Genomic DNA, 57,671 nt, shown 5'->3' with positions numbered 1-57,671 from the left:
GGGGATGTGCCCCGCGGGGAAGTCGAAACACACGGGGTAAGCGTAATCGCTCACCACATCCATCACCATTTCCGGCAGGGTTTGTCCGAACGGGATCTCGTTATCTTTCAGATCCGTAAAGCCTCCCATGATGAGCCCCGCCAGATTCTTAAGTTTATCAGCCCTTTTTAAGCTGCGCAACATGCGATCAATAGCGTACATATATTCGCCTACGTCTTCCAGAAAAAGAACCTTGCCGGCGTAATTCATATCTGATACAGACCCTGCCATCGCGACGAGTAAAGAGAGGTTACCGCCAATTAAAATGCCGTTGGCTTCGCCTATACGGTTAAGAGCGTTCGGCTTTAGCTGGTAGTGTAGCTCTTCGCCAAATAAAGCCTTCCGCAAAGTTTCTATAGAATAGGCTGATGCATCCGGGATATTCAATGGCATTTGTCCGTGTATGCAAGGATGGCCGTAGTTGTTAATAATATGGCCGTGGAACAGGGTGATATCGCTAAAGCCAACTATCCATTTGGGGTTAGTTTCCAGGTTCGCAAAATCGACCCGGTCAATCATCCTTATGGTGCCGTAACCGCCACGTGCGGCGAAGATGGCCTTAATGTTGTTGTCATCAATAAAACGCTGCATATCCCGCGCCCGCGTTTCGTCATCACCTGCAAACTGATGGTATGATGCCGTAACGGTTTCGCCCAATACCACTTCAAGCCCCCAGCCGGTTAGCAGGTTCACCGCATCCGTCATCGGGATGGGTAACTTTTTGGCCGGGCAGGTAATGGCTACCTTGTCGCCTTTTTTAAGGTAGGGTATTAATGAGTCCGAAAGTCCATTAGTCGGCATAGCTCCGAAGGTTTTATGTTTGTTACAGGATAGCGGCAAAGTAATTCGTCTTCCTGACTTTCCATCTAACCGACTTCCCGTCTTTTCGGACTAAAAACTTATCTTTGCAAATTAATAAACATCCCTGTTTAATGTCGCAACTAAATAAATATAAAAGATACACCATTACATCGGCATTGCCTTACGCCAACGGCCCGCTGCACATTGGCCATTTAGCCGGTGCTTACCTGCCTGCAGACATATTTGTACGCTATCTGCGGCTGATGAAAAAGGATGTAGTTTACATTTGCGGCTCGGACGAGCATGGCGCTGCTATTACCATTAAGGCCAAAAAGGAAGGCACCACACCGCAGGCCATTATCGATAAATACCACAACCAAATCAAAGATAGTTTTGAGGAATTCGGGATAGCTTTTGATATTTATCACCGCACCTCATCGGCCATACATCATGATCTATCGCAGGAGTTTTTTCTTAATCTTTATGAAAAGGGCGAGTTTATAGAAAAGTATTCGGAGCAGTATTATGACGAAGATTTTGACCAGTTTTTGGCCGACAGATACATTACCGGTACCTGCCCGGTTTGCAGCTACGATAAAGCCTATGGCGATCAGTGCGAAAACTGCGGTACATCCTTGAATCCTACAGATCTGATCGACCCGATATCTACCCTGAGCAATAAAAAACCTATCCTGAAACCAACCAAGCATTGGTATTTGCCGTTGGATAAGTATCAGCCCTGGTTAGAGCAATGGATTGACGAGAAGGAAGGCGAGTGGAAAGTGAATGTGTTTGGCCAATGCCGCTCGTGGTTAAAATCGGGCTTGCAGCCCCGCTCCATGACCCGCGACCTGGATTGGGGGATAGACGTACCCTTAGCCGAAGCTAAAGGCAAAAAGCTTTACGTTTGGATGGACGCACCGATAGGCTATATATCGGCCACCAAACAGTGGGCGACAGATAAGGGCAAGGATTGGCAGCAATACTGGAAAAAACAAGCCAATACAGAAGATGACGCCTGCCTGCTGCACTTTATAGGTAAGGATAATATTGTTTTCCACTGCATTATTTTCCCTGCAATATTGAAAGCGCACGGCGACTACATATTGCCACAGAACGTACCGGCAAACGAGTTTTTAAACCTGGAAGGCGATAAGCTTTCCACGTCACGCAACCATGCCGTTTGGCTGCACGAATATCTGGAAGAATTTCCCGGTAAGCAGGATGAATTGCGTTATGTGCTGACATCGATACTGCCTGAAACCAGCGACAGCGAATTTACCTGGAAGGATTACCAGGCCCGCGTAAATAACGAATTGGTGGCCATTTTAGGCAACTACGTCAACCGCGTAATGATACTGATGCACAAGTATTACGACGGGAAGGTAGAAAGCACTGAAGCTACCATCAGATTAACCGAGGCTAAAGTAAACACCGAGTTGGGCAATCATTACGACGAGTTGGGTAAAAACCTGGAGAGTTACCGTTTCCGCGCAGCATTACAAAACGTGATGGATATAGCCCGTTTAGGCAACAGGTACCTAACCGAGCAGGAGCCATGGAAAACTATTAAAAGCAACCCTGAGGCTGCAAAAACAGCCCTGCACGATAACCTGGTGCTGATAGGTCATTTAGCTACCTGCCTGCAACCTTTCCTGCCGGCCACGGCCGCTAAGATATTCGGTATGTTGAATAAGGATGCTGTTACCTTTGACCAGGAACTGGAATTTGCCAATGGCCATCAATTGAACCCCGCCGCTCTATTGTTTGAAAAGGTAGAGGACGAAGCCATAGAAGCCCAGATCCAGAAACTGGCCGATAAAAAGAAAGCATCTGCAGTTGTAATTGCACCTGTGGTAGCGCCAGCAAAAACCAATATCACATTTGATGATTTTGTAGGTATGGATATCCGTACCGGCACTATCCTGACTGCCGAGAAGGTGGCTAAAACTAAGAAACTGTTAAAGCTCACTATCGATACCGGCATAGACCAGCGCACGGTAGTATCGGGCATTGCAGAGCATTACGAACCGGAGTTTATTATTGGCAAACAAGTGAGCATCCTGGTAAACCTGGAGCCGCGCGAGATAAAAGGCATCATGAGCCAGGGAATGATCCTGATGGCGGAGAACGCCGAGGGTAAACTTAGTTTTGTAGCCCCCGCAGATGAAATGCCTAATGGCAGTGTGATACGATAATTCAGATGTGCAAATTACAAATATGCAGATGTGCAGATGACGCACAAATGGTTTTGACAAATGAGGTATAATTTGCACCTTTGCAGCCGTACAATTTGCATATCTGCTCATCCGCGTATCTGCACATTTGTAACCGGTCCTGTAGTTCAACGGATAGAATAGAAGTTTCCTAAACTTTAGATATGAGTTCGATTCTCGTCAGGACCACTTGAAAATTAAAAGCCTTTAGATGAAAATCTGAAGGCTTTTTGCTTAAATATCGAGTGAGTGATTCTATTGCCTGATAATAGCTTTTCACGTCGTAATTATTCATAAATTGGCTTGAAAAATATTTAATAATTTGAAAAAGTCGCTATTAATATTGGTTGCTTTGTTTGCCCTGTTAACCAAAAGTTTTGCACAGCAGCCAAACCAGTATGTTAAGATCGAAACACCGCAGGGTTGGTGTATTGTCAAACTTTACAACGAAACGCCCCTGCACCGCGATAACTTTATCAAGTTGGTTAAGGCCCGTTATTTTGATGCCACCACCTTTAACCGCATCTTAAAAGGCTTCGTTATACAAGGCGGCGACCCTGATTCTTTGTACGAAAAAGGCCGTAAGCTGAAGCCGGAACAGCATTGGATAGCCCCCGAATTTGTACCTGGCTTGTATCATCGCCGGGGCGTAATCGCGATGGGGCGGGATGATAACCCCGAAGAATCGTCGTTCACAACGCAGTTTTATATTGTCGACGGTAAGCCCCAAACAAAAGAGCAACTTGATGCTATCGAACAAAAGTCAAAAATCCGTTTTACCCAAGCACAGCGAGAACTTTACCGTACTATAGGCGGCACGCCATCGCTTGATAATCATTATACTGTGTTTGGCGAGATAATAAAGGGCATCGATCTGATAGACAAAATAACGACTGTCAAAGTTGATAAGGCAGGCAACCCCGATACACCCGTTTGGATGAAAGTTACTTTATTGACTCCGAAGCGGGCTGCTCAAGCGTTAAAGTAGGCAGGTAAAGCTATGCGTTATTTCTGTTTTATCCTGATCAGCGCGAAAGGAAAGGTGTAATTAAATTCCTTAACTGCGATTTCTTCGAACTGAATATCAAAAGTGTCTTGATCAAAAATATGCAGGTGTACCGGGTTGTTATAAAATATAACAGGGTTTAAGTGTTTGAGGGCTAAAATACGTTTGGTAAATTCTTTAACCATTTCTTCTTTAAATGGGTTGTATAGGTAAAAAACGTTTCCGGTGGTAGGGAAGTCGTCAAAAATGTTATCCAGCCTTATCTCGACATTTTTGTACTTGGCCAACCGTTTTTTGGTTTCCTTGCCAACCACCGGGTTTATCTCGTACCCAATCATTTTGTTTTTTACGCCCTTATATAACAAATAGCTAAACACCCTTGCCTTTCCGCAGCCCACATCGTAAATAACATCATCGGGCTTTATCTGGTAGCGTTCAAAGAAAACGATCTGTAACTCTTCATAGTTGGAGCTCACCGTTTTTATCAAGTTATCACTATCGATGGATGGAATCTGCCCCGCTAAAAACTTGCCTTGCGTGGTCAGGTCTATTTTTAAGCGGCGCAACTGGCGCTTTAAATACTTGTAAATATTCATAATTCGGAGTGCGCTAATTGGTTAACCCTCTGCTTGGAAGTTATGAATATAGAAAGGAATGTTAAAAAATCAAATTGAATACTGTTTATATAGCGTTATCACTTAAAAATAGATGTGCCGAAACAGCAATTATAAAGTGCGTAACCTTTTTGATTAGCTTTGCAACGCTATGGCCGATAAACCCGAACAACCCGCCGACGAGAAATTAACGCTGCACCCGCGTAACCCGCATCGCAGCAGGTACAATTTTCCTAAACTGATAAAGGCGCTGCCCGCCCTGCGCGATTTTGTTTTTGATAACCAATACAACGACCTGTCGATTGATTTTACCGACCCCGAAGCGGTGAAAACGTTGAACAAAGCCTTGCTAAAAAAGCATTACGGCGTGGCTCATTGGGACATCCCCGAAGGGTTTTTATGTCCGCCGATACCCGGCAGGGCCGATTACATCCACTATATGGCCGATGTACTGGCCGAAGCTAATGGCGCTAAAGTGCCCGAAGGCAGCGCGGTTAAAGTATTGGATGTAGGAGTGGGCGCCAATTGTATCTATCCGCTGGTAGGTAACAAAACCTATGGTTGGAGCTTTAGGGGGACGGACGTAAATGATACCGCGGTATCATCTGCAAAAAAAATTGTGGCTGATAATGAATTGGCTGAAGTCATCAATGTATGGAAACAGGGTATCCCCGATGCGATATTTAAAGGGGTTATCAATGAGGGCGACCAGTTCGATTTCACCATGTGCAACCCCCCGTTTCACGCCTCATGGAAAGAAGCAGCCGCGGGTAGCCGTCGTAAATGGAACAACCTGGATACGAAAGAGAAAAGCGAACTGAACTTTGGCGGCCGTAATAACGAATTATGGTGCGAGGGTGGCGAAGCACGTTTTTTAAATAAAATGATAGCCGAAAGCGTGGAGTATGATTCGCAGGTTTGCTGGTTCTCCTCATTAATCTCTAAAAAGGAAACCTTGCCTGGTTGCTATAAATCGTTAGATTATTTTAAGGCGGTCGATGTTAAAACGATCACGATGTCGCAAGGCCAAAAAACAAGCCGCATTTTGGCCTGGACCTTTTTAGATAAAACGCAGCGCGAACAGTGGTTTGCAAATAAACCTAAATAGTTTGTCAAAAACAGCGTTATTGCGAGGTACGAAGCAAACTCCGGATAAGTATATCCAATATGCAAAGTTTAGAGTTTGCTTCGTACCTCGCCATGACGCGCAGCTTAATTATTAATACCTGTCCCAAAACGCAGGGGGTTCAATGCCTAACGCCCGCAAGTAAACAAAGCCCTGGGCACGGTGATGGGTATCATTATCTGTTAAGTATAGCAGCATATCCCGAACGGTACTTTCGTACTGCCCGAACGCCATTATTTTATCGTCAAAAGTTTCAGGAGATATTTGGGGCATCAGGGTGTTTATCTGTTCTGTAACCTCATCCCATGCTTCCAATATTTGCTGCTTAGTGGTCATTTTAACGTCTGAATTAAAATGATCAAGCATCGGCGTAGTTTCCCAGTTGCCGGTAGCTAGTCCTTTTACACCGCCGCTTGCCAAACCAATCATTTCGCCGGCCAGTTCACTGTAGGGGCGCATCCCGCCGACAGAAAATGCAAATAATTCTTTTTCAGGAAATGCGGCTAAAACTTTTCGGCCTAACTTACGGTGGCCCTGCCAGTAGCTTAAAAAAAACGCGGGGGTAACTAACTCGGTTTGCTTTGGTGCTGATGTGGTGGTTGTCATGATATGTTTTGTTTGTGATTGTTACGCAAAGAAACCACCGGGTAATGACAGCAGTATGTCAGCAGGATTTTTTAAATAAAAAGAATTGTTTACGTTTATTTACCAATCCGGATATCCAAAACGAGTTTCAGAAGTTGGGTTTACCGCGCAGGAGGGTAATACTAAAACGTAGTCACCAACGCAGCACACATTATACCAAATCTTTCAGGAATTTTCACTCAATTAGACACCGTTTCCCCGAAAAGGGGCGATCTGCATTATCCCTACCACTACAGTCGCGATCAACCCCTTACATTGTCGTTATTGCACCCGCCTTTATACTTAAAAGTACAGCACCTTTGTATGGTGCGCCATTCAGTAAAATGAATTAAAAAATGATAGAGGTTTTTAAAACAGATGTTAAAGGCATACGGCAAGCAAAAAAGCTTGTCGCTTTATTGCTTGCCAACTGGCCCGTTTGCCGGGTAAACTTCGATCTGGACGATTGCGATAAAGTTTTGCGTGTAGAGGGGGCGGAATTCTGCACCAATCGTATTGTCGAATTACTTAAATTGAACGGGCACAACTGTGAAGTATTAAATTAGTGGATTTATACTTATAACCTATTACATAGAACGTACAACTTAAAAAAAAGCACCATGTCAAAAATTAGCGCTTACATCAACTTTAACAACAACAACTGCCGCGAGGCCATGACCTTTTATAAAGATTGCCTGGGTGGCGAATTGACCTTAACAGTAGTAAAAGATTCGCCGATGGCAGCTATGTTTCCTGCAGAGGTACAGGACACCATTTTACACGCCGACCTTACCGCCGCCGATTTTAACTTGTTGGGTTCTGATATGCAAGACCCATCTGTTAAAGAGAAAACCGGCGGGCAGGTTTCATTAACCCTAACCTGCGCAAACAAAGCCGAAATGCAAAGTATTTTTAACAAACTTGCCATGGGCGGCACCATCACGCATGCGCCCGAAACCTTTTTTGCAGGCACAATGGGTAACCTATTAGATAAATTTGGCATCCGCTGGGGGGTATTTACCGACGAGAAATAGTAACATTTAACAAGCTATAAACCAACCTTATCATGAGTGCAAAAACAATTAAGATCATCTATTGGGTACTAACCGTCATCTTTGGTATATTTATGCTGATGGACGGCGGTGCCGGGGTAGCCAAAGAAAAAACAGGTCAGGAAGTAATGAACCACCTGGGTTATCCTGTTTATTTGATGGGAATAACCGGGGTATTTAAAATAGCTGGTGCTATTGCCATCCTGCAGAACATTTTTAAAACGATTAAGGAGTGGGCCTTCGCGGGTTTCTTTATTAGTTTCATTGGCGCGGCTGCCTCAAGGGCCTTTGTTGGCGATGGTGCCGGACTGATATTTTTGCCATTAATTATGCTGGCTGTAATGTTTGTAGTATATTACTTCTGGAAAAGATACGAAACCATTAAATAATCAAATCATGAACATTCTGACCACTGTTTTAGAAGTAATTGCCACCATAGTTGTACTGGTGCTTGTAATTGCCTTGTTTGTGCCAAAAGCCTACAATGTGCAGCGCAATATTATTATTAATAAAGCCAGTCAGCAGGTTTTTGATTACGTTAAATTTCTGCGCAACCAGGATCATTATAGCAAATGGGTAATGATGGACCCTAACAAACGTATGAGCTACAAAGGTACCGACGGTACAGTTGGCTACACTGCCGAGTGGGACAGTGATATGAAACAGGCAGGTAAAGGCGAGCAAACGATCACAAGAATTGTAGAAGGCGAACGGGTGGATATCCGCGTGGTATTTATCAAACCCTTTGCCGGTATTGCAGAGACTTACATCTCTACCGAACCGGCTGCTGACGCCAGCACCACTATGGTAGTTTGGAACTTCGATAGTAAAATGGCGTACCCTATGAACTTTATGCTGCTGTTCATGAGTATGGAAAAAATGTTGGGCAAGGATATGGAAGAAAGCCTTGCCAATTTAAAACGCAATTTAGAAGCATAGCCGACACTCAAATTAAACACCTAAACCTTAATAATCATGAAAATTGCAATGATCATTGTACGTACCCTGATGGGGTTGTTCCTATTGTTTGCTTCGGTAAGCTACTTTTTTGAGTTGGTTAAACCCACTACACCGCCACCGCCGGCTGCAGTAACTTATACAACCGGCCTGGCCGTAGCACACCTGATGCCCATTGTAAAAGGCATCGAGCTCATCTGCGGTTTGTTGTTGCTAATTGGCCGGTTTGCTACTTTAGCTACTATAGTGATATTCCCTATTACAGTAAACATCCTGTTATTCCATGGCTTTGCCGATCCTGCAAACATCGGCGGCGGGGTGTTATTATTGGTGCTGAATTTATTTATGGCATACTATTATCGCAAAAATTACGCATCGTTATTTGCGGTTAAATAGAGATTAATAAAAATATTTAAAGGCCGCAGGGAGCAATCTTTGTGGCCTTTGTGTTTTAATCTTTATGTATGCTGTGGTTAAATTCGTCTATATTAGGCCATGCAAAAATTGATTTTCCTGTTATTGCTTATCCCGGTAATGGCGATAAATAAACCCAAATCTGCCGAAACTATTCCGGCTGCTTTAAAAGGGAACTTTACCGACGACTATGGCATTAAGTACACGATTAACGATACCCTTTGGGTGCAGCACCCGCGCAGTCGTTTCCATATCATCAAGTGGAACGTGAAAGACCAGTACCTGATAGCCAAAAATGACGACGGTAACCCAGGCGAAGGCGGCCAGTACACGCGGATAGATTTTATGCAGTTTAGCGGAATGGAGCCTTGGCGCTGGGGTTTTTGCCTTACCGCTTACAACGCCAAAACAGATGCCATTGCCGAAGCTACCGCCAATGCCGACAGGCAGCACCCCAAAACAGGCTGTAACGGGTTCCCTTTTTCCAGGATGAAAAGGACCGATCAATAGCTACAACTTAAGCATAAGTAAAAATGCGATTCGGATAACGTTGATAATGAGGTGTTCACAAATGTTCACGGTGTTCATGGCGTTCACGTGAACACGATTATAAAAAAAAGCCGCGCCAACCGGCGCGGCTTTTCTATGCAAACCGGGAATTTAATTTCCGGCTCTTTTATTCAATTCATCAACCGGCATAGTTACCATGCGGCCAATTGGTTTACCGTTTCTGTAGGTAATCACCCGGAACTGTGTTGCGTCAACCGGCACAGTTAAGATGCCTGTATACTTTGGATAGAACTTATCAGGGTACGAGTTATCAAAGCTGTAGTAAATGTCCAGACCCGGTATCTCGGTACTCAACTCTACATTAAGACGCTTATTAGCGGCGCGGCTGGCCTTAAATATAGGGTCGTATACGCTGGGTGCATATTTGATCTCGGCCTCATTAAACCGCTCAAAATGCTTCTCTACCTTTGTAAAGAAAGTGTTGAAATTCTTTTTTTCTTTTGGCGACCATACCGTTTCGGCAATAGCGAAACCACGCGGCCAGGTCATATACTCTGCCTGGCGGATGTTGTAAACCTGTTCGGTCCAAAGGTTAGCTTGCCCGCCTTTAATATATTTAGCATCCGCACCTTCGGGTACAGGCTCAAATTCATAAGTTTTGGTTAAACGTAAAGTGGCGTATACCACCGGCTCCATTATCTTGTCGGCTTGCATATAATCCAGGTAAGCAAAAGTGGTTGGGCTCATCACCACGTCATGGCCTGCCTTACTGGCATCTATGCCATATCGAATGCCTCTCCAACTCATCAAAGCCGCGTTAGGCCCAATACCGCCTTCCAGGATCTCGTCCCAGCCCATGAACTTTTTACCTTTAGATTCTACTATTTTTTCTACTCTTTTCTCAAAATAGCTTTGCACCTCTTCCATATTTTTAAGGTTTTCTTTAGCCATCAGCGCTTTCACTTCGGGGCTTAGTTCCCAAAAATTTTTGGCGCACTCATCGCCACCCATATGAATGTATTGGAACGGAAATAACTGCGCTACTTCACCAATTACCTTATCTAAAAACTCATAGGTATATTCGCCGGCAGGGTTCATCGTGTTATCCACTAATGCGGGGTGGCCGGGTTTAGACCAGTCCATGATCTTCTCGCCAGATCGTACCACATATTTATCTGCACCCGGTGTAGCGGATAGTTGCGGGTATGATGCAACTGCGGCAAGGCTATGGCCGGGCACGTCAATTTCAGGCATAATGTTAACATATCTTTCCTGGGCGTATTTCACCAGCTCACGGATATCATCTTGGGTAAAGAAACCACCATAGTTACGCGGCTCATCTGCAGTTGGTGTGGTAAACGACCCGAAAGAACCTTCGCGCTTTACATTAAAGGCGCCTACTGTAGTCAGCTTAGGCAGGCTTTTTATTTCTATTCTCCAACCCTCATCATCAACCAGGTGCAAGTGCAGCAAGTTGAATTTGTACATAGCCATATGATCTATGTAGCTCATTACCTCTTTTTTGGTAAAAAAGTGGCGGGCCACATCAAACATCAATCCTCTCCACTCAAAGCGGGGGTAGTCGGTAATGTCAACCACGGGTACTGCCCAACTTACATTCTTAGCGATCACTTTTCCTTCAATTTCTTTTGGCAGTAATTGTAGCAGCGTTTGTACGCCGTAATATAAACCGGCTGTTTCATTAGCGGTTATGGTGATTCCCTTGGGCTTTACGGTCAGGTAATAGCCTTCTTTCCCTAAAATGGCATCGTTCTTTTTGTTCAGAACTAATTTAATAGCGGCTGCAGGTGCTACTTTACTGATATTTACCATTTTACCGGTAGCAGAAGAGAATTTTTCTTTAAGCAGATCGGTCACATTGATCATTTCGGGTAAGCTGGCTGCCTGTACGGTAATAACCTTGGGCAGCACATACTGGCCGGTGTGAGGGGTGATTTTTACCGGCTCGGGGATAATGGCGATACCGCTTTGCTGGCTAAAAGCGACCGCCGATAAAAGACAGTTGCATACCAGTAGAGAAATTTTTTTCATAGAAACTATTTGGTGGTTTATAATGTGGCTTACAGCTTGCAATTTATAACTTTTTAAATAATATTAAAAAGCTTTTTATTTTACAAAATTGCGTTTGTAATTACTTGATTATTATAATGGTAAGAAAAATATTTTGGTTATAGTTTTTTTATTAAATTGCCTACTTAAACCCATAATTGCGCCTGCAATTCATTACCAATTATTAAAGCTTAATTAATTAAATTATGTCCACAGATCGTAGGAAATTTTTAAAACACCTGGGTACTTCCGTACTGCTCACCTCAGCCTCACTTACCAGTTTAGCAGCGCAGGAAGAGCACGAGATCCGCACGCTGCGCGCCGAAAAGCGGGCAGGGCCTAATGATAAGATCCGCATCGCGACTATTGGGATGGGCATCATGGGCTTTAATGATACCCGCGCCGCCTTAAGTGTGCCGGGTGTTGAGCTGGTGGCTGTTTGCGATCTGTATAAAGGCCGGCTGGCAAGGGCTAAAGAAGTTTACGGCGCCAACCTTTTTACCACAATGGATTATCGTGATATATTAGATCGGAAGGATGTTGATGCGGTGATCATCGCTACCAGCGATAACTGGCATAGCCAGATCTCTATCGATGCGATGCGTAAGGGCAAAGCGGTATACAGTGAAAAGCCGATGGTACATCAGATAAGCCAGGGGCTGGCCGAGATCCAGGTGCAAAAGGATACTAAAATGGTTTTCCAGGTGGGCAGCCAGCGCATCAGCAGCATCGCCTATAAAAAAGCGAAGGAGATGTATGATGCCGGTGCCATTGGTAAGATCAATTCTATAGAGGCATCATTTAATCGCCAGGACGCTTTAGGTGCATGGCAATATACTATCCCAACCGATGGGAATATCCAGAATGTGGATTGGTCGCGGTTCCAGGCGAACGCTAAAGTGAGATACGATTATGATCAAAACCGGTTCTTCAGATGGCGGAATTACCGTGAATATGGGACAGGTGTTGCAGGTGATCTGTTTGTTCACTTATTAACCGGCATCCATTATATAACCGGTTCAAAAGGACCCGAAAGAATTTATGCTATCGGCGACCTGGCCTACTGGAAAGATGGCCGCAATGTGCCTGATGTAATGAGTGCAGTAGTACATTACGGAGAAACCAAAGAGCACCCGGCGTTCCAGGTCACGTTGCGGGTAAACTTCATTAGCGGTGAGGGCGACAAAACGGTTACCAAGATCGTAGGATCTGAAGGGGTGATGGATTTGGGCGGCGAGGGCGACAGCTTCAGCATCCGTAACAGTAAAATGGCCGAAGCACCAGGCATTGGCGGTTGGGACTCATTATTTACTTACACCGAGGCCGAGCAGAAAAAGCTGATGGACGATTACAACAAACGTTACAACGAATCGCAAAGGATGCGGCCTAAATTTGAGCCGATAACTTACCGTGCACCACAAGGGTACAATGCATCGAACGAGCATTTTGCCAACTTTATGGATGCTATCCGTAACGGCACCCCGGTGGTCGAAGATGCCGTATTTGGTTTCCGCGCCGCTGCACCTGCATTGCTTTGTAATGATAGCTATTTTAGCAACAAAGTAATCAACTGGGATCCGGTTAATATGAAGATAATTTAACCTTTACTATTGATTTAATTTTTGATCCTCGTGAGCAGATGTTTACGGGGATTTTTTTTGAATAGAAATATTGTGTTAATTCGCGTGAATTCAATATGAGTTGGTGATGGGAAAAACGCTGAAAGACTTAACAAAGGAAGAAATAGGAAGGCTTTTCCCAATCGAAATAAGCCCTTACAGCAACAACTGGCCTGTTTTGTTCGAAAAAGAAAAGAGCTTAATTATAGAAACTATTGATCCGGATTTGTTCTCTCGCATTGAACATTTCGGGAGTACGTCTGTACCGGGGTTATCGGCTAAAAACACAATTGATATTTTAATGGAGTTGGAATTCGACGAGGAAAAAAACCAACGTTTAATCCAACAACTGGCAACTTTAGGATATGAATTTAACTGGCAAAATGAAGGCGGCAATACTCATATGGTTTTTGTAAAGGGCTATAACGTTTTAAACCCTAAGACCCAAACTTACCATATCCACGCCGGCCCCAAAACCCATCCCGTATGGGACAGGCTACTTTTTAAAGATTATCTCATAAAACACCCGGAAACTGCAGTCGCATACGAAAAATTAAAACTAAAGCTATCTGCAGAATTTAAGTCTGAAAGGGTCGCATATCGTATCGCAAAAACAGAATTTGTAAACGATATTACGGGCAAAGCTAAACTTGTGTTATAATTAAATTTAAGTTCGGCGCAATCGAATCTTCCAGTTTAAAATAACAGAAAAGTTTATCTCAAAATAGTAACCGAACCCGATAAAGCCGGGATGCCTGTTTTGGTATCTATGATGTAGTAATACGTGCCTGATGGTAAAGGCTTGCCGTTATAATTCGCGTCCCACGGTTTGCTGTAGCCGATAGATTGAAACACCTGTTTGCCATAGCGGTTAAAAACAATTACGCTGCAGCCCGGGTAACCTTGCAGCACCGGCAGGTTCCAGAAATCGTTTACACCATCACCGTTAGGGGTAAAGGTATTATTGATCACGATAGAGCACTCAGCTATTGTTTTAACCATTGCAATAGATCTATTTGATTGCACCAGGGGGTTAACTAAACAAAGCCCCCCGCTGGCAAGGGTACACGTAACTACATCACCGTTAACAAGTGCAGTTGTTGTGAATAGGTGGCTATTAGTGCCTGCAATAATGTTGTTTACCCGCCACTCGTAAGCGGGGTTATCATTCACGCCAACTCCTGTTATGGTTGCGGTAAATGTGATTTCGGTGCTGGGGCAAACCGCATCAGTAACCGATGGCACTATACTGATGGTAGCACTAGTACTTGGAATCAGGTCTATACTCACAAAGGCAGATGTTACCGAAACCGGCGCACAGCCATCATTATTGGTAATGATACAGGTTACCTTATCTCCATTAACAAAAGACGAGCTGGTAAAGGTGGCGGTAGTTGCTGCTACGTTTACGCCATTAACCTGCCATTGTAAAGCAGGCGCTACCCCGCCATTGGTAAAGGTCGCTGTAAATGTAACTTCCTTTCCTTCACATGTACCAACGCCGCCTTCAGGGCTTATTTTAATAGTGGGTAGCGCGGCTGATGCTGCCGTTGCCTTAAAGGTGGCGGTAGCTCTGTCATTACTACTCAGGTCGTCATCGGCGGTTAAGGTAATGGAAACCGGCATGCCGATAACCATGGGTGTGCCTGCTGCCGGGGACTGTTTGATAATAACGTTGCTGCTGCAATAGCTTATAGCCTTTGCATCCTTGGTAAAATCGGGCACAAGGGCCTGGCAGTTGGTTACGGGAACGGTTACATCGGCAAAAGTTGTGGTAAACAGTACAGGGCTGGTAATGTTAACCGCTACGTTAATCGTTTTTGCATTACTTACATTGGTATTATCCACATGCCCGGGGTGCCCGTTCCCGGCAATGGTGGTGGTTATACCGCCGGGCGTTATTTTTTTAATTTTATGATTGTCAGAGTCGGCAATGTACAGGTTATCTGCCGCGTCGATCGCTATGCCCTGGGGGTTGCTAAATAAGGCTTCGTTAGTTGCACCTTCGGCATCGCCGGCAACACTACCGGTGTAGACGGTTAACTGGCCGTTGATAACTTGATAGATCTTATTATCGGCCGAGGCGACAAAAACGGTGCCCTTACTATCAACCACTAATTGTTTAAAATGAACCGATGACGCCGTTGTTGTATTAAGCGTTGTTACTACAGCGGCGGGCGTTATTTTTCTGACTGTGTTTACATAATTATTATCACTTGTAGAGGCGTACATCGTGCCGCTTTGGTCAAAGGTTAAGCCTACAATGCCGCTAAATCCAGCCGCTACCCCGGTACCGCTTACGTTAGCCTGTAATGTATTTCCCGCAAAAACAGTCGCGTTATTACCATCGTTACTTACTTGGTAAATACGGGATTGATCGGCAATAAATATACCGCCGGCAGGGCTTATGGCGATTGCCCTGACATCGACCTGCACACCACCGTTGGCCGCCTTTAACGCCGCGGTAGCAAAAGAGGTTACATCGCCCTTGGGTGAAATTTTACGCACCAGCTTATTTAAAACATCGCATACATAAACGTTGCCGTTAATGTCGCTTGCCATAGATTGCAGCCCGCGGCTAAACTGAGCAACGGTATTTTTACCATCTAAGCTACCTACCTGGCCGCTGCCTGCAAAGGTGGTTACCCTGTTAGCGGCGCTTAATTCACGTATCATGTAATTACCGGGGTCGGCAATAAAAATATCACCGTTCGCATCAATGGTTAAATTTGATGGCGCATTAAATTCGGCATTTATAGGGTTGGCAGGGTCGGGGCCGTAACCGGCAGTTATGCTCACTACCTGCGGCCCTACACTGCTGCAATTAAAACTTCCGTTACCTAAAATTATAACGGGCGGCTGCTCGGCCGGGTCGGCGGTAATAGTTGCCACATCAGCAAACTTGGCTTTATACGTACCGCCTGAGGGCAAAGGCAATAAAATGGGCGGCCCTTTGGGCGTTACCGTAGGGTATTTGATTGGGAGCGGATCAGCTGCAACGACCAGGTCCTGAGATACGGGCACCGCTTCTTCATAATCGGTACTGCCGGGTTGAAAAACAGTGATGGTAGTGGTGCCCGGTCCCACAATATGGATCTTGCCATCGCTTATGGTGGCAACCTGGGTATCGCTGCTGGTGTAAATTAAAGGGATAGACGGGTTGCTTGACGATGCATTGGTGTTAAAGTCAAGGTCGCGTTCTTTTTTAGCAGGCAGCGGCGGCAGTGTGAGCGTTTGTTTGATAAGGCCCGGCAACCGCACTTCGATAGTTATGGTAATTGCATTTTTGCCGGTTGTGTTGTAGGCGAAAACTGAAAATGGACTGGCTTGTAATTTTTCGGTTGGGGTGCCGCTTATTGTTCCGGTTTTAGGGTCGAAACTAAGGCCGGGCGGTAGGTTTGGGGCAATATAGTATCCGGTAGTGATTACCTTTCTGATGGTATTATTGCCGGGGTCGGCTACATAAAGATCCCCGTTAGGACTAATGGCTACACCTGCAGCGCCGTTAAAGCGGGCTGCCGCCCCAATGCCATCAGCGTAACCGGGCGTAAAGCCGGCGAGTGTAGTTACCTGCCCCTGCGCATCAAAACGACGGATCAGGTTATTACCTGCATCGCCAATAAATATGGTGTTTGCAGCGTCAATAGTTAATCCAATTGGCTGGTTTACCCTTGCCCCCCGGTAAGTGCCGTCATAATTGCCCGCAAAAAAGCTACCTACAACGCTAACCACGTTTCCGTCAACATCTATTGTACGGATGTATGATGATTCACCCACGTAGATCTTTTTGCCATCGGGCGTAACCGCTATAGCGCTCGGCACCCTGAACGTTGCTGCTGTACCTTGTTTATCGGCATCAGAAACAACGCCATTGCCTGCATTTGTACTACCTGCAATTGTTCGTACGGTGCCATCCGGGGCAATGCCGCGTATCATATTGTTGGCATAATCAGCTACATACAAAAAGCCGGCATCATCTACAGCAATAGCCAATGGGTTATTGAACCTTGCCGCTTCGCCCTGGGCATTAGTTTGGCCGGTTACACCAGCTTTACCGGCAATTGTTGTAACAAAACCTGCGGGGGTTATTTTGCGGATGATGTGACTGTTTTTATCGGTAACATAGAGGTTGCCCTGTTTATCTATACACAGACCAGTAGGTTCAGAGAAGCTTGCCAGTATTCCCAACCCATCTGCCGATCCAACGGCACCGCTGCCGGCAAACGTGGTAACCAAACCGCCGGGTGTTATCTTCCTGATCTGATTATTGCCCGCATCTGCCACATACAGGTTACCGGCAGCATCACGTGCCAGGCCGGTGGGGCGGTTAAAACCGGCGGCTGCGCCGATACCATTTGCGGGCCCGGCGGTAGTGCTGCCTGCAAAAGTGGTTACCTGTGAAAATACCGTAGCCGGCACTGGTCCCCCCGCGTTTGTTGGCGATACCGGGGTTATTGGTACGCCTACGGTAAACGAAAACGGTGTTTGATAGCTAATATCCGGTGCCTGCGCATAGCTATCGCGGGTTGCCATAAAGGCAAGCAAACAAAACATAATGCGCAGCATCTTTTTCACAGACAGTATCGGGGCAAAAAAACATTAGTCCGGCTGGTAAACGGACTGGTTTATAATCGGTGTATCAGCGCAAAATAGTAACAGAACCGGATACTAACTTCGAGCTGGTTTTAGTGTCAACAATATAGTAATAAGTTCCGGCAGGTAATGCAAGGCCATTATAATTTCCGTCCCATGGTTTACTATACCCAACCGACTGGAATACAAGCTTGCCGTAACGATTATATATCGATACCAGGCAGTCGGGATAGTTCACCAAGACCGGCAGGTTCCAAAAGTCATTAACACCATCGCCGTTAGGTGTAAAGGTGTTAGGCAGAATAATCCTGCAATCGGATTCGCTACGTATAACAGCAATGTAAGCCGCCGTTTCAATTGCGGGACTAACCGCGCATTTTGCGGTTATGGTTATAACGCAAATTACCTTATCGCCATTAATTAAAGTGGTACTGCTAAACTCGGGGCTGTTGCTGCCTGCTTTGTTGCCGTTAACCTGCCATTGATAGCTCAGCTGGGTACTGTTAACATTTGAACCCGACGATACAGCTAAAAAGCTGATTTTACTACCCGGGCAAATTGGCCCTGCTACTGATGGTACAATGCTAAACGCTACGTTTATCGCAGGGTCGGCATTTACAATTGCCGGGCTGGAAGGTGCCGAATTGGTAGGGGCACAACCATCGTTATTGGTAACTACACAAGTTACGTTATCACCTGTTTTCAAAACAGACGATGTAAATAAGGCATCACCTGTAAAGGCATTTAAACCGTTTACCATCCATTGGTAAGTAGGGTTATTGCCGCCGTTTGTAGCTTGGGCTGTAAATGTTATCGCCTCACCATCACAGATTTGTGGCGTCAAAGGGCTTATTGTAACAATAGGTGTCGGTAGTTTATTGGCGGTAATTTTAAAGGTAACTGTAGCTTTATCGTAAGGGCTAAGGTCGTCATTAACGGTAAGCATCAGATCAATAGTTTGGCCGTTGGTTAATACCGTTCCCGCGGCCGGGGTTTGGGTAAAATGAAATGTGTTGGTACAACTGCTTTTTGCAGTTGCGGTAGCGGTATAGTCGGGCACTACGGCAGGGCAAGCGTCAAGGTAGGGAATGGTAAGCGCCTGGTAGGTTGATGTAATGGTTATAGCGCTGATGACGATAAAAGGTATGTCGGTCGTTTTTTTATTAGATGTTTTGGTATTATCTAAAAAGCCTGCTTCGCCGCTGCCGGCAATAGTAGTTATAACGCCTGCAGGGGTTATTTTACGGATGAGGTGATTATCGGTATCGGCTATATAAAGATTATCAGATGGATCGATAGCTATCCCCTGCGGATCATAAAATTTAGCGGTCTGCCCTGTGCCATCTGCCGAGCCAATGTCTCCAACAACAGTGCTGCCTGCAAAGATGGTTAACACGCCTGCAGCTGTTATCTTATAGATCTTAGGCTCGGACGAGGCCACGAATATATTTCCCTGGCTATCTACCACCAGGCGTGTGAAACGCAGTAATGGGTCTGTTTTGGCATAAACGGTGGTCACTACGCCGGCGGGTGTAACTTTACGGATCCGGTTCTGATCATTTAAAGCCGAGGAGCTTACATAAAGATCTCCATTTTGGGCAAAGAACAACCCGGTTATGGTATTGAATGCAGCTGTTGCGCCAACTCCATCGATGTTATTATCCAGATTGATGCCGGTATACTTTAACCCGCTGCCCGCAAATACCGTGGCGGTGCTGCCGTCGTGCGTTATTTTGTAGATGCGGTACCCGTCTGTCACGTAAACGAAGCCCAGCTTATCTACCGCTATGGCCACTACGGTCATTGGGTCGAGGTCATTAAAAGGCCTTAGCGCATCGTCGGCAAAAGTGCTCACAACACCCGCGGGCGTTATTTTCCGAATAAGCGAATTTTCGACATCGCAAACGTACGTGTTGCCCTCTGCATCTGTGGTTATGGTGAGCAGGTTACGGCTAAAGGTGGATACTTTGGGTTGCCCGTCGTCCCGGCCCGGCGAGCCGCTGCCTGCCAGTGTAGTAACCCGGGTATCTGTCCCTATCTTACGGATCTTATAGTTGCCGCGGTCGGCTATATATAAATTGCCCGATGATACATCGTAAACAATATTGGTAGGGTGGTCAAACTTAGCACTTAGCGGGTCTGCCGGGTCTGGGCCGTAACCTGCAGTGATGCTTGCAGTTTGCGGCCCTACTTGAGCACAATTATAAAGGGTCTCCTTTAATTTAACGGAAGGTTCTGGCTGGGCCGGGTCTGTAGTAACTGTAGCAACAGCAGATGGCATTAAGGTGAGGCTGCCCGTATTATCCAGCGGTATAAGTATCGGGCTTGCTTTGGGTGTAACTGTGGGGTATTGATATACAATGGCTACCTCAGCAATAACCAGTTGGCGCGATACCGGCGTAGCGTCGTTATAATAAGGGTTGCCCTTTTGATAAGCAGTAATGGTTACCGTCCCTGGCCCAACAATGTGGATCTTTCCATCGGATATGGAGGCAATGCTGATGTCGCTACTTTCAAGGGTGATGGGTAAGCCAGGATTTGTACTGCCTACTACGTACGGGAAATCAAGGTCGGTTTCTTTTTTGGCTGGCAGCGGATCAAAAGTGATGGTTTGATTTTGTTTGCTCAATTCATTCACCTGGATGTTTACAATGTAAACGCCCTTGCCCTCCGTATTGTAGCCAATAATAGTATAATCAGTTGCAGGCGAGGCTACGGTGGGGGTACCGCTGATAATGCCCGTACGCGCATCAAATACCAAACCCGCAGGCAGTGCCGGAAAGATCTGGTAACCGGTAGTAGATATCTTGCGGATGGCATTATTACCTGCATCGGCCAGGTAGAGGAAGCCGTTATTATCTTCACATAAACCAGAAGGACGGTTAAGTTGGGCATTGCCGCCAGTACCGTCAGCAAAGCCGGGGGCATCGGCGGTTCCGGCCAGTTTGCTGATGAAATCCTCCTGCCTGCCGAACCGGCGGATAAGGTGGTTACCCGGGTCGGCAACGTAAATGGTGTTGGCTATATTGATGGTAATTCCAAACAGATTTTGAAAGAGCGCTGTTCTGGAGTCACCGTCAAACGCACCTTTTGTCATATATACCCCCGCCACAGTACTCACATTGGCTGATGGCGTTATTCGCCTTATTAATTCGCCGTTAGTGACATAAAAACTTCCTTCAGGGCCAATGGTTAAATGGCTGCCACCGCCAACGTTTGCCGTGACACCGGGCCCATTAATTGCCGCTGCGCCCCGGCCTGTGCCGCCACCTGCAAATGGTACGATATACCCACCCGGGGTTGGCACCTGCCTTATCCTGCCGTTGCCGGTATCGCTAATATATAAATTACCGGCAGCATCTATCGTAATACCGGTAGGGTTATTAAAGGTGTTATTAGTTATGCCAACCACTCCCGGCACACCGGCATAAACGGAAACATCGCCGGTTGGTGTAATTCTACGAATGAGTTGGTTGCCCTGGTCCACCACAAACATAATACCCGCGGGATCAAAAACCAAAGCGGTTGGGTGATTTAACCTGGCTGCCGTACCGTTTCCATCGCGATAACCTGCGGTACCATCACCGGCAAAGGTGGAAACTAAACCAGCGGGGGTGATTTTCCGGATCAGATTGTTACCGGCATCGGCCACAAATAAATTACCTGCCGCGTCAAACTTTACATCAAGCGGGTTATTGAAACTTGCCGCGCGGGACAGCGCGTCAACAGAACCTGCCGCTCCGCTGCCTGCAAAGGTGGTAACCTCACCATAAATGTTTGGAGGGACCGTGCCGGCTCCGGTACGCGGGTTAGGCACTAAGGGTGCAATAGGCGTGCCGACGGTATAGTTTTGAGGTGGCAGGTCGCGGAATTTTGGCGATTGGGCATAACTATTGTTTACCGCCAAAATGGCGATCAGGCAATAAACAATAGCATGAACCCTTCTCACAAATTCATTGTAACTATTTAAGCTTTACAGCGGTAACCCCTTCGTTCGTAATGTGTACAGGCTTTATCAACCCATCGGCGTCAAACACCATTTTATCAATACAGGTTACGCGATGGTTGCCGTCGGTTTCTGTTAAGGGGCGGCGGTGGTAAACAATATAATACTCATCCCTGCCTGGCACTTTAATTACAGAATGGTGGCCTGCGCCGGTAGCTACTGCGGCATCTTGTTGTAGTACCGTACCTATTCTTTTGAACGGGCCGTTAATGCTGTTGCCTATGGCATAAGCAACCTTGTAGTCGGGGCCTGTCCAACCACCTTCGCTCCACATAAAATAGTATTTGCCCTTACGGATAAACATCACAGGCCCTTCCACATAGCCCTCGGGCGTTATGGAACGGAAAGTTGTGCCATCGCTAAAAGGTGCCAAGCCGGTAAAATCATTTTTTAGCTTCGCGATGTTGCAATGTCCCCATCCGCCATAAATAATATAATACTGGCCATCTTTATCCTTAAATACAAACTGATCTATCGGTTGCGCGCCATTAACTATCTTATCGATCAGCGGCTTGCCCAAATAATCTTTAAAAGGGCCCTCTGGTTTATCAGCAACCGCAACGCCTATACCGCCTACGGTCTGGTCGTTTTGAATGTCGTTCGCGCCGAAAAAGAAGTAATATTTATTATCTTTTTTAACTAAAGCGGGTGCCCACATGGCGCGTTTAGCCCATTTTACGTTCGACGAATCGAGCACGTTGGAGTGTTTAGTCCAGTTTACCAGATCGTGCGAGGAGAAAGCGTCGAAATGTACCTGCTTATTGTACTTGTCAGAAAAGGTTGGGTAAACCCAGTATTCTTTACCGAAGATGGTGGCCTCCGGGTCGGCATACCAGCCTTCAAAAATAGGGTTGCCCGACGTTGCCTTTTTTGATTGCGCATGCGCTATTTGTAAACAAGTGGCACTGAATAGTATAATGATGATATATTTTTTCATGGTTTATTCTAAATTTTTTTAAAGTAGGCTGCCGTGTAACCTACCATCTCTTTAATATAACGGCTCCATAAACCAAAAGCACCTGCATTAGGTAAAAGATCCGCAAATTCCAAAGGGCCTTTAATCAAAAAATCTGATGGGTATGGCGCCACTTTTAGCCCGGCCTTTTCAAATATTAACAACGACCGCCGCATGTGAAACGCCGAAGTAACTAAGAGGTATGGCGGTTTAAGCTTCGCCTGCGTTAAAAGCTTCCGGGCATTTAGTGCATTCTCGATGGTATTACGGGCCTGGTTATCAATTAGTATCGCGGTATCGGTAAAGTGCATTTTCAGCAGATCGGCCTTTACAAAGTCCCCTTCTCTGAATTTAGAGGGAGTGATATCTCCATTACCCCCAGTAAACAATAAATGAGATGTATTATGACCCGCTAACAATTTTGTGGCCTGGATATACCTGTCGGCACTTTGGTTAAATATGCCCTTTCCATCATCGCCTTCAGAAACAAAGCCCCCTAATAGTATCACACTGCTATATTTTTTGCCGGCCGGCGGATAGCTGCCAATATCCCACGTCCGGGCAAACAATTTAATGGGTACGGTATTGCCAAAAAAATAGAGCAACGCAATGCCGGTAATCAGCAGCCTTTGTTTTTTGCGTTGGTTTTTACAAAAAACCGCAACCAAAAGCAAAGCCAATACCCATGTAAACGGGTAAATGAAAATTACAAGAATCTTGGATACAATAAAATACATGGTTTATACAAAGGCGGTACAATTTAACTTATTTTTTTTAGTTCGCTATGTACACCAACTATTATTGTTACCAAATGTGATAATAATAGTGCGGCCCCCGGATTGTGTACGCAGTCCACGTATTAATAACAAAAGCTGCCTTTTATAAAAGGCAGCTTTTGTTATATAGGGTGTCATTTCAATTTAGATCTTCACGTTCTCCATGCCGTACTGTTTCAATACATCTATGGGTACTCCTGTCCATTTGTTGGGAGCGTTACCCGCATAACCGATATCTTTTGTGCCCATTTCGCTGCTCCAAAACCCCGAGGCTGTTAAATCGCGCATACGGTTAAAGAAGGCTACGCCCTGGGCCATTTCTGCCTTGGCCTTGGCCGGATAAGCGATCTGGTCTAACAGCTCTATCTGCTGCGCCTTGGTGCAGCCTACAAACGTTTTGCCATAGTGCTTAAGGCAATACAGGTCCATCCATTTTAAGCCGCCGCGCATAGGTAATTTATGGCTGGGGATATCTTTTACTATAAATTCAATAAACTCCGGCACTTTGGCATCGCTGGCGCTGCCCGATTTGTCATCCTTAGGGATAATGATATCAGCCAGTAAGGTGATCGTTGCCATTTCATGGTCGTCGAAGTAATTTTTCTCTTCTTTAAGTTTCTTGTCCCGTGCAATCTCATCAGGTGTGCGGCCGGCTACGGCTGCATCCTTACCGGTAGTTGTTTCTGTGGCAGGTTTTTCGCCGGGTTTGCAGCCGCCAAGCAGCAAACCTGTTGATACGGTACCTAAACCTATTGCTTTGAGTGTGTCGCGTCTGTTCATGATGCGTTATACATTAAGTTTTTTACGTTGTGATAAAATGTACTCTGCAGTACGCATGGATAAGGCCAGAATGGTCCAGGTAGCGTTTTTGTCGCCCTGTTGTACAAAAGGTGCGGCATCAACTACAAAAAGGTTATTACAATCGTGCGCCTGGCACCATTTGTTCAATGCCGATTTTTTAGGATCGTCGCCCATGCGCACAGTACCTACCTCATGGATGATCTTGCCGGGTGCTTCTAAACCATAGTTGGTTTCGGGGCCCTGTTTGGTGCCATAAATGGCGCCCATATTATGCAAAACTTCTTCAAAGGTATCCTGCATGTGTTTGGCCTGGTTGATTTCGTCATTGGTCCACTTGTAATGGAAACGCAACACCGGGATGCCGTATTTATCAACCACACTTGGGTCTATCTCGCAATAGTTATCGGCACGGGCAATGGCAGTACCACGGCCGGCCATGCCTACCTGTGTGCCAAAGAAACGGCGGTAGTCATCCTTTAATCCAACACCATAACCTCCTCCATCTTTCTTTTTCCCATCGCGGCCCGGTACGGCACCGTTCATATCCTGTATGCCGCTGCCAAAGCCGTAGCTTGGCATGTGCATACCGCCGCCATACTCAATGTGGTAACCGCGCGGGAAATTTAGTTTTTTATTATCAAGCCACCAGGGCGAGTAGATGTGTACGCTACCAACACCATCTTCGTTATAACGCTTACGGTCCATCAGTTGGGGCAGGAAACCACCCGCGCCTGATCCGGTAGAATCATGCAGGTATTTACCTACAACGCCGCTGCTGTTAGCCAGCCCGCCCGGGTGTGCCGATGATTTGGAGTTAAGCAGCAAACGGGCAGATTCGCCTGCACTGGCACCTAAAATTACTGTTTTGGCATTTACCTGGTACTCCTGCATATCATCCTTATTCACGTAGGATACGCCCGTTGCCAATCCGTTTTTATCGGTTAATACCTCGCGCACCATGGCGTTGGTAATTACCTTTAAGTTGCCGGTTTTCATGGCCGGGATGACCAGGCATGACGAAGCCGAGAAATCGCCGTAAACCTTACAGCTGCGGCCGCATTGCCCACAAAAGAAACAGGCACCGCGGTCTTTATTATTCGGTAAGGCCTCGGTTAATACCGAACCACGCCCGGTAATTACCTTTACACCTGCTTTTGTTGCACCCTGTTTAATGAACAGTTCATTTAAACGTGGGGCAGGCGGCGGCAGGAAAATGCCATCAGGTTCGCTTTCGATATTTTCTTTTGTACCATAAATACCTATCATACGGTCAACCTTATCGTAATAAGGTTTCAGCTCGTCGTAAGTTATCGGCCATGGGTCAGTTAAGCCATCTTTGGGTTTAAAATCATCCGGGCCCATCCTTAACGAGATACGGCCCCAGTGATTGGTACGCCCGCCCAGCATCCGCGCGCGGAACCAGGCAAACTCTGTCTTATCTTTAGTGGTGTAAGGTTCGCCTTCCAATTCCCAGCCGCCATAGGCCGCATCAAAGTCACCAAAAGGGCGAGTTGTGCCGGCACCGCGACGGGCAGACTCCCAAGCCCATTTTAATTGGTGCGAATCAACCTTGGGGTCAAAAAAAGCCCCTGCCTCCAGCATTAAAACCTTTACACCGGCATTAGCCAATACATAGCCGGCCATACCACCACCCGCGCCCGAGCCTACTACAACTACATCGTAAGTGGTGGTTGATTTTTTGATCTGTAAATCTTCCATTTAATAAATTATATGTCGAACTATAAATTTTGAATAAGGTAAGCTTACAGTTGTTTCAGCTTGATGTTTTTGTAGGCAACTACTGCACCATGCTCCTGTAAAGCGATATGGCCTTTTGGATATTTGGCGAAATCTTTCCAGGTTTTGAATTTACTGTTATTGATCATCTCTTGCCACTCCGGGCTGCCCATTTGCACATTAACGGTTTCTTTGCCGTTAAGCCAAAAGGTAAGGTGCCCATTATCTTTACGCAGTTTTACGGAGTTCCACTGGCCTGCAGGTTTTGCTGCATCGGCCGGGGCCGCCTTCATATCGTATAGTGAGCCTGCTAAGTGGTTAGCCTTTTTATTATCAGATGCCTTTACGTTATCTAAAACCTGCATCTCTATACCTGTTTGATAAGTAGCATGAAAAGTAGTGTCTTCATGCACACCAAAAATCACCCCGCTGTTACCGCCTTCGGCAATTTTCCAGTCGAGGGTTAGTTCGTAATTTTCATATTCGCCATCTGTGATCAGGTCGGCCTGGTTAGGGGCTTTGGGGTCTAATTGTAAAGCGCCGTCAACAACTGTCCATGGGCCCGCATCGGTGTGCAGATAGCTGTGCCATCCTTTGGTGGTTTTGCCATCAAATAACGATACTGTTTTACCTTTTTGCGCCGAAGCCGAATAGCTGAATGCAGCAAGTGCCAATGCGCCTAACAATAATTTTTTCATAGTATGTAGATTTTCGCGGCGTTGGGCGCCGCATGTTTAAAATTAGAACAGCTAAATGTAGTATTTATTTTGAATGATGCCGTAAACAGGGCATTATCAATCGAAAATATTACGGTTGAGGGCAGTTTGATGAGAGATGAATGACAGGCAAAAACTATAAAAAACTTTATTCGTCACAAATATGGGCACCTTTAGCACATTTGTTTTTTAGGTAAGAGGTGTTGCCGTAAGCTTGTATCATCAATCGATCAATATGAAATACAGTAAAAAAGAATTTTGGGCGGCCAATGCACTATTTAGCCTTTTATTATTGGTATATACATACAGCGGCTTATCAGAATATGGTTACACGGTAAGTAGGGAGCATGCCGTGCCTAACTACATATTCAACTCATTGCTGCCGCGCCTGGGGATTATCATTACTACATACGGTGCCTTTATGGCAATTAACTTTTACGCTATACCCAGATATTGGTTAACTGGTAAAAGGCTGCAGTTTGCGTTGGCCATCATAGCTGCGCTAATTATTACCGGGTTGCTTTTTACAATAGCGCAAAGTTATATAAGTAACTGGATTTATAGTCAATACAGCCCGTTTGCTGCACGGGTTACTTTGTTGAGCCGGGGTTTTAGTATGGCTACCGCTTTGTTACTACTCTATGGCTTATACATCCTCATCCGCGAGGTATTGTTACATCTTTACAAGTTACAGCAAGTTAAACATACGCTCGGCGCACAGATCATTCGCGAGGTTATCATCACGCTAACTATTTGGCTTCTGATACTGCTTCCTTTTTGGGTGCTTCGCTTTACAGCATTTTTTCAAATTTTTGGCCCTATTTACCTGTTTGTACTTCCATTTTGCTTTTGCGTTTATTTTTTAAACATCTATTGGCTCGTTCCGCGGTACAAACTAAGCGTGAATCCAAATCTTGCTAAATACATTTTAAGCCTGTTGATCACAGGTTTATTCCTGGGCGTGATAGAGCTCTCATTTCTACTGCAATCCGCACGTCAATGGTCGTTATTAGCTTATATTATATTTGCCTGGTTCCCCCCGTTCATTATAAGTTCGATTATTTCCTGGTGGGTATACTTCGCAAACGAAGAAAAGTACAAACAGCTTAAAACACTAAAAACCGCGCTGGGTGCATCAGATGCCAACCTGCAGTTCCTGCGATCGCAGATCAACCCGCACTTTTTGTTCAATGTGCTGAACACGCTTTATGGTACTGCTTTATCTGAAAAGGCCGAAAAAACAGCAGAGGGCATACAGAAATTGGGCGATATGATGCGCTTTATGCTCCACGAGAACACGCAGGACAAGATCCCGCTAAACCGCGAGATGGAATATCTGCATAACTACATAGACCTGCAAAACCTGCGGATCGCCTTATCGGAAAATATCGAAATCAATGCAAATATTACCGATCAATATAGCGGGCTAAATATAGCACCCATGCTGCTGATCCCCTTTATTGAAAATGCCTACAAACATGGCATCAGCTTTCAGCACAAATCGTGGATCAACATCGGCATGCAATTAACCGGCAACACGCTGCAGCTCGACGTTTACAACAGCCTGCACGCCGACAAGGATAACGACCCGGAGCGGGAAAGATCGGGCATTGGGCTGGAGAATGTTAAACAGCGATTGCAACTACTTTATCCCGGTAAACATGAACTGGTGATTCGCCAAAACGCCACTGAATTTTTTATCCACCTCACCCTGCAACTATCATGAAAAAACTATTCCTTTTACTGCTTATCATCAATACATTCATCAATGCTTCCGCCCAGTTTAAATTTAGCGGGCATTTAACCGGCACTACCAAAGCAGATACGCTTTACATTAACATCCCTTATATCTATGGGTTTTACCACGATAATGATGTAGCTATACCGGTTGATGCAAAAGGGAATTTCAACACTACACTAAATCTGTCGCAGCAAAAGTTTGGCAATATCAGGTTTGAAAGCAAAGCTGTTTATTTGTTGCTTACACCCGGTAAATCGCTGGTGATGAATTACAATCCTGCCGATAGCAGCGCCACCTTCAATGGTTCTGCCGCTATTGACAACCGGTTGTTAGACCAATTGGATTTGAATGGCATCCCATTTTTTGCGAAGGATTACAAAAATAACGCCTACGCCAAATTAGGCCCGGCCGAGTTGCAGGAAAGGGTGGTAAAACCCTGGGCGGCAATACGCGACAAAAATACAGCCTTAGTGCAGTCGTCGGCTTTGCCGACAGCTATCAAAGCCATCATTATTCAAGAGATAAAGGCTAATTACATATCACAGCTTAATTACTTTGCGCGGGGCGTTATGACAACCGACCATGCACAGATCTTTAGCTTTATAGAAACTTTTTATAAAGATGTTACCCTGTCCCCCAAGACATTCCCCGCCGGGCCAATGTATTATCAATTTGCTGATAGTTACATAGGTTATTATGAGATCTTGGCATTTAAAGGGTTGACCCCGGCGCAACAGAAAGATCCCGGTACTTTTTTAAAATACTACAATATCACCCTGGATAGCGGCAACACGGTGTCTAAACTTAAAGGGAAATCGTTTGTGAACTGGATCCTGGTACGCAACACTTACCCAAAGAATATTGCCGAAGCATGGCTGGCGCAAAACATTTTTACTAAGTGCAGTACAAAAGATCTGGCTTATGCCAAACCGCTGATGGAGGAGATGCGGGCGATCTATCCGCAAAGCAAATATATCCCCTACCTGCAAAATAAAATCAATATGTTACAAGTGTTGCTGGCCAAAAACCTGGCCAATAAGGATATCATTATTGCCGATAGGTACGATAAAATGACCTCGATATACCAGACTATCAGTAAGCTTAAAGGCAAAGTGGTTTACCTGGATATTTGGGGTACGTGGTGCGGGCCTTGTAAAGAGGAATTGCGCTACAACCCGCAATTAAAACAACAATTTACTGGTAAAGATGTGGCCTTTGTTTATTTGGATATGGATGAAGATATTAAAGATGCGCAGTGGAAAGAATTTATTAAGGTAAATGGGATGACTGGCTTACATCTGCGCAAAAGCAGTAAAGATATTCAGCAATTTTGGGCGGAGTTATTACCTAAAGATAAACCTGATCAATATTACCCAATGTATTTTATATTTGACAAGAATGGCAAACTGGTGCAACAACAAGCCAAACGCCCAAGTGACAAGGCCGATCTTTACAAACAGATACAGCGATACCTATAAATGATAAGAGCAATAGCTATTGACGACGAACCCCTGGCGTTAGAGGTGATCCGCTCACATACGGGCAAGGTGCCTTTTCTGGAACTTACCGCATGTTTTACAGACGCCTTTAAAGCGATAGATCATTTGGTTAAAGAACCGGTAGACCTGCTGTTCCTGGATATTAAGATGCCCGATATCTCGGGATTGGAACTGATGGATAGCCTGCAGCAAAAACCAATGGTGATCTTTACCACGGCCTACTCAGAACATGCCGTGCAAAGTTATGAGCTGAACGCCGTAGATTATCTGCTGAAACCATTTGCCTTTACCCGTTTCCTGAAGGCCTGCCATAAGGCAAACGAACTGTTGCAGGTCAAACATAGCAGTAAACCGGTAACGGCAGATAGTATCTTCATCAAATCGGGTTACGAGCAAATAAAGATTAATTACAGTGAGATCCTATTCCTTGAAAGTGGCGGCAACTATATGAGCTTTATTCTGGCAGATGGGCGGACCATATTATCACGGCTAACCATGACAGATACCCTGGCGTTGTTACCCGCTACACAATTTGTGCGTGTGCACCGGTCATACATTGTAAACAAACTCAAAATTGACCGCGCCGAGCGGCACCAGTTGCATATAGGGCAGCAAAAAGTTCCTGTTGGCGCGGCGTATAACACATCAATATTAAAGTAGAAAACAAAAAAACGCCCTGCAAAACAGAGCGTTTTTTTATTTAAAATAGGCTGTTAACTATTGAAAACTTAAAAGGTCAATAGTAAATATCAATACGGAGTTGGCGGGTATGGCGGCGGCGGGCGAGTTGTTACCGTAACCATAAGCTGATGGTATAATTAACAAAATACGCCCGCCCGCTTTAACTTTGGGGATACCTATTTGCCAGCCGGCTATTAAACCCGTTAGGGGACTATTGGCGAGGTTTAGCGCGGTTGCAAATTGGCCGCCGTTAAGTACCGAACCTGTATAATTGACTGTTACAGCCGAACTGGCAGTTGGATTAGCACCGGTACCCGGGGTAACTACCTGATAGTAAACACCGCTGGGGTCTTTTGTAGCTGTAATGTTTGGATTAGCTTTTAAGTAGGTTTGGATAGCTGCGTCATCTTTTGTTGCCTGTGCAGCAGCGTCGAAAGAATCTCCTTTTTTGCATGATGCAAAGGCTATTACAAGGAAGCTAAGCGTAAGTATGTATTTTTTCATGATAGTATTAACGGTAAAAATTAAGCTGGTGATACAGTGGTCTTGATTTTTAATTCATTTAGCTGCGCATCGGCAATGGTTGATGGCGAATCGATCATTACATCACGGCCTGAATTGTTCTTAGGAAAGGCAATCACATCACGGATAGAATCCAACCCTGCGAAGATAGAGGTTAACCTATCAAAACCGAAGGCGATACCACCATGCGGCGGCGCACCAAATTCAAAGGCATCCATTAAAAAGCCGAACTGTTTCTGCGCCTCTTCCGGCGAAAAGCCCAGGTGCTTAAACATTAGCGATTGTAAGGCGCGGTCATGAATCCGGATAGAGCCACCGCCAATCTCTGTACCGTTGATCACCAAATCGTACGCATTGGCGCGCACGTTTTTAGGGTCGGTATCCAGCAATGCGATATCCTCCGGTTTTGGCGACGTGAAAGGGTGGTGCATAGCGTGGTAACGCTCTGTTTCTTCGTCCCACTCCAACAGCGGGAAATCAAGCACCCAAAGCGGCGCAAACTTATTCTTGTCGCGTGAGCCTAAACGGCTTCCAATCTCTAAACGCAGTTCGTTCAGTTGCTTGCGTACCTTATCAGTTTGGCCGGCCAGTATCAAAATTAAATCGCCGGGTTCTGTTTCAAAAGCGGCGCTCCATTTGGCCAGTTCTTCTTCATTGTAAAATTTATCTACGGATGATTTGATGGAGCCATCTTCATTGTGGCGGGCGTAGATCAGCCCTGTGGCGCCAATTTGCGGGCGTTTCATCCATTCGGTTAATTCATCAATTTGCTTGCGGGTATAGTTTGCGCAGCCTTTGGCATTAATACCTACAACCAGTTCGGCGTTATCAAAAATGCTGAAGTTTTTGCCTTTAACCACATCGTTCAATTCAACAAACTGCATCCCGAAACGGGTGTCGGGCTTGTCAGACCCATATAAACGCATGGCATCGGCATACTGCATCCTCGGGAAATTGCCCAGTTCTAAACCCTTTACGGTGCTGAACAGGTGGCGGGTTAAACCCTCAAATATATTCAGGATATCCTCTTGCGTAATGAACGACATTTCACAGTCTATCTGGGTAAACTCTGGCTGGCGGTCGGCACGCAAATCCTCATCCCTAAAACATTTCACAATCTGGAAATAGCGGTCAAAGCCACTCACCATCAATAGTTGTTTAAATGTTTGTGGCGATTGCGGCAGGGCGTAAAACTCGCCCGGGTTCATGCGGCTGGGTACCACAAAATCGCGCGCACCTTCAGGCGTCGATTTGATCAGCACCGGTGTCTCCACCTCAATAAAGTCAAGTCCATCTAAATATTTGCGGATCTCCTGTGCCATTTTATGGCGTAATACCAAATTGTTGCGGATAGGGTTACGGCGCAGGTCCAGATAGCGGTATTTGGCGCGCAGCTCTTCACCGCCATCGGTTTCATCCTCTATTAAAAAGGGAGGGATCTTACTGGAGTTTAAAATTTCCAGTTCGGTAATAGTAATTTCTATTTCGCCGGTAGGGATCTTGGTGTTTTTGTTAGAACGCTCAACCACAGTTCCGGTAACCTTTATAACAAACTCGCGGCCCAGCTGGCGGCCGGCTTCGCGGAGGCTGGCATCCGTATCTGTATTCAAAACTAACTGGGTTAAACCGTATCTGTCGCGTACATCAATAAAGGTAGTACCGCCCAAATCACGTGATTTTTGTACCCAGCCGCAAAGCGTTACTGTTTCACCTAAATTGCTGATATTTAATTGCCCGCAGGTGTAAGTTCTAAGCATAAGTCCTATTTGTAAAAGTTTGCAAAAGTAGGTTTTTTGATTTCGAATTTCGAATTTTTGATTTCGAAATTAAAAACAGATAAGGTCATTACCTGTAAATCCGAAATTGAACATCCGAAATCCGAAATCATTTCTATCTTTGCCACATAATTCTCAAGGGGTGCCTTGCTTTGGTCAACAAAATAATCTGCAGGTTATTTTACCAAACTGAAAGACAGGCTGAGATCAAACCCATTGTGTTTAGTTACGAGTATTGTGTTTTGAGTAATGAGTTTTAAAACTCACAACTGATCACTTACCACTTATAACTCAACTCATGCACCTGATCCGGGTAATGCCGGCGTAGGGAGAGGTAACAAGTTAAGTGTACTGCCGTTTTATCCCGGCGAGCAGATGGTTTAACTATTTTATTGTTTAACACATTTTGAAAAATTTACTTTCGGCGCTATTCGCCCTGCTGCTGCCTGTCCTGGCCTCGGCCCAATTCACTATTAGTGGTAAAGTCACTAATCAATCCGGCGAAGCTTTGGCCGGCGCAACGGTAACGCTCGTTAACCCATTGGTTAACACTCAAACAGATGTAAACGGCAATTACCAGCTAACCAACTTGCCGGCTGCAACCTACATTATTAAGGCAAGTTACATTGGTTACCAGGTAACAAGCACATCCATCAGGCTTGCTGGCAACCAGGTCGTTAACGTATCGCTCACCAACGCCATGTTCAGTGCTGAAGAAGTTACCGTCACAGCCACCCGTGCCGGTAAAAATTCGCCTACAGCGTTTGCCAACCTGAATAAAAAGGATCTGGAAAAGAATAACTTCGGGCAGGACCTGCCCTTCCTGCTTACCCAAACCCCATCGGTAGTGGTTACTTCTGATGCAGGCGCGGGCGTAGGCTACACCGGTATCCGTATCCGCGGCAGCGACGCTACAAGGGTAAACGTAACCATTAACGGCATCCCGTACAATGATTCGGAAAGCCAGGGATCGTACTTTGTCGATCTGCCGGATATTGCCTCGTCTATCAACAACATCCAGATTCAGCGCGGCGTGGGTACATCAACCAATGGCGCAGGCGCGTTTGGCGGTAGTATCAACATTCAAACTACTACCCGCCGCGATACGGGCTATGCCGATATCAATAACTCGGCAGGTTCATTCGGTACGGTAAAAAACACCATTAACCTGGGTACGGGCTTAATGGGCGGCCACTTTAGTGTCGACGGGCGCTTATCGCGCATCCGTTCCGATGGTTACATCGACCACGCCTCCTCGCAGTTAAAATCATTTTTCGTAAGCGGTGCATACTATGGCAAAAACAGTACGTTAAGGGCTAATATCTTTTCGGGCTACGAGCGCACTAACCAGGCATGGAACGGTATCCCCGATTATATCATCGGAGACAATAACATCCCCAACCATCGGACTTATAATGACTTGGGTACCTTACCCGATGGCAGTTATTATAAAGACCAGGTAGATGATTACCTGCAAAACCATTACCAGTTACTGTATGATCAAAAGCTATCCGACAAGGTGTCTTTTAGCGGAGCTTTGCATTATACCAAAGGCAAAGGCTACTATGAAGAGTATAAAACTAATGCGGCCGTTGCCGAATACGGTTTAACACCTGTAACCATAGGCGGTACTACCATCACCAATACTGATTTGGCCCGCCGCCGCTGGCTGGATAACGACTTTTACGGCGTTACCTATGCCTTAAAATACCTGCCAACCAGTGCCCTTAACTTTACGTTAGGCGGTGCTTATAACCAGTATACCGGCGCGCATTTTGGCAATATTATTTATACAAAACAAAGTGCAGGCATTGGCCCTAATTACGAATACTATCGTGATGATGCTAAAAAGAACGATTTTAACATTTTTGCCCGTGGCGAATACAAGTTGGGCGACGTTACCCTTTTTGCCGATATGCAATACCGCCGTATTTATTACTCTTTCTTAGGGTTCGACAGGAATTTGAAGAACGTGCAGCAAAATGCAACGCTCAACTTCTTTAACCCCAAAGCGGGCATCACTTATGAGATTGATGAGCATAATAACGTTTACGCATCCTTCGCAGTGGGTAACCACGAGCCTAACCGGGACGACTACACCAACAGTACACCGGACAGCAGGCCAAAGCCCGAAAACCTGAAAGATTTTGAAGCAGGATACCGCATCAGCAACAATATATTTAAAGGCGGCATTAACGGCTTTTATATGCTGTATAAAAACCAGCTGATACTAACCGGATCGTTAAACGATGTGGGCGCGCAGATCCGTAACAATGTAGACAATAGCTACCGTGCAGGTGTGGAGGTTGACGGCAAGGTCAGAATTACCAAAGCCATCAGCTGGGGTGCAACTGCAACCTTAAGTACTAATAAGATCAAAAACTATAGCCAGTTTTTAAATAACTATGACGACGGCACCCAGGCCGAGATCTTTTTAAAGAAAACCACGATTGCTTTCTCGCCATCGTTTACGGCATCGAGCGAGATTAGCATCACCCCGATAAAAGGTGGTGAGATTGCTTTTATAGACCGCTATGTGAGCAGTCAGTACCTGGACAATACCATGAACACTAACCCGGCGGCATTCCCGGTAGCTGCGGGTAACCGTTTTGTAACCAACCGCCAATTAGATAGTTACCTGGTAACCGATATCAGGCTGCGTTATAATTTCAGTGTACGGTCGGTTAAAAATATTGGGGTAGGCTTATTGCTGAACAATATTTTTAACCAGCAGTATGAGGCCAACGGGGCAACCTACCCGGATATCGAAGGCGGGCGGGTAGTTAACTATAACTATTATTTCCCGCAGGCGGGGCGCAATTTCCTGGCATCGGTTAGTTTAAGTTTTTAAGTACAGCCATGCAAAGCTGGATAAATCTTTTCCTCAACCAATTTAAGGCCACCACGTGGCTGGAATGGGCGGCGGTGCTATTAGGCGTTGCAGAAGTGCTGCTGGCAAAGGCAAATAAAGTGTGGCTATACCCAACCGGTATAGCCGCTACTTTGATATCTATATACCTGCTGCTGAATGCCGCCCTTTATGCCGAATGTTTGTTAAACGGTTACTATGTAGTGATGAGTGTTTACGGCTGGTACTACTGGATTAAAAAACGCGGCGAACCGCCAGTAAAGGTAAGTTACTCCAATCGCAGGGAATGGATCATTACGCTGCTAATTGTTTTTGCGGGTTGGGGCATGTTATACTTATTGCTCATCAATTTTACAACATCAACGGTACCTGTTTGGGATGCCTGGGTATCATCAACCGCCTGGGCGGGGATGTGGCTGCTGGCAAGGCGCAAAATAGAAAACTGGGTCTTGCTCAACATCAGCAACCTGTTTGCTATACCGCTATTGTTTCACAAGGATCTGGCACTATTCGGCCTATTGACGATCGTTTTATTTGTGGTGGCTATTTTTGGATATGTCGACTGGTGTAAGATCATCCGCCGGGACCAATTAACCCAAACTATTTAAGATGAGTCAAATCCACCACCCATCCATATTATTAAGCTCTGATTGGGTTAATACGATCAGGGAGCACGCCCCGGCGGCAGAAGCATTAGGCCAGCTTCACCCGGCGCAGCTGGAATTGGTTTATAAGCAGCAATGGTTTAATTTATTAGCGCCTGCAAGCTATGGCGGTTTACAAACCCCGCTGCCGGAACTAGTTAAAACCGAAGAAGCCTTAAGCTGGGCCGATGGCAGCCTGGGCTGGGTAGTAACATTATGCTGCGGTGCAGGCTGGTTCGGCGGGTTCATGGAGCCGGATTTAGCTCGGGAAATTTATCATGATAAAAAAGCCTGCCTGGCAGGGAGCGGTGCGGCAACTGGCACAGCTACCGTAAGCGGAAATGGCTACCTGATCAATGGCAGCTGGAAATATGCCAGTGGCGTGCACCACGCCACGCATATTACTGTTAATTGCGAAATTATAAGTAATAATAGTGCGATGTTAAATGCAGATGGCGCGCCGTTGATACTGCCATTTGTTATTGATCGTAACGATGTGCAACTACTTAAAGGCTGGAAATATATCGGCATGATGGCTACCGGCAGCGATGCTTACAGTATAAACAACCTGTATGTTGATAAAAGCCGTTGCTTTGAAATAGAGCCTGATGCCGCTGTAGTTAAAGAACAGTTATACATTTACCCTTTTATGCAACTGGCCGAAGCTACGCTGGCGGCTAACCTATCGGGCATGGCTGTGCATTTTATGGATCTGTGCGTATCCGCCTTTGCAAATAAGGCAACCAACCTGCGGCGGGTGAACGGGGCTAATGTTTTGGTGATGAATGATGCCTTAACCTCCTGCACTGATTTGCTGAACAAGGCCCGCACTGCGTTTTTTGCCGCTGTGGACGCCTCCTGGCAAGATGCGCAAAACCAAGGTTTGTTAAAAGCAGTTAGCAGCGCCAGCAGGGTATTAGCCAAAACAGCGCGTGGGTGTGTGGATGAGCTTTATCCCTATTGTGGCCTTTTAGCGGCATCGCCCGATACCGAGATCAACCGGATATGGCGCGATCTGCATACGGCCAGTCAGCATGCTTTGCTTACTTTTTTGGAATAGCGGCGTGAAATGGTTTAACACCACGGTAACGCAAAAATCACATTGATTTTTAAATGCTTTTATGATATTTGCCTTTCTCAAAATTACTTAGAATGAAGATCAGAGCCCTGCTTACCCTAACCTTCGCCATCGCTGTATTTAATTTATCGGCACAAACCAAAAAAACAACTGCTGCTGTTAATCAAACTTTGCTGCGCCCTAAGCTGGTGGTTGGTTTGGTGGTCGACCAGATGCGCTGGGATTATCTGTACCGTTTTTACGACCGCTATCAGGCAGGAGGCTTTAAACGCATGCTGAACGAAGGTTTTACCTGCGAGAATACGCTGGTGCCTTATATCCCTACCGTTACGGCTGCGGGGCATACCTGTGTTTATACAGGTTCGGTTCCTTCTATCCACGGTATTGCCGGTAACGACTGGACCATCCAGGCTACGGGAAAATCAATGTATTGTACGGACGACAGCACCGTTGTTGGCGTGGGAAGTACGTCAATCGCCGGCAAAATGTCGCCTCGTAATCTATTGGCCAGTACAGTTACAGATGAGCTACGTTTAGCAACCAACTTCCGTTCAAAAGTGATCGGGATCGCTTTAAAAGACCGCGGCGGTATCTTGCCGGGCGGCCATGCAGCTAATGCCGCTTATTGGTTTGACGATGCTACCGGCAACTGGATCACCAGCACCTATTACATGACCGACCTGCCCAACTGGATGAAAGCGTTCAATGCAAGTAAACCCGCCGAAAAATACTTAAAACAGGACTGGAATGCGCTTTACCCTATCGGTACTTATATACAAAGCGCACCGGATAACAGCCCAAGATATGAAGGCAAATTTGCCGGCACAGACGCGCCAACCCTCCCGGTTAAAACATCAGCCTTGTATAACGGTAAAATGGGAATGATCCGCAGTACGCCTTACGGAAACACAATGACGCTCGACCTGGCAAAAGCCACCGTAGAGGGCGAAAACCTGGGTAAAAATGCAGTGACCGATTTTCTGGCAGTTAGTCTGTCGTCAACAGATTATATCGGGCACCAATACGGTCCTAATTCTGTAGAAATTGAAGATACCTACCTGCGGTTAGATAACGACCTGTCGGCATTCTTTTCTTACCTGGATGCGAAAGTTGGTAAAGGTAATTACAGCGTTTTCCTGACAGCTGATCACGCTGCAGCACATAACCCCACCTTTCTGATCGATCATAACATCCCTGCAGGCGTTTGGAACGAATCTGCCGCGCGTACCGGCCTCAACAAACTGCTGGAAGATAAATATAAAGTTAAAAACCTGGTGCTGAATTTTGGCAACTACCAAGTTAACTTGAACAATGCTGCCATCAGGAAAGAGAACCTGAGCGCCGAAGGTATTAAAGCCGAGTGTATTGACTACCTGCAAAAACAACCGGAAATTGCTTATGCGGTAGATATGCAGCGCATCACAACAACAAGCATCCCTGATGAATTACGCACCCGCATCATCAATGGTTACAACGCCGATCGTAGCGGAGCTATCCAGATCATCTTAAAACCGGGATGGTATTCGGGGCATGGTGCAACAGGCACCACACATGGCACCTGGAATCCTTATGATGCGCATATCCCATTGGTGTTTATGGGTTGGGGCATTAAACATGGTAGCCTGAACCGCGAAACACACATGACAGATATTGCTGCAACGGTAGCGCAACTTTTGCACATCCAGGCACCAAACGGTAATATTGGTACGCCAATTGCCGAGGTGTTGAAGTAGTTGATTAGTAAGCAGAGATCAATCGTTATTGTACAATACAAGGCCACAAATCAATTTGTGGCTTTGTCATTTTAGTGCTCGCCCGTTTTAAAATTCGTGTAATTGGTGCTAATTGGTGAAATTCGTATGTCAATCATGAAAAAATACATCTCCAAATTCCATTATCTTACTCAGGACCTACCTAACCGCAGCCATGTGGAGCAAGCCCAAATAGCCTGCGAAGCCGGCGCCAACTGGATTCAGTACCGCTGCATGAGCAAAAGTGACGAAGAGATGCTGCCCGAGATCCACCAGATCGCCTCTATTTGCGATGATTGGGGTGCAACATTGATCTTAGCGAATCAATATCATCTGCTGGACAAAGTTGATGCACAAGGCGTTCATCTCGAAGATCTAAATGCTGATCTGAAAGCCATCCGCGAAGCGATAACGGATGAAAAAACCTTAGGCACCTCTGCCTATACTTTGGAAGGTTTATTGAAAGTTCAAGCCTCTGGCGTGGTTGATTACTGCGGCTATGGCCCCTTTGCCCATACCGATACCCGGCCAAACGATAAACCGCTTTTAGGGTATGAAGGTTATCGCCTTTTAGAACGGCAGCCAATAGATCTCCCGGTAATAGCGGTTGGCGGTATCCAGCTTAAAGATGTGGAATTACTAATGCGGACAGGCATTTACGGTATCGCGGTTTCAGGAACTGTTAACCTGTCGCTCGACCCCGCAGGGATGGTAAAGGAAATTTACAGAAAGATTTATTAATGGTGTAAGCTTATTGTTTATAAGCTACATAAATATGCTCGTCCAACACTTCGTCGTTTTTAAAGATCGCGCCTTTTATCACGCCCTGTTTGCTATACCCCGCCTTTTCCAATGCCCGCATAGACGCTTGGTTTCGGCTAAATACCCCTGCCTGAAGGCACATGATATTAAACCGGGAGAACAAATAAGCAGTTATCAATTTCAAAGCTTCGGTCATTACGCCTTTGCCCCAATAATCTTCGCCCAGCCAATAACCAATTAAAGGCGACCGGGCAAATACATCAGTCCTGAAATCAATACCAATTGTCCCGGCAAAAAGCCCGTCAATTTCAATTACAAATGAGGTTACAGGGTTTTCGTTAGCTTTCAAATTGATAAACAACTTTGCATCAGCCATCGTATAAGGCGATGGGAAACGGTCGTATAAATTAGCCGCAATTTTTGGGTTATTGGCCAATCTTTGCAGCTCAGTTATGTCGCTGTCTTGCCATTCGCGTAATATAAATCCGTTGCCTTTTATTTCCATTTGTAACAATCCAATCGTTAAAAATAGTAATATTACTTAAAACGTTAAATTGCAGCCGCAAGAGCCTTGCTTTGATCCATATGAAAAAACTTTTTACTCCTCTTTTACTACTTGTTTTCGTCAGTGCTTCGGCCCAGAAACTGGAAAAACTCACTGTCGAAAAAATAATGCGCGACCCTAAATGGATGGGCACCTCGCCCTCAAACATCCGCTGGAGCGATGATAGCAAGAAGATCTACTTTAACTGGAACCCTGATAAGGCCGAGCGCGATGGGATGTATTACATTACTACTGTTAACCTAAAACCGCAGGATTTGAACCTGGCCGACCGTAAAGTAATCGTGCCGGAGAATGGTAAATTGAATAATAAAGGCACGTTAAAAGTTTACGAAAAGAACGGCGATATTTACTTGCTGGCCATCAAATCGGGAAAGGTTATTCAATTGACAAACACCACTGTAAGAGAAAGTAACCCAACATTCAGCGGGGATGAGCAAAGTATCATCTTTACAAATGATAACGACCTGTTCGCGTTAAAACTGGCCAAAGGCGAATTAACCCAGCTCACCAATTTTGTTAAAACGGCGGCTACCCCTTCGGCACCTGCAACAGGAGGCCTAGGCGGCAGGCGGGGTGGCGCTGCCGGCGCGGCGCAGGCAGGCAACGAGCAAGAACGCTGGTTAAAAAAACAACAGCTCGAGCTGTTCGATATCATCAGAGTAAATGATAAGAACCGCAAGCTGGATTCGGTAGAACGAAAAGAAACACAGCCCGAAAAATTAAAAGAGATCAGCATAGGTGATAAGCGTTTAGGCGGAACACAGTTAAGCCCGGATGGTCGCTACGTTACTTACCGTTTAACACAAGCTGCCGAAGGTGCGAAAAATACAATTGTACCTAATTACGTAACCGCATCCGGCTATACAGAAGATATTCAGAACCGTACCAAGGTAGGCAGTCCGCAATCAACATCTGGCAGCTACATTTTTGATAAACAGCGCGATACCGTTTATAGCATCATCACCAAAAATATCCCAGGGATAAAAGATCTGCCCGATTATGTTAAGGATTACCCTAAACAACTGGCCGACCGTACCAAAGCTAATGCCGACCGCAAGGTGGACATCAGCGCTACTTTTTGGAGCGAGGATGGAAAAAATGCCGTTGTTGTGGTAGAATCACAAGATAATAAAGACCGCTGGATTATGAAGCTTGACCCCACTACAGGTAAGCTAACTCAACTTGACCGCCAGCGCGACGAAGCCTGGATAGGCGGCCCCGGCACCAGCAGCTTTGCAGGCGGCAGCTTAGGCTATACGGATAACACTCATTTTTACTATCAAAGCGAAGCCAGCGGTTACTCGCATCTATATTTGGTTGATGTGGTAAGCGGCACAAAAAAGCAATTAACAGCGGGTAAATGGGAGGTGCAAACCCTGCACCTATCTAATGATAAAAAGACGTTTTACTTTACTGCAAATATCGAGCATCCCGGCATTACGCATTTTTACCGTATCCCCGTAACGGGTGGCGCGCCGGTTAAGATCACTTCGATGAAGGGTGGTAACGAGATAGACCTGTCGCCCGATGAGAAATGGCTGGCCATCCGCTACTCGTATTCCAATAAACCCTGGGAGCTCTATTTGCAGGCCAACAAACCTGGTGCAAAGGCAGTACAGGTAAGCAACTCCGTAACTGATGAATTTAAATCATACCCGTGGAAAGACCCGCAGGTGATCAGTTTCAAAAACCGTTACGGTAAGGATATTTACGCACGCTTGTACCTGCCCAAAAAACCTGATCCGGCTAAACCTGCCGTAGTATTTGTGCACGGTGCCGGCTATTTGCAAAACGTGCATTACTGGTGGAGCAGCTATTTTCGCGAGTATATGTTTAACAACATGCTGGTTGATAATGGCTACACCGTTATGGATATCGATTACACCGCAAGCTCGGGCTACGGGCGCGATATCCGTACCGGCATTTACCGCCACATGGGCGGTGCCGACCTGACCGACCAGGTAGACGGCGTAAAACTATTGGTTGATAAATATGGCGTAAATCCTAAAAATGTGGGCTTATATGGTGGTTCGTACGGCGGCTTTATTACGCTGATGGCATTATTTACTCAGCCCGATGTTTTTGTAGCGGGTGGCGCATTACGCTCCGTTACCGATTGGGCTCATTACAACCACGGTTATACCTCCAACATCTTGAACGAACCTTTTGATGATGAGAAGGCCTATCGCCAAAGCTCGCCCATTTATTTTGCCGATGGCTTAAAAGGCCACCTGCTAATGGCGCATGGTATGGTAGATCAGAACGTAAACTTCCAGGATATTGTAAGGCTTACTCAGAGTTTGATAGAGCTGCATAAAAGTAACTGGGAATTGGCCCCATACCCGGTAGAAGACCACGGTTTTGTACAACCCAGCAGCTGGACGGACGAGTATAGCCGGATTTTTAAGCTATTTGAAGACAATTTGAAAGGGCGATAGATGAAGAAAACGCTAATCGTTATATCACTTTTCATCACCGCCTGCACCCCTGCCAGGCACCCTGCGGCAATTCAAATCAAACTGATCAATAATAAGCATTCGATAGAGTTTAAAGGATTGGATTACGCCGTGATGCAGGAGATAGGCCGCGACTCGTCGTCGCAAGAGTGGCAAAGTTTGGTGCCCGTTTACCGCATGCCGCGCGATACCGATATGAAAAACTACCAGTCGGAGCAACCCGGAAGATACGAGTTAAAAGACAGTTCTGTTGTTTTTACGCCCGATACCCCTTTTGTAGCAGGGCAGGTTTACTTTGTGCGTAACTACCGTTTAGGGGAGGGCGCAACCCTTGCCGACTACCTGAAAGGCCGCACTCAACCGGGTAGAACATATTTTACTGATTTGATTTTTAAGCAATAAGCATTTGGAATAAATTATTTTTTGTACATTTGCATCTAAATTAAAAAAGAGGGGGCGATTAGTCCCCTCTTTTATTTTATCAATCAAATTATCATCCGTCCTGTTTACGATCGGGATATAGGGAAAATTTTACGATAATGAATATTGAAAAAAAGGTAACAGAGCTGGTAGAAGAGAAAATTGCCGATATGCCCCATCTGTTTTTAGTGGATGTAAAAATGCACTCGAACGGTAAGCTAATTGTGCTGGTTGACGGCGATAACGGGATAGGAATTGCAGATTGCGCTACCATAAGCAGGCACGTAGGTTTCCACCTGGAAGAAGATAATGTGATAGAAGAGGCTTATAACCTGGAAGTATCATCGCCGGGTATTGATACCCCGCTGGTATTGAAAAGGCAGTATGCTAAGAACATTGGTCGCACGTTAGCTATTAAGATGGACGACGGCACCAAACGCGAAGGCGAATTGCTGATAGCGGGCGATGATGAGATAACCATTGCTGAGATAATTAAGGAAAAAGGGAAAAAGGCTGAGACTGTTGAAAGCACTATCCCTACAGATAAAATAACAGAAACAAAAGTTTTAATATCATTCAAGTAGAAGATGAGCAATATTAATTTAATTGATTCTTTTCAGGAATTTAAAGATTTCAAGAACATTGACCGCCCAACCATGATGAGCGTTCTGGAAGACGTTTTCAGAAGCATGATCAGGAAAAAGTACGGTAACGACGAGAATTGCGACGTTATTGTGAACACAGACAACGGCGATTTGGAAATTTGGCGCACCCGTACCGTAATGGAAGACGGTTTTAGCGAGGATGATGACCTGGAAATTGAGTTGAAAGAAGCACACTCAATAGATCCTGATTTAGAGGTTGGCGACGACTTTATTGAGCAGATCACTTTAGAGAGCTTTGGTCGCCGTGCTATATTAGCGGCACGCCAAACCCTGGTATCTAAAATTTTAGAACTGGAGAAAGACGAGATCTTTAAGAAATACAAAGACCGCGTAGGCGAGATCGTAACAGGCGAAGTTTACCAGGTTTGGAAAAAAGAAACATTGGTATTGGATGATGAGGGCAATGAGCTTTTATTGCCAAAAACCGAGCAGATCCCTGCCGATTACTTTAAAAAAGGTGATAGTGTTAGGGCGATCATCAGCAAGGTTGATATGCTGAACAGTAACCCTAAGATCATCATATCACGTACTGCACCTGAGTTTTTGCAACGTTTATTTGAAATGGAAGTACCCGAAATTTTCGACGGGCTCATCACCATTAAAAAGATTGTTCGCGAACCGGGCGAGCGTGCCAAGGTAGCTGTTGAATCGTACGATGACCGCATAGACCCGGTTGGTGCCTGTGTGGGTATGAAAGGGTCACGTATCCACGGTATCGTACGCGAGTTGAAGAATGAAAATATTGATGTAATTAACTTCACAAACAATATTCAGCTATACATTCAGCGCGCATTATCGCCGGCTAAGATCACCTCTATAAAATTAGATGATGATAAAAAGACCGCTGCAGTGTATTTAAAGCCCGATCAGGTGTCATTGGCTATTGGCCGTGGTGGTCATAACATTAAACTGGCAGGTAAATTGACAGGGTATGAAATTGATGTGTACCGTGAGGCTGATGAGCATGACGAGGATGTGGATATCGAAGAATTCTCTGACGAGATCGATAGCTGGATCTTAGACGAATTTAAACGTATAGGTCTCGATACTGCGAAATCTGTATTGGCATTATCTGTGGGTGAGTTAGTGAAGCGTACTGATCTGGAAGAGGAAACAGTAAAAGAAGTTTTATCAATTCTGCAATCGGAATTTGAATAAACGAAATAACACGAATAAAAAATCGTATTTTTGCGATAATTAGAGAGAAAATTTAATAAATGTCAGAAGACAAATCCATAAAATTAATAAAAGCAGTAAAAGAACTGAACATTGGTATGGGTACCATTGTCGATTTCTTAGCTACTAAAGGTTACAAGGTTGATAAGCAGCCTATGGCCAAGCTGGATAACGATATGTACACAACCCTGTTGAAGGAATTTGCTGTAGATAAAATTATTAAGGAGGAGGCCAAACAGATCAAGATAGGTAACATCCGTAAGGAAGAAGGCGTGCAAACGTCTGATCGCCCTGCAGAGCAGCCACGTCGTTCAAGAGATTTCGAGAACGAGGAAATTTTGATCAAAAACACGGGCCACTTTAGTTCGCCGCAGGTTGAAAAACCAAAGCCGGCTGAGCCGATCCAAGCCAAAACCGACGAGCGCAGTGATGCGCTGCCGGGCGTTAAGGTAATTGGTAAGATAGACCTTGATAATTTAGGTGCAAAAGCACCTGTTGCAGAGAAACCTGCGCCTGTGGTAGAGGCCCCAAAAGTTCCCGAACCTGTTGCAGAGAAACCTGCACCTGTTGTTGAGGTACTGAAGGCACCCGAGCCTGTTGCAGAGAAACCTGCACCCGTTGTTGAGCCACCCAAGGCACCTGAGCCGGTTGCAGAGAAACCCGCACCTGTTGTTGAGACACCAAAGGCGGCTGAACCCGTTGCAGATACACCAGCACCGGCTGTTGAGACACTAAAGGTAGCGGAAACAGAACCTACTGCAGCTGTTGCCGAAGAAGGTGACGACGTGATCCGCGCGAGTGCAGAGCGTTTAAGCGGGCCCAAAATTATAGGCAAGATCCAGTTGCCGGTTAATGCACCTAAGCGTAATCCGGTTGCATCTTCATCAAACGCGGCAGGTAACGCAGCCGATCAGAAACGCAAACGTAAACGTAAAGATCAGCAGGGTGGTGGGCAAGGCACAGGCCAGCAGGCCCCGCCAAGCGGCACCATTAATCCTAACCGTCCCGATTTCAGGAACAGACCAGCAGGCCCTCCGGGTGGCGGCGGTAACCGTCCCGATTTTAGAGGCGGCAGGCCACCTGCAAGCACAGGCCCTAAAGAAGAACCTACAGAAAAGGATATACAAGACCAGATTAAGGCTACACTTGCACGCTTAAGCGGTGCAGGTAAGAGCGGTAAGTTTGCCCAGCGTGCTAAATTCCGTCGTCAAAAACGTGATGATGTTGCTGCAACTGCCGAAGAACTGGCAATGGAGCAGGATGCACAGTCGAAAGTATTAAGGGTTACAGAGTTTGTTACGGCAAACGAGTTGGCTTTGATGATGGATGTATCGGTAACACAAATTATCTCAACTTGTATGAGTTTGGGTATGTTCGTATCGATCAACCAACGTTTGGATGCCGAAACCCTCAGTATTGTTGCCGACGAATTTGGCTACCAGGTTGAGTTTGTGAAACCACAGGACGAAGAAGCCAATCTTGACCAGGAAGATAACGAAGATGAGTTAGTACCGCGTGCACCAATTGTGACCATCATGGGCCACGTTGACCACGGTAAAACATCTTTACTGGATTTTATCCGCAAGACAAACGTAATAGGCGGCGAAGCGGGTGGTATCACCCAGCACATCGGCGCTTACGAAGTAACCTTGCCGGATGATAAAGGAAAAATTACATTCCTGGATACACCGGGCCACGAAGCGTTTACCGCTATGCGTGCCAGGGGCGCACAGGTTACAGATATTGTAATTATTGTAATCGCTGCTGATGATAGCGTGATGCCGCAAACGCGCGAGGCGATAAACCACGCGCAGGCTGCAGGTGCACCAATCATCTTCGCTTTCAATAAAATTGACAGGCCGGGTGCTAACGCCGATAAGGTACGTGAGCAATTATCAGCCATGAATATTTTGGTTGAAGAGTGGGGAGGTAAATATCAAACACAAGAAATATCAGCAAAAACCGGTTTAAATATTGAGTTGTTGTTAGAGAAGGTATTGCTTGAGGCAGAATTGCTCGAGCTGAAAGCCAACCCTAATAAACGCGCGGTAGGTACTGTAATTGAAGCTGCACTGGATAAAGGCCGTGGTATTGTTACCACCATTTTAGTACAGGCAGGCCGCTTAAAAGTAGGCGATCCTATCTTGGCTGGTTGCTATAGTGGTCGTGTTAAGGCATTGACTAATGAGCGTGGCCAAAGGGTTGAGTCTGCAGGGCCATCTACGCCGGTACAGGTGTTGGGTATGCAGGGCGCGCCTACAGCGGGCGATAAATTTAACGCATTAGAAAGCGAAGTTGAAGCACGTGAAATTGCAAACAAACGCTTACAATTACAGCGCGAGCAAGGCTTACGTACACAGAAACACATTACACTTGATGAAATCGGTCGTCGTTTGGCAGTTGGTAACTTTAAGGAACTTAACATTATTGTTAAGGGTGACGTGGATGGTTCTATCGAAGCCTTATCGGATTCATTATTGAAACTGTCTACCGAGCAGATCCAGGTGAATATCATTTCTAAGGCAGTTGGTCAGATCTCTGAAAGCGACGTATTGTTAGCCTCTGCATCAGATGCGATCATTATCGGTTTCCAGGTACGCCCATCGGGTGGAGCACGTAAACTGGCCGAAGCCGAGCAGATCGATATCAGGTTATACTCTATCATTTACGATGCGATCAACGAGATCAAGGCGGCGATGGAAGGTATGCTTGCACCAACGTTCGAAGAGAAGATCGTTGCGAATGTAGAGATCCGCGAAACCTTCAAGATCAGTAAGGTGGGTACTATTGCAGGTTGTATGGTATTAGATGGTAAGATCAACCGTAATAGCAAGATCCGTATCGTTCGCGATGGTGTTGTGATCCATACCGGTGAGCTGGCTTCACTAAAACGTTTCAAAGACGATGTGAAAGAAGTGGCCACCAATTATGAGTGTGGTTTAAACATTGCCAACTACAACAACATTGAAGTAGGGGATATTGTGGAGGCTTACGAAAACGTGGAAGTAAAACGCAAATTGGCCTAATCGGTTAGTTTATCAAATATTACAGAGGGCGGTTATTTAATCGCCCTCTTTTTTTGTGCCTTAAAGTTTGAATTGTTAAAAGCCTTTTTTACGGGTTACACCAACGCGGCGCGGCGGTTTTGGTGCTATCTTTTCGGCATCTGCTTCGTCAACGCTGTAACGGCGGGCCATTTTGGCAATCCGCTCTTCCATAGTTTCCGTAGTGAGCTTTTCACGACCAAGGCTATCTACTAATATCGGAAAAGCGAAGGGGGTAGGCCTTTCAATAACTTTTAGTATAATACTTTGCGTTTGGATGCGCTGTAATGCTGCCCGTAATCTAAACTCTTCCAATTGGAAAGCCAACGCCTCGTTGTAAGCCTGCCGCACCAATAAGTTATCTGGTTCATACTCGTTAAATACCTCGAATAATAGCGAGGTCGAGGCCTGTAAATGTTTGTTTTTTACCTGCTGGCCCGGGTAGCCGGTAAACACCAGCCCGCCGATATGGGCGATATCCCTAAACCGCCGCCGGGCCATTTCATTGGCATTTAAACTGTTTTGGATATCGTCTATCAGGTTATCTATCGAAAAGAATGCGGTGTCTTCCAAAGCTTCCTCAATAGGGATATCTTCGTCGGCCAGTAACTCGAAACCATAATCATTCATGGCGATAGAGAAACTGGCGGGCCTTATCTTAGAGAGGCGGAAAGCCAATAGGCTTGCCATCCCTTCGTGTACTAACCGGCCCTCAAACGGGTAAAACAATAAATGGTGACCCTCTCGCGATTTAAACGATTCTATCAAAAATTCATGGCTTTGCGGCAGATGCGAAAGTTTAGCCTGCAACTCAAACAGCGGTTTTAGCGCTTTTACCTCAATATCTGTTTCGATACCGTGCGCAACCTCGTCCAGCTTATCCCTAAACACCGCGGATAGCTGCGAAGAGAGCGGCATCCGGCCACCTGCCCAGCTGGGGATCAAACCCTTGGTTTTGGTTGATTTTTTGACATAAGCCGTCATATCCTTAACCTTAATAAACTCAAGACTGCGGCCTGCAAACCAAAAGGTATTGCCGGGATTAAGCTTGCTGATAAAGCCCTCTTCCAGCGTGCCTAAACTGCCGCCGCTTAACCACTTTACGCGGATACTCAATTCGCTGGTAATGGTGCCAATACTTAAACGGTGCCGCATGGCTACGCGCCGATTGTTCACCTTAAACAGGCCGTTCTCTACCTCCACCTTTAAAAATTCATCGTATTGGGCAAGGGTTTTACCACCATTGGTAATAAAATCAAGCAACTGATTAAATTCATCGCGCCGCATATCGGCAAAGGCAAAGGTCGATCTAACCTCTTTAAACAATGCGTCGGCCCTAAACCCGTCAGATACAGCCAGCGTAACCATATACTGTATCAGCACATCAAAAGTTAGCAGCATCGGGTCGCGGCTTTCAAATACGCCGTTTTTAATGGCCTGCTTTAACGCTGCGCCTTCCAGCAGTTCTAACGAATGGGTGGGCACAAAGTAAGCCTTTGATACCGCCCCGGGGTGGTGCCCGCTCCGCCCGGCGCGCTGCATAAAACGGGCTACCCCTTTGGGGCTGCCTACCTGCACCACGGTATCCACCGGCCTAAAATCTACCCCTAAGTCTAAGCTCGATGTACATACCACCACTTTGAGCATTTCGGCATGTAGGGCTTGTTCTACCCAGTTGCGCAATTCATTATCTAAAGATCCATGATGCATGGCCATAATTCCCGCATACTCGGGGTAGTTATCTATAATGGCATGGTACCAGATTTCGCTTTGCGAGCGTGTATTGGTAAATATCAGCGTGGTTTTACTCTTCGCCACAATCTCCATCACTTGTGGTAATAGCTTTACACCTATGTGCCCTGCCCAGCTGTAATTCTCAATATTTTCTGGGATTACCGACTCGATCAGCAGTTTCTTATCCACATTGGCCCTCACCATCCTGACCTGCTCTGGCGGGAATTCGTTACCCAACAGCACCTCGGCGGCCTGCTCCAGATTACCAATAGTTGCTGATATACCCCAGATTTTGAGTCGAGAATGGCGAGAGGTGAGTGGTGAGTGGGGAATCGGTTGGCGGGAATCAACAGCCGATATGTCATTTTTTACCGCTCCCCGTTCTCCAATCTCCGCTCCCAATCCTTTTAGCCTACTCAACCCCAGCTCTACCTGCACACCACGTTTGGTGCCTAAAAGCTCGTGCCATTCGTCGCAAACAAAAACTTGCAGGCCCTGGAAAACTTTGGCATATTCTTTTTGCGCCAGCATCAGGTGCAGGCTTTCGGGCGTAGTCAATAATACCTCGGGCAACTTTCGCTTTAATGCAGCCTTTTCTGCGGCCGATGTATCGCCCGTGCGGGTCATAATGCGCCAGGGCAGCCCCAGTTCGTCGCATACTTCTTGCATGGCTTTACGGATATCGTTGGTTAAGGCACGCAATGGCGTTATCCATAACATCAATAAACCATTATTTTTTTGCGTGGTGTAGGTATCGGGATATTTATTTATAAACTCTGCCAGGAAGGGCAGGAACAAAGCGAATGTTTTACCGCTGCCGGTAGGAGCATTCAGCAATCCTGAAAAGCCAGACAGGTATGCAGCTTCCATTTCTTTTTGAAACGGAAACTGCTTCCAGTCCTTTTGTTTATACCAAGCCTGTATTACCTTTTGCCCTTTAGTGCCCATGTGTGTTGCCAACAATATACCCTGTTTGGGGTTATAACTATCAACTGTAAATAATATAAATTGTTACGAAATGAATTGCTCAAAATACTTGCTCATCACGGTTATTGCCATCTCGGCGAATGCCTGTAAACCGAAGCCTCAACCGGCTACCAACCTGCCGGCTTTAAAAGCGGCAGATAGCGCGTTGATTATGAAAACAGAGCCTGCCGATTCGGCGAAAACCACTGATACGGTAAGCAAACCTGCTGGTGCTGAAGAAACCGGCGATGTGACCACGCCGACGCAATTGATCATCCCCGGTAAAAGCATTGGGCAAAGCATCATTAACGAGAGTATGGAAAATGTTTATAACCGGTTTGGCAAACCCGATAGTTCTGACGCGGCAATGGGCAGCGCACTGGCTGTTTGGTATGCAGGGCACAATAAAGCGGGTTACAAAACCAGCATTTTTTCGTGCCATAACTATAATGGGAAGGATGATATTTTCCAATATGTGAAACGCATTTTAGTAACATCGCCTTATTTCAAGACAGCTGCGGGGATTGGTGTTGGTAGCACACTTGCGCAGATCAAACAACAACACGCGGTAAAGCCGGGTAATGATCATAAAGCCGGTGGTAAAACAATGAACGTGTATGACGATATTGCCAAAGGGATTTCATTTGAAGTTGACCCGACCACTAATAAATGTGTAGGGGTGATTATCCAAAAGCCCGGTGATGCGGCGGGGTCTTATTTAAATATGAACTAAAACAAAGAAGCCGCTTCCAAAAAATAGAGCGGCCTCTTTATTTGCTGTATCATTGAAGTTAATGCCTTATTTAGTTTCGGCAGCTGCCTTCTTTTCGGGTAATAGGATCAGTTTAATGAAATTGTTCATGTCCAGGTATTTGTTAGCGGTAGCTTTGGTGCTGGCCACGGTAATCTGCTCCAGATTTTTAACATGATATAAAATATTATCCGGATCCTGTTGGTTTTGCGCAGCGCCTGCAAGGTAGCCCGCCCAAAAAACATTCTCCTTTAATTGTGATTGGGTCGACCGCGCTTCTTCGGCAACAAATTTACCGATATCGGCAGGTAAGGCACCGGTAGTTTTAAGCTTGGTAATCTCATCCAGCGTGGCTGTAATCAGCTTATCTACATTAGCTTCAGCACAGCTAAAATAAATAGTGACGGTGTATCTGTTGCTTGGTATTTTAACATAGTTGATACGTACGCCCGGCGCGTAGGTGCTGCTTTCCTGTTCGCGCAAGCGTTCAGTTAATTTGATGTTCAGTATCTCCTCCAGCGCATCTAATTGGATATTGTTAGCCTCGTTGAAATCGTAAGCACCACTAAACACCAATTGCACGGTAGCCTTATCATCAATCCCTTTGTTAACCACTTTAGTGATCAAGCCCGGTGTTGGATACATGCGCAGGTCTTTATAGGTTTCTTTTTTGTTTGTTGATGGCAGGCTGCCCAGGTAAGCCTCCAGATAGGGCTTAATATCCTCGGGGGTAAAGTTGCCCACCAATGTAAAAGTAAAGGCGCTGGCATCGGCAAAACGATCTTTATAAAAGCTATAGGCCTTATCCAGGCTAACAGCGTTCAATCTTTCGGGCGTAGTAACCATCGCGCGGAAGTTGTGGTTGTTTAAAACGGCAGCAATCGTATCCTGGAAAACACTGCCCGGATCTACCCCGCGGGTGGCCAGAATTGATCTGGTTTGATTGATGTTGCCTTGCCAGATGTCTTTATCCTTACGCGGCTGGGTAAAATAAAGGTAGATCAATTGCATAGCGGTCTCAAAATCACGGGGCGAAGCATTGGCGGTTATGCCCTGCGATATATCGCTGATGTAAGGCTGTACATGCAGGCTTTTACCGGCAAGCGTTTTATCTAACTGGCCCTGGTTAAAATCGCCGACACCGCTATTTCCAATAATAGGAGCTGCTAGGTTAGCGGATGTAAAGTCGGCATCGCTGGCTAATGATGTACCGCCAAAACTGTTCCCGTTGATCAGTATCTGGTCGTTTTTAAATTGTGTTGGTTTTAAAATTACCTTAAGTCCGTTATTCAACACATAAGTTGTTGTTGCAATGGCGGTATCAACAGTTTCGCTAACCACTTTGCCACCTTCCGGTGCTTTTTCCATCAGCGGTTTTGAGGTTACGTTATCTACATAAGCTGTAACATTTTTCCCCGCGTTGTTTACCCAGTCTAAAATAGTTTTTTCGGTGGGTAATTTATCCTTGTCTTTCTCTGGCGCTTCCACAATTACAACCCGGTTTTGGTCGGTGATGAGTTTGGCTGCCAGGGCATTCATTTGCGGTAACGATATCTCGCTGATATTACTTGCGTAGAACGCATATTCGAATATAATACCGGGGATAGCTTCGCCGATTAAAAAGTTAGCCTGATATTCACGCACAAAATTGGTTGAGTTGGTTTTGTCGCGTTCATTATAGCTATTTGTTACCTGTACCAGCGCGGCTTGTTTGGCGCGTTCCAGTTCGGTTATGGTAAAGCCGAATTTACGTGCGCGCTCAGTTTCTGCCACAATGGTTTTTACAGCATTTTCAAGATCGCCTGGTTTGGCAACCACTATCGACGAGAATGCATCCTGTTTGCCCAATAAACCGGCATAGGTAGATTTGCCGTATAAAAACGGTGGCTCCGGTTTTTGTAAAAGTTCGGTCAAACGCTCGCCCAGCATATAGTTAAAAAGGTTTATCCTCATACTCTGTATGTAACTGGTTATAGAGTTAACTACGGCTTGAGGGTGTTTTACAACAATTTGAGCAAGTGTGTAGGGGAATTCCTTATCGGTAACAATTTTTACCGCGGTGCCCGGCGTTGGCGGCACGGTGTACTGCACGCGCAGCTTTTCGCCCACAGGGTTTTTTAACGCCGAGAAATTTGCTTTGATCAGGCCCTCCACTTCTTTTACGTCGAAATCGCCAACGGCTACCACTGCCTGTAAGTCCGGGCGGTACCAATCGGCATAAAATGCCTTAATGGTTGGTGCGTCAAAACCTTTAATAACACTTTCTTTACCAATTGGCAAGCGCGATGCATACCGGGAATTACTTAATAAAACAGGCAATGTTTGCTGACTTAAACGCTCCTGAGCGTTGCGGCCCCGAAGCCGTTCTTCTTCTAAAACAACACCGCGTTCCTTATCTATCTCGACGGGGTCGAAGGTTACATAGCCCGCCCAGTTGGCCAGTATGTTAAAGCCCTTTTTGAATACCGTAGCACTATCTGTAGGTACAGGTAATTGGTATACCGTTTCATCAAATGAGGTGTAAGCATTCAAATCGGCACCAAAACGAATGCCTGATTTTTGAAGGTAATTCACCAGGTCATTCTTTGGGTAATCGCGCGTGCCGTTAAAGGCCATATGTTCGGTAAAGTGGGCCAAGCCCTGTTGCGCGTCGGTTTCTAATATCGATCCTGCCTTATTTACCAGGTATAGTTCGGCGCGGTTTTTTGGCTGTTCGTTATGGCGGATGTAGTAAGTTAATCCGTTGGGTAATTTGCCAATGAGTACATCTCTGTCTATCGGTAATGTGTTGTTGCTTGGCGGTTTGGCTGCTGCGGCTGCCGGTTTGGTTTTGAGTGATGTTGCCGGTTTCTTTTTAACCTGGGCAAATGTACTGCCCGATGCAATTACAAGGGTTATTGCGGCTACAGAAAATATCCTGTTAAAGTTCATAGTTTAATTGTGGGGATAAGGTACTAAGATGCTAAACGAATTTCTTAGTTGCAAATTGTTTATTGTTCCTTAAAAGCATCCTGCATTAACTGCTGCAATTCGGCCTGGTGGGCGGTAACCGTTTGCTGGCCCATCAGCGCACCCTTTTGAAACAGGATAGGTTGCTTTTGATTGAGTTTTTTGCCTAAAGGTGATAAGTAAAAGGTGGTGAGGTCTTTCAATTCTTTTTCGGTAAATTCCTGTGCATACATGGCGGCCATCTGGTCTTTCAGCAAATCCCAGTTCATATACTTGTTCATAAAGCCGTTCATGATCTCCATGAACTTGCCTTTCTTATCATCAGGCACACCTGTTGCGGCCTGTTTTACCATCGAGGTAATATTCTCTTTCATCTGCGCGCCAGCGCCCGATGCAACAAGGGCATCCTCGGCTGCTTTTAAGTGTGCAGGAGTGATGATGGTTGTGGTAACGGTAGTTTGTGCCGTAACTATCGAACAGATAAACAGCAGGGCGATGAGAAGTCTCAATTTCATATCTTTTAAATCTTAACAAAGATTTTACGAAGATACAACACCCACATTACCAGCCATAATATTAGCACAATTAAAATTGCGCCCGCCAACGATGCGTTCACCGGCGAAAGGTAGGGTACAAACAAAGTCTGGTAGACAGATTTACCGCCTATTTTGATTAAATTAAAATAATGGGGGATAAAACCTGCGAGCACATACGCAGTAATGGCATTGGCGCCGAATACCACAAACGGATAGGTGAAGCGTTTATGCCCCTGTACGTCTATCAGCCAGAAGCAAATAGCCAGCCCGATAGTAGCCAAACCGCCGGTGTAAAGCACGAACGAGCTTGTCCACAATGCTTTGTTAATGGGGAAAAACAAATCCCAGATGAGGGCAACAACTACAGCGATAACACCATAGGTAAACATCCAGCTTACCTTTACGCTGTCGTCTCGGTCTTTACGTTTTAGCCAGCTGCCCACGCGGATGCCGAACAGCCCCGTACCGATGGCCGGTAATGTACCCAGCAAGCCTTCCGGGTCCCACGTTTTGGATGATTTCCAAAGGTGGTCGGTAGTGAATACCAGGCGGTCTACCCAAGCACCCATATTAGTTTCGGGATTAAGGTTAGGGTAGCCCACCCCGGGCACCGGGATAAACGTCATGATGATATAATAGCCGAGAAGTACCCCGGCAAAGATCCAGTCGCGGCTTTTTTGCGATGTTTTTAAATAGATAATAGTACAGATAAAGTACACCAGCCCGATGCGCGGCAATACCCCCGGCAGGCGCATGTGTGCTAGGTCAAAATTCCAGCGCAGGATGAGTTGCATACTCCAGGTGATGAGCAGCAGGATCACCGTACGGCGCAGCGCGGTCAGTATAATTTTACCATGCCCGGCCCCATTCTCCTTTTTGCTTTCCATAGAGTAAACAATGGAAACGCCTACCATAAACAGGAAAAATGGGAACACCAAGTCGGTAGGGGTACAACCGTTCCATTCGGAATGCTCCAGCGGCGCGTAGATATGCCCCCAATCACCGGGATCATTTACCAATATCATAAAAGCAATGGTAGCCCCGCGAAAGACATCGAGGGATAGGAGTCTTGGGTTTTTGGTAAAGATTGTTTCAGTCATGTTGAATATTTCAGATGTATTGCGAGCGATAGCGTAGCAATCTCATAGGACAAGCGGGCATATTGAGATTGCTACGTCGGTATCGCTCCTCGCAATGACATGGTTTACTTAGTTCTTAAAATTCGTACCTGACAAAAGCCTCCATGGCGGCATACTCTGCTAAACCAAGCTTATCATAACATTGGGCTGTTTCGCGGTTACGGTCTTCGGCACGCACCCAAAACTCGCGGGCATCATCACCGGGGAATACCGGGCGGTCCTTCTGAGATTGGTGTTTAAAGATCGCGTTACGCTTGTGCAAAACCTCGGCAGGCGACAAAGGCACCGCCATCTCGATCTCATGCGTAGGGAACTCCTGCCAGGCACCGCGGTATAACCACATCCAGCAATCGTTTACCCAGTCCTCGGTTTCCCTTAACCTGCGTAAAGCCGCAATGATGATGTTAAAACAAACGATATGCGTCCCGTTCGGGTCGGCAAAATCACCCGCGGCAAACACCTGGTGCGGCCTGATCTTTTTAAGCAGCTCCATGGTTAACAAAATATCCTCTTCGCCCACGGCATTCTTCTTGGTTTTACCCGTTTCATAAAAAGGCAACGCCTGGAAATGAATATTGCTGTCGGGCAGCCCCGCGAAGCGGGCACCCGAGATGGCCTCCGTCTTTCGGATAAAACCCTTCACATCGCGGATCTCCGGCGTATCGACCTGGTTAGGCAGTTTGGTACCGATAAACCGGCGCATATCCTCATAAATCCCCTTCAGTTTAGCCGTATCCTCGCCCACACTCGCCTTAAAATCAATAGCGAACTCCATGTAGCGTAAAACATCATCATCCCATACAGCCGTATTGCCCGAAGTTTGGTAAGCCACATGCACATCATGCCCCTGGTCCACCAGACGAATGAATGTACCCCCCATGGAGATCACATCATCATCCGGGTGAGGAGAGAAAACGATAGAGCGCTTGTGAGCAGGCTCGGCACGCTCCGGCCTTTGAGAATCATCCGCGCCCGGCTTCCCCCCCGGCCATCCGGTAATGGTATGCTGTACCTGGTTAAAGATATCGATGTTGATCTCGTAAACCGGCCCCTGCTCCACGGCCAGCTGAGCCATGCCATGATTATTGTAATCCTCTTCGGTTAATTTCAAAATAGGCTTGCCCACGGCTTCCGATAGCCAGATCACCGCCTTTTTCTTCAGCAGGTTGTCCCACACACAATCCTTCACCAGCCAGGGTGTATCAAAACGGGTCAGGGCAGAAGCCGCATCCGCATCCAAAACAAACTCCACATTATCAGACAGCTGCAGGAAGGTAGCGGGCACCTCGCCCGAGATCTCGCCCTCTACCGCTTTT

Annotated in this window: 44 protein-coding genes and 1 tRNA gene (1 of these 45 running past the window's edge); 26 read left to right on the top strand and 19 right to left on the bottom strand. The window is 45.9% G+C overall.

Features of this window, described 5'->3' with window-relative positions:
* Positions 1-840, bottom strand: partial view of a S66 peptidase family protein gene (locus IDJ76_RS10185; protein WP_191163217.1) — the 5' portion only. The gene continues 75 nt to the left of window position 1, outside the view; the window shows 840 of its 915 coding nt (coding positions 1-840); the start codon lies at positions 838-840; its stop codon lies beyond the left edge, outside the window.
* 131 nt (positions 841-971) lie between these two features.
* Between IDJ76_RS10185 and metG the strand changes: the two genes are divergently transcribed.
* The 3 genes from metG to IDJ76_RS10170 all read left to right on the top strand — a co-directional run bounded on the left by metG (position 972) and on the right by IDJ76_RS10170 (position 4,044).
* Positions 972-3,038, top strand: coding sequence for a methionine--tRNA ligase (gene metG, locus IDJ76_RS10180; RefSeq protein WP_191163216.1), 2,067 nt, complete (start codon positions 972-974; stop codon positions 3,036-3,038).
* 135 nt (positions 3,039-3,173) lie between these two features.
* Positions 3,174-3,245, top strand: a tRNA-Arg gene (locus IDJ76_RS10175).
* A gap of 133 nt (positions 3,246-3,378) precedes the next feature.
* Positions 3,379-4,044 carry a peptidylprolyl isomerase gene (locus tag IDJ76_RS10170; RefSeq protein ID WP_191163215.1) on the top strand — a complete coding sequence of 222 codons (666 nt, stop codon included), beginning with the start codon at positions 3,379-3,381 and terminating at the stop codon, positions 4,042-4,044.
* Positions 4,045-4,061: 17 nt separating this feature from the next.
* On the opposite strand, the gene IDJ76_RS10165 is transcribed toward IDJ76_RS10170, so the two are convergent.
* Positions 4,062-4,658: a class I SAM-dependent methyltransferase gene (locus tag IDJ76_RS10165; protein ID WP_191163214.1), complete on the bottom strand. Its 597-nt coding sequence runs from the start codon at positions 4,656-4,658 to the stop codon at positions 4,062-4,064.
* A 169-nt stretch (positions 4,659-4,827) separates the two neighbouring features.
* On the opposite strand from IDJ76_RS10165, the gene rlmF reads away from it, so the two are divergent.
* On the top strand, positions 4,828-5,784 hold the full coding sequence (gene rlmF / locus IDJ76_RS10160) for a 23S rRNA (adenine(1618)-N(6))-methyltransferase RlmF (protein ID WP_191163213.1): 957 nt from the start codon (positions 4,828-4,830) through the stop codon (positions 5,782-5,784).
* Between the two features lie 111 nt (positions 5,785-5,895).
* On the opposite strand, the gene IDJ76_RS10155 is transcribed toward rlmF, so the two are convergent.
* The gene (locus tag IDJ76_RS10155; RefSeq protein WP_191163212.1) at positions 5,896-6,408 is read right to left on the bottom strand and encodes a DinB family protein; all 513 of its coding nucleotides are present in this window, start codon (positions 6,406-6,408) and stop codon (positions 5,896-5,898) included.
* 374 nt (positions 6,409-6,782) lie between these two features.
* Between IDJ76_RS10155 and IDJ76_RS10150 the strand changes: the two genes are divergently transcribed.
* From IDJ76_RS10150 to IDJ76_RS10125, 6 genes are all read left to right on the top strand, one after another.
* Positions 6,783-6,992 carry a hypothetical protein gene (locus IDJ76_RS10150; protein ID WP_191163211.1) on the top strand — a complete coding sequence of 70 codons (210 nt, stop codon included), beginning with the start codon at positions 6,783-6,785 and terminating at the stop codon, positions 6,990-6,992.
* A gap of 54 nt (positions 6,993-7,046) precedes the next feature.
* Positions 7,047-7,460: a VOC family protein gene (locus tag IDJ76_RS10145; protein ID WP_191163210.1), complete on the top strand. Its 414-nt coding sequence runs from the start codon at positions 7,047-7,049 to the stop codon at positions 7,458-7,460.
* Between the two features lie 32 nt (positions 7,461-7,492).
* Complete coding sequence (locus IDJ76_RS10140; protein WP_191163209.1) at positions 7,493-7,867, top strand: DoxX family protein; 375 nt, start codon at positions 7,493-7,495, stop codon at positions 7,865-7,867.
* Positions 7,868-7,874: 7 nt separating this feature from the next.
* Positions 7,875-8,417, top strand: coding sequence for an SRPBCC family protein (locus IDJ76_RS10135; RefSeq protein WP_191163208.1), 543 nt, complete (start codon positions 7,875-7,877; stop codon positions 8,415-8,417).
* 36 nt (positions 8,418-8,453) lie between these two features.
* Positions 8,454-8,831: a DoxX family protein gene (locus IDJ76_RS10130; RefSeq protein ID WP_191163207.1), complete on the top strand. Its 378-nt coding sequence runs from the start codon at positions 8,454-8,456 to the stop codon at positions 8,829-8,831.
* A 99-nt stretch (positions 8,832-8,930) separates the two neighbouring features.
* Positions 8,931-9,359, top strand: coding sequence for a hypothetical protein (locus IDJ76_RS10125; RefSeq protein ID WP_191163206.1), 429 nt, complete (start codon positions 8,931-8,933; stop codon positions 9,357-9,359).
* A gap of 150 nt (positions 9,360-9,509) precedes the next feature.
* Here IDJ76_RS10125 and IDJ76_RS10120 read toward each other — a convergent pair whose 3' ends face one another.
* Complete coding sequence (locus IDJ76_RS10120) at positions 9,510-11,411, bottom strand: beta-N-acetylhexosaminidase (RefSeq protein ID WP_191163205.1); 1,902 nt, start codon at positions 11,409-11,411, stop codon at positions 9,510-9,512.
* Positions 11,412-11,635: 224 nt separating this feature from the next.
* Here IDJ76_RS10120 and IDJ76_RS10115 point away from each other — a divergent pair, with 224 nt between their 5' ends.
* Both IDJ76_RS10115 and IDJ76_RS10110 read left to right on the top strand, forming a co-directional pair.
* Positions 11,636-13,030 carry a Gfo/Idh/MocA family oxidoreductase gene (locus IDJ76_RS10115; protein WP_191163204.1) on the top strand — a complete coding sequence of 465 codons (1,395 nt, stop codon included), beginning with the start codon at positions 11,636-11,638 and terminating at the stop codon, positions 13,028-13,030.
* 106 nt (positions 13,031-13,136) lie between these two features.
* On the top strand, positions 13,137-13,709 hold the full coding sequence (locus IDJ76_RS10110) for a GrpB family protein (protein ID WP_191163203.1): 573 nt from the start codon (positions 13,137-13,139) through the stop codon (positions 13,707-13,709).
* Positions 13,710-13,762: 53 nt separating this feature from the next.
* On the opposite strand, the gene IDJ76_RS10105 is transcribed toward IDJ76_RS10110, so the two are convergent.
* The 7 genes from IDJ76_RS10105 to IDJ76_RS10075 all read right to left on the bottom strand — a co-directional run bounded on the left by IDJ76_RS10105 (position 13,763) and on the right by IDJ76_RS10075 (position 26,614).
* Positions 13,763-17,614, bottom strand: a complete 3,852-nt coding sequence (locus IDJ76_RS10105; RefSeq protein WP_224746301.1) for a T9SS type B sorting domain-containing protein — start codon at positions 17,612-17,614, stop codon at positions 13,763-13,765.
* 73 nt (positions 17,615-17,687) lie between these two features.
* A complete protein-coding gene (locus IDJ76_RS10100) occupies positions 17,688-21,590 on the bottom strand; it encodes an NHL domain-containing protein (RefSeq protein ID WP_191163201.1) in 3,903 nt (1,300 codons plus the stop codon).
* A gap of 13 nt (positions 21,591-21,603) precedes the next feature.
* Positions 21,604-22,584: a glycoside hydrolase family 43 protein gene (locus tag IDJ76_RS10095; protein ID WP_191163200.1), complete on the bottom strand. Its 981-nt coding sequence runs from the start codon at positions 22,582-22,584 to the stop codon at positions 21,604-21,606.
* 8 nt (positions 22,585-22,592) lie between these two features.
* Complete coding sequence (locus tag IDJ76_RS10090; protein ID WP_191163199.1) at positions 22,593-23,339, bottom strand: YdcF family protein; 747 nt, start codon at positions 23,337-23,339, stop codon at positions 22,593-22,595.
* 183 nt (positions 23,340-23,522) lie between these two features.
* Positions 23,523-24,158 (bottom strand): gluconate 2-dehydrogenase subunit 3 family protein, encoded by a 636-nt coding sequence (locus IDJ76_RS10085; RefSeq protein WP_191163198.1) that lies wholly within the window; start codon positions 24,156-24,158, stop codon positions 23,523-23,525.
* Between the two features lie 6 nt (positions 24,159-24,164).
* Entirely contained in the window at positions 24,165-25,898 is a 1,734-nt protein-coding gene (locus IDJ76_RS10080) for a GMC oxidoreductase (protein ID WP_191163197.1), read from the bottom strand.
* 44 nt (positions 25,899-25,942) lie between these two features.
* Positions 25,943-26,614, bottom strand: coding sequence for a 3-keto-disaccharide hydrolase (locus IDJ76_RS10075; protein ID WP_191163196.1), 672 nt, complete (start codon positions 26,612-26,614; stop codon positions 25,943-25,945).
* A gap of 253 nt (positions 26,615-26,867) precedes the next feature.
* Between IDJ76_RS10075 and IDJ76_RS10070 the strand changes: the two genes are divergently transcribed.
* Genes IDJ76_RS10070 through IDJ76_RS10060 form a run of 3 tightly spaced genes read left to right on the top strand, consistent with a single transcriptional unit; the run spans position 26,868 to position 30,532 of the window.
* Positions 26,868-28,358 carry a sensor histidine kinase gene (locus IDJ76_RS10070; RefSeq protein ID WP_224746280.1) on the top strand — a complete coding sequence of 497 codons (1,491 nt, stop codon included), beginning with the start codon at positions 26,868-26,870 and terminating at the stop codon, positions 28,356-28,358.
* A complete protein-coding gene (locus IDJ76_RS10065) occupies positions 28,355-29,851 on the top strand; it encodes a TlpA family protein disulfide reductase (protein WP_191163195.1) in 1,497 nt (498 codons plus the stop codon). Before IDJ76_RS10070 ends, IDJ76_RS10065 begins: the two co-directional genes overlap by 4 nt.
* On the top strand, positions 29,852-30,532 hold the full coding sequence (locus IDJ76_RS10060) for a LytR/AlgR family response regulator transcription factor (protein WP_224746279.1): 681 nt from the start codon (positions 29,852-29,854) through the stop codon (positions 30,530-30,532). It abuts the gene before it with no gap.
* Between the two features lie 57 nt (positions 30,533-30,589).
* On the opposite strand, the gene IDJ76_RS10055 is transcribed toward IDJ76_RS10060, so the two are convergent.
* A complete protein-coding gene (locus tag IDJ76_RS10055; RefSeq protein WP_191163194.1) occupies positions 30,590-31,057 on the bottom strand; it encodes an FKBP-type peptidyl-prolyl cis-trans isomerase in 468 nt (155 codons plus the stop codon).
* A gap of 20 nt (positions 31,058-31,077) precedes the next feature.
* Positions 31,078-32,832 (bottom strand): aspartate--tRNA ligase, encoded by a 1,755-nt coding sequence (aspS, locus tag IDJ76_RS10050; protein WP_191163193.1) that lies wholly within the window; start codon positions 32,830-32,832, stop codon positions 31,078-31,080.
* 424 nt (positions 32,833-33,256) lie between these two features.
* Between aspS and IDJ76_RS10045 the strand changes: the two genes are divergently transcribed.
* From IDJ76_RS10045 to IDJ76_RS10025, 5 genes are all read left to right on the top strand, one after another.
* Positions 33,257-35,701 carry a TonB-dependent receptor gene (locus IDJ76_RS10045; RefSeq protein ID WP_224746278.1) on the top strand — a complete coding sequence of 815 codons (2,445 nt, stop codon included), beginning with the start codon at positions 33,257-33,259 and terminating at the stop codon, positions 35,699-35,701.
* A gap of 8 nt (positions 35,702-35,709) precedes the next feature.
* Complete coding sequence (pnuC, locus tag IDJ76_RS10040) at positions 35,710-36,327, top strand: nicotinamide riboside transporter PnuC (RefSeq protein ID WP_191163192.1); 618 nt, start codon at positions 35,710-35,712, stop codon at positions 36,325-36,327.
* Between the two features lies 1 nt (position 36,328).
* The gene (locus IDJ76_RS10035) at positions 36,329-37,423 is read left to right on the top strand and encodes an acyl-CoA dehydrogenase family protein (protein WP_191163191.1); all 1,095 of its coding nucleotides are present in this window, start codon (positions 36,329-36,331) and stop codon (positions 37,421-37,423) included.
* A 92-nt stretch (positions 37,424-37,515) separates the two neighbouring features.
* A complete protein-coding gene (pafA, locus tag IDJ76_RS10030) occupies positions 37,516-39,174 on the top strand; it encodes an alkaline phosphatase PafA (protein WP_191163190.1) in 1,659 nt (552 codons plus the stop codon).
* 135 nt (positions 39,175-39,309) lie between these two features.
* Positions 39,310-39,933: a thiamine phosphate synthase gene (locus tag IDJ76_RS10025; protein WP_191163189.1), complete on the top strand. Its 624-nt coding sequence runs from the start codon at positions 39,310-39,312 to the stop codon at positions 39,931-39,933.
* A gap of 10 nt (positions 39,934-39,943) precedes the next feature.
* Here IDJ76_RS10025 and IDJ76_RS10020 read toward each other — a convergent pair whose 3' ends face one another.
* The gene (locus IDJ76_RS10020) at positions 39,944-40,459 is read right to left on the bottom strand and encodes a GNAT family N-acetyltransferase (RefSeq protein ID WP_191163188.1); all 516 of its coding nucleotides are present in this window, start codon (positions 40,457-40,459) and stop codon (positions 39,944-39,946) included.
* An 80-nt stretch (positions 40,460-40,539) separates the two neighbouring features.
* On the opposite strand from IDJ76_RS10020, the gene IDJ76_RS10015 reads away from it, so the two are divergent.
* The 5 genes from IDJ76_RS10015 to infB all read left to right on the top strand — a co-directional run bounded on the left by IDJ76_RS10015 (position 40,540) and on the right by infB (position 48,262).
* Positions 40,540-42,957, top strand: a complete 2,418-nt coding sequence (locus tag IDJ76_RS10015; protein ID WP_191163187.1) for a S9 family peptidase — start codon at positions 40,540-40,542, stop codon at positions 42,955-42,957.
* Positions 42,958-43,377, top strand: coding sequence for a hypothetical protein (locus tag IDJ76_RS10010; protein ID WP_191163186.1), 420 nt, complete (start codon positions 42,958-42,960; stop codon positions 43,375-43,377). It abuts the gene before it with no gap.
* A 137-nt stretch (positions 43,378-43,514) separates the two neighbouring features.
* Positions 43,515-43,979: a ribosome assembly cofactor RimP gene (rimP, locus tag IDJ76_RS10005; RefSeq protein ID WP_191163185.1), complete on the top strand. Its 465-nt coding sequence runs from the start codon at positions 43,515-43,517 to the stop codon at positions 43,977-43,979.
* Positions 43,980-43,982: 3 nt separating this feature from the next.
* Positions 43,983-45,218, top strand: coding sequence for a transcription termination factor NusA (nusA, locus tag IDJ76_RS10000; RefSeq protein WP_191163184.1), 1,236 nt, complete (start codon positions 43,983-43,985; stop codon positions 45,216-45,218).
* 59 nt (positions 45,219-45,277) lie between these two features.
* Entirely contained in the window at positions 45,278-48,262 is a 2,985-nt protein-coding gene (gene infB, locus IDJ76_RS09995) for a translation initiation factor IF-2 (protein WP_191163183.1), read from the top strand.
* A gap of 75 nt (positions 48,263-48,337) precedes the next feature.
* Here infB and IDJ76_RS09990 read toward each other — a convergent pair whose 3' ends face one another.
* Positions 48,338-50,962, bottom strand: coding sequence for a ligase-associated DNA damage response DEXH box helicase (locus IDJ76_RS09990; protein ID WP_191163182.1), 2,625 nt, complete (start codon positions 50,960-50,962; stop codon positions 48,338-48,340).
* Positions 50,963-51,032: 70 nt separating this feature from the next.
* Between IDJ76_RS09990 and IDJ76_RS09985 the strand changes: the two genes are divergently transcribed.
* Positions 51,033-51,713 carry a hypothetical protein gene (locus tag IDJ76_RS09985; RefSeq protein WP_191163181.1) on the top strand — a complete coding sequence of 227 codons (681 nt, stop codon included), beginning with the start codon at positions 51,033-51,035 and terminating at the stop codon, positions 51,711-51,713.
* Between the two features lie 66 nt (positions 51,714-51,779).
* Here IDJ76_RS09985 and IDJ76_RS09980 read toward each other — a convergent pair whose 3' ends face one another.
* From IDJ76_RS09980 to IDJ76_RS09965, 4 genes are all read right to left on the bottom strand, one after another.
* Positions 51,780-54,662: a M16 family metallopeptidase gene (locus tag IDJ76_RS09980; RefSeq protein ID WP_191163180.1), complete on the bottom strand. Its 2,883-nt coding sequence runs from the start codon at positions 54,660-54,662 to the stop codon at positions 51,780-51,782.
* A 59-nt stretch (positions 54,663-54,721) separates the two neighbouring features.
* Positions 54,722-55,195, bottom strand: coding sequence for a DUF2059 domain-containing protein (locus IDJ76_RS09975; protein WP_191163179.1), 474 nt, complete (start codon positions 55,193-55,195; stop codon positions 54,722-54,724).
* A gap of 5 nt (positions 55,196-55,200) precedes the next feature.
* Positions 55,201-56,316: an acyltransferase family protein gene (locus IDJ76_RS09970; protein ID WP_191163178.1), complete on the bottom strand. Its 1,116-nt coding sequence runs from the start codon at positions 56,314-56,316 to the stop codon at positions 55,201-55,203.
* 115 nt (positions 56,317-56,431) lie between these two features.
* Positions 56,432-57,671 (bottom strand): PIG-L family deacetylase (locus IDJ76_RS09965; protein ID WP_191163177.1); only part of this gene is annotated, 1,240 nt, incomplete at its 5' end.

The organism is Mucilaginibacter glaciei, from assembly GCF_014773245.1.
Taxonomy (GTDB): Bacteria; Bacteroidota; Bacteroidia; order Sphingobacteriales; family Sphingobacteriaceae; genus Mucilaginibacter; species Mucilaginibacter glaciei.
The sequence above is the reverse complement of the archived record's forward strand: the minus strand, read 5'-3'. Positions and strand labels throughout refer to the sequence as shown.

Excerpts from the sequence above, each read along its gene's own strand:
- IDJ76_RS10120 (WP_191163205.1), bottom strand. The coding sequence starts at position 11,411 with ATGAAAAAAATTTCTCTACTGGTATGCAACTGTCTTTTATCGGCGGTC.
- IDJ76_RS10015 (WP_191163187.1), top strand. The coding sequence starts at position 40,540 with ATGAAAAAACTTTTTACTCCTCTTTTACTACTTGTTTTCGTCAGTGCT.
- IDJ76_RS10085 (WP_191163198.1), bottom strand. The coding sequence starts at position 24,158 with ATGAACAGACGCGACACACTCAAAGCAATAGGTTTAGGTACCGTATCA.
- IDJ76_RS10130 (WP_191163207.1), top strand. The coding sequence starts at position 8,454 with ATGAAAATTGCAATGATCATTGTACGTACCCTGATGGGGTTGTTCCTA.
- rimP (WP_191163185.1), top strand. The coding sequence starts at position 43,515 with ATGAATATTGAAAAAAAGGTAACAGAGCTGGTAGAAGAGAAAATTGCC.
- rlmF (WP_191163213.1), top strand. The coding sequence starts at position 4,828 with ATGGCCGATAAACCCGAACAACCCGCCGACGAGAAATTAACGCTGCAC.
- IDJ76_RS10145 (WP_191163210.1), top strand. The coding sequence starts at position 7,047 with ATGTCAAAAATTAGCGCTTACATCAACTTTAACAACAACAACTGCCGC.
- IDJ76_RS09975 (WP_191163179.1), bottom strand. The coding sequence starts at position 55,195 with ATGAAATTGAGACTTCTCATCGCCCTGCTGTTTATCTGTTCGATAGTT.
- infB (WP_191163183.1), top strand. The coding sequence starts at position 45,278 with ATGTCAGAAGACAAATCCATAAAATTAATAAAAGCAGTAAAAGAACTG.
- IDJ76_RS10080 (WP_191163197.1), bottom strand. The coding sequence starts at position 25,898 with ATGGAAGATTTACAGATCAAAAAATCAACCACCACTTACGATGTAGTT.
- IDJ76_RS10025 (WP_191163189.1), top strand. The coding sequence starts at position 39,310 with ATGAAAAAATACATCTCCAAATTCCATTATCTTACTCAGGACCTACCT.
- IDJ76_RS10140 (WP_191163209.1), top strand. The coding sequence starts at position 7,493 with ATGAGTGCAAAAACAATTAAGATCATCTATTGGGTACTAACCGTCATC.
- IDJ76_RS10150 (WP_191163211.1), top strand. The coding sequence starts at position 6,783 with ATGATAGAGGTTTTTAAAACAGATGTTAAAGGCATACGGCAAGCAAAA.
- aspS (WP_191163193.1), bottom strand. The coding sequence starts at position 32,832 with ATGCTTAGAACTTACACCTGCGGGCAATTAAATATCAGCAATTTAGGT.
- IDJ76_RS10055 (WP_191163194.1), bottom strand. The coding sequence starts at position 31,057 with ATGAAAAAATACATACTTACGCTTAGCTTCCTTGTAATAGCCTTTGCA.
- IDJ76_RS10155 (WP_191163212.1), bottom strand. The coding sequence starts at position 6,408 with ATGACAACCACCACATCAGCACCAAAGCAAACCGAGTTAGTTACCCCC.
- IDJ76_RS10070 (WP_224746280.1), top strand. The coding sequence starts at position 26,868 with ATGAAATACAGTAAAAAAGAATTTTGGGCGGCCAATGCACTATTTAGC.
- metG (WP_191163216.1), top strand. The coding sequence starts at position 972 with ATGTCGCAACTAAATAAATATAAAAGATACACCATTACATCGGCATTG.
- IDJ76_RS10010 (WP_191163186.1), top strand. The coding sequence starts at position 42,958 with ATGAAGAAAACGCTAATCGTTATATCACTTTTCATCACCGCCTGCACC.
- IDJ76_RS10020 (WP_191163188.1), bottom strand. The coding sequence starts at position 40,459 with ATGGAAATAAAAGGCAACGGATTTATATTACGCGAATGGCAAGACAGC.
- IDJ76_RS10125 (WP_191163206.1), top strand. The coding sequence starts at position 8,931 with ATGCAAAAATTGATTTTCCTGTTATTGCTTATCCCGGTAATGGCGATA.
- pafA (WP_191163190.1), top strand. The coding sequence starts at position 37,516 with ATGAAGATCAGAGCCCTGCTTACCCTAACCTTCGCCATCGCTGTATTT.
- IDJ76_RS10110 (WP_191163203.1), top strand. The coding sequence starts at position 13,137 with ATGGGAAAAACGCTGAAAGACTTAACAAAGGAAGAAATAGGAAGGCTT.
- IDJ76_RS10105 (WP_224746301.1), bottom strand. The coding sequence starts at position 17,614 with ATGCTGCGCATTATGTTTTGTTTGCTTGCCTTTATGGCAACCCGCGAT.
- IDJ76_RS10075 (WP_191163196.1), bottom strand. The coding sequence starts at position 26,614 with ATGAAAAAATTATTGTTAGGCGCATTGGCACTTGCTGCATTCAGCTAT.
- IDJ76_RS10060 (WP_224746279.1), top strand. The coding sequence starts at position 29,852 with ATGATAAGAGCAATAGCTATTGACGACGAACCCCTGGCGTTAGAGGTG.
- IDJ76_RS10165 (WP_191163214.1), bottom strand. The coding sequence starts at position 4,658 with ATGAATATTTACAAGTATTTAAAGCGCCAGTTGCGCCGCTTAAAAATA.
- IDJ76_RS10090 (WP_191163199.1), bottom strand. The coding sequence starts at position 23,339 with ATGTATTTTATTGTATCCAAGATTCTTGTAATTTTCATTTACCCGTTT.
- IDJ76_RS10095 (WP_191163200.1), bottom strand. The coding sequence starts at position 22,584 with ATGAAAAAATATATCATCATTATACTATTCAGTGCCACTTGTTTACAA.
- IDJ76_RS10065 (WP_191163195.1), top strand. The coding sequence starts at position 28,355 with ATGAAAAAACTATTCCTTTTACTGCTTATCATCAATACATTCATCAAT.
- IDJ76_RS09985 (WP_191163181.1), top strand. The coding sequence starts at position 51,033 with ATGAATTGCTCAAAATACTTGCTCATCACGGTTATTGCCATCTCGGCG.
- IDJ76_RS10035 (WP_191163191.1), top strand. The coding sequence starts at position 36,329 with ATGAGTCAAATCCACCACCCATCCATATTATTAAGCTCTGATTGGGTT.
- pnuC (WP_191163192.1), top strand. The coding sequence starts at position 35,710 with ATGCAAAGCTGGATAAATCTTTTCCTCAACCAATTTAAGGCCACCACG.
- IDJ76_RS09970 (WP_191163178.1), bottom strand. The coding sequence starts at position 56,316 with ATGACTGAAACAATCTTTACCAAAAACCCAAGACTCCTATCCCTCGAT.
- IDJ76_RS10115 (WP_191163204.1), top strand. The coding sequence starts at position 11,636 with ATGTCCACAGATCGTAGGAAATTTTTAAAACACCTGGGTACTTCCGTA.
- IDJ76_RS09980 (WP_191163180.1), bottom strand. The coding sequence starts at position 54,662 with ATGAACTTTAACAGGATATTTTCTGTAGCCGCAATAACCCTTGTAATT.
- IDJ76_RS10135 (WP_191163208.1), top strand. The coding sequence starts at position 7,875 with ATGAACATTCTGACCACTGTTTTAGAAGTAATTGCCACCATAGTTGTA.
- IDJ76_RS09990 (WP_191163182.1), bottom strand. The coding sequence starts at position 50,962 with ATGGGCACTAAAGGGCAAAAGGTAATACAGGCTTGGTATAAACAAAAG.
- nusA (WP_191163184.1), top strand. The coding sequence starts at position 43,983 with ATGAGCAATATTAATTTAATTGATTCTTTTCAGGAATTTAAAGATTTC.